Origin of the sequence: Aquabacterium sp. A7-Y, from assembly GCF_026153205.1 — a bacterium.
GTDB lineage: Bacteria > Pseudomonadota > Gammaproteobacteria > Burkholderiales > Burkholderiaceae_C > Caldimonas.
This window is the reverse complement of sequence record NZ_JAPFBW010000006.1, coordinates 1-57,671: the sequence shown is the minus strand read 5'-3', so window position 1 is coordinate 57,671 and position 57,671 is coordinate 1. Positions and strand designations below refer to the sequence as shown.

Genomic DNA, 57,671 nt, shown 5'->3' with positions numbered 1-57,671 from the left:
TCGAACGCGCGCTGGCCCTGGTCGGCGAGGCGGTCACCCGTGGCCGCATGCCCCTCGAGGAACCAGGGTATTGGGATGGTGGCCCTGCGGCCCGCATGGCTCAACACCTCAGCGAATGGCTCTGGCGCGAGGGCGCCAGCATTGGAGCGCGAGTCGGTCAGGGCGGAAGTGTCCTGCGCTGAAACCGTCAGGCCGCTTTCAACGACCGCTTTTCCAGCGCTTCTTGCATGCTCCGGAAGGCCGACGGGAAAATAGTCTCTAGCATTCGGCATGCCCGAGGCCCTTGTTCGAGCCCCTGTCTCGCATCGTGCCTGTCTCATTCGTGACGCAGTTCACACTTTCGGTTGCGTGGGACACGTTTCCAGAGAGCGCGCGGTTTTGTAACCCCCTCTTCGTCCCGCGCGGAGTGCGTGCCCGCCCGCTGCGCAGGCCCGATATTTCGGTATAGCTGGCGATGCGGCTCGCGCGCTGCCGTTACGTCAGCCTGCCCGCTTCGCAAATGGGGGAACATCCCGTTACGCGAACATTGCTTCGCTTACAGATCACCCCTACACCCCCCCTAGGATCTCGCCGCATTCAAAGGAGTAGCCGCCGCGTTTGATCGGCGGAACACAGGACCAGCGCCAAACAATAGGTGGCCGACCCGCTCCCACGCGGTGAGTCCCTGGCACTGGAAGAGGCCCGCGACACGAGCAGCGACCACGCGCCGATGTCCTGGCCGATATGTGGGGTCATTGGGGTTTCGCCGTGAATCAACCTACCTTCAGCCGTGCCCGGCTTGCCTGGGCAGCTCACCTTTTTGCCACCTGCGCCGCTCTGTCCGCCTGCGGCGGTGGGGGTGGCGACAGTTCCTCCGCTGCCGACGGCCTCGATTCGAGCACCGTCATCGACGGCGAGCTGCGCGAAGACGCGATGAGCCGTCGCTTCTACTGGGACGGCAAGACCTGGCGTCGCCGCGGTCCCGCGCCGACTCCCACGCCGGTGCCGGCACCGACTCCGACACCCGCTCCGACGCCTGCGCCAGTACCGGCTCCTACGCCTGCTCCGGTTCCGGCCCCGACGCCTGCTCCGGTGCCTGCACCTGCCCCGGCTCCGACGCCCGCACCCGTACCGGCCCCGACGCCGGCCCCGGCTCCGACCCCCGCGCCCGACCACCTGCAACTGAGCGCCTGCCAGCCTTCCGGCAAGGGCAAGGACTATCAGGTCGGCCCGAACTCGGGCCAACTGCGCGAACTGGACCAGGTGCCCTGGGACAAGCTGGCCGCCGGCGACACCGTGCGTGTCTTCCACCGCGCCACGCCCTACCGAGGCAAGGTGCTGCTGGCCGCCCAGGGCCGTGCCGACGCCCCCGTCCGCATCTGTGGCGTCCCGGGTGCCAACGGCGAGCGCCCCACCATCGACGGCAACAACGCGGTGGCGCGGCGCGGCTTGTCTTACGGCCACGAACTGCACGAGTCGCGTTCGGTGGTGGTCGTGAACCGCCTGGGCTCGCAGGAATGGACCGCGTATCCGCGTTTCATCCAGATCGACGGCCTGCACATCCGCGGTGCCCATCCGAACTACTCGTTCACGGACTCCCAGGGTGTGCGCCGGCCGTTCGTCGAGTTCGGCGCCTGCATCTGGATCGAGCGCGGCCACAACATCACGATCGCCGACAACGAGATCAACGACTGCTCGCAAGCCATCTTCAGCCGCTCGACGGAAGAGGGTGACTTCGCGGTGACGCGCAACCTGCGCATTGCCGGCAACCACATGCACGGCAACGGCGTGTCGGGCAGCTATCTGATCCACACCACCTATGTCCAGAGCATCGGCACGATCTACGAGTTCAACCACTACGGCCCGATGCGGGCCGGCGCGGCGGGCAACTCGCTGAAGGACCGCTCGGTGGGCCCGGTGATCCGCTACAACCGCATCGAAGACGGTGCCCGCGCGCTCGACCTGGTGGAGGCGGAGGACTATTCCTCGATCGCCGTGGCTGATCCCAACTACCGCAAGACCTATGTCTACGGCAACCAGATCGTGAAGGACGGCCGCAAGGGCTCGACGATCCACTACGGCGGCGACCACGCCGGCAGCGAAGCGTCCTACCGCAAGGGCACCCTGTATTTCTTCAACAACACGGTGCACATCACGGGTGACGACTACGCGGTGCTGTTCCAGGTCTCGACCAACGACGAGAAGGTGGAAGTCTGGAACAACGTCTTCCTGTTCGACCCCGCCATCCAGTACCCGCGGATGCGCGACAAGCAGGACAACGCGGACGGCATCCCCTCCGGCGGCATCGTCAACCTGGGCCGCAACTGGATCGATGCGAAGTGGAGCGACGCCGGTCCCTGGCACACCGTGGGGGGCCAGCTCAACGGCAAGGCCAACATGATCACTGGCACCACCCCGCCGGTGGACATGAAGACCCTGGTGCCGCTGGCCGGCAGCAAGCTGCTCGACGCCGCCCAGAGCGCGCCGAGCGGTGCGAGCGGCTTCCCGGTGAAGGCCGAGCTGGACCGCAGCTACCTGCCCAAGACGCGTGCGATCAAGGGCAATGCGATGGACCTCGGCGCCATCGAGCGTTGAGTCCCCTGCGTCGGCGGCAATGGCCGCCCGGCGCGACTGCTCAGGGAACCCAGAGCGACCCCGCGGGGTCGCTCTTTTTTTTAGCGCTCCGGGATGATGGGCAGTTCGATGAAGGAGGGCGCGTCGCCGCCGTGGTAGACGCGGTTACGGGCCACCACCGCCCGGGTCTCCCCGTGGTTGTCGCCGCCCGTGTTGAGGTTGCGCTCCAGCCGCGGGAAGCTGCTGCTGGCGATGTGCAGGCGCAGCCGGTGGCCGGCCGGCACCTGGTAGGCGATCGAGCGCATGTCCACCGTCAGCTCCTGAGGCTGATCCGGCGGCAGCGCCAGCGGCGTCGCGAAACCGGCCCGGTAGCGGGCCCGCAACGCGCCCTCCTGGATGGTGGTGGCGCGGCCGTCGGGCCACACATGCACCAGCCGGGCGATGAAGTCGGTGTCCGGGGCGCTGGACGAGATGGTCAGGTGTGCCTTCATGCGCCCGGCAATACGCAGCGGCGCTGTCAGCGGCTCCGAGGTGTAGACCAGCAGGTCGTCGCGCTGCTCGATGGGGCGCTGGTCGACCGGCCCGAAACGCTGCTCGGGGTTGCCGGTGCAGCAGATCGCGCCACCCAGCGAAGGTGTCGGATTCTCCGGGTCGTAGCGGTATTCATCGAAAGCCGGCGGCTGGGTCCCCAGTTCAGTCGCGAGCCGACCCGTGCCGTCGCGCCCGCCGGCCCGCCCGGGGCTGGCCAGGTACCAGCGTTGCAGGCCGGCTTCCGCCGGTGGCCAGCTGTCCGCGCTGCGCCAGCGGCCCTCGCCGATCACGTAGTACAGATAGGGCGGCAGCTCGATCAGGCCCTGGCCCTTGCCGTTGAGCCAATGGTCGAACCACTTCAGATACCACTCGCGGTAAGGCTGCTCGGCATTCGGAATCTCCAACTCGCCGAACTGCCCGCTTTCGGCATCCGCCTCGTGCCCGCAGTGGTTGCCCGGCCCGATCACGACGTGCTGGGGCACATCGGCCGGGGCCTGGCGGCGGAACAGCTCGGCCATCAGCAGGGTTTCGTCGATGGTCTGGTCGCCCCAGGTGTTGATGACCAGGGCGGGCGTGGCAAAGCGGTCCTTGTCGCCGACGTAGTCGAGGTCCTGCCAGCGTGGGTCGAGCAGCGGGGTGCTCAGGAACCAGGGATAGCCATTGGGCCCCGGGCGATGGCGCTCGACCAGGCTGCGCACCGGCAGCTCGCGCACGGCGGCGGCCCGATCAACTTCGCCCGGCCCCGGCACGTCGGGGCGCAGCGCTCCGCTGTCCAGAAACCAGCCGAAGCCGCTCGCCAGCAGGAACACGCCGCCCTCGTACCAGCCGTAGTGGGCGTGGGTGCTGCCGAGCGAGCCGAGCGCTCCGCCCGCGCCCTGGGGCACCATGGCCTTGTGCGCCGGATGGCGGGCCCGCGCCAGGGCGAACTGCAATTCGCCCAGCGCCGAGCAGCCGAAGGTGCCCACCTTGCCGTTGGACCAGGGCTGCTTGACGATCCAGTCCAGGGTGTCGACGCCGTCCTCGGTCGCGTGTTGCCAGGGCAGCAGTTCACCGCCCGAGTCGCCAGTGCCACGCACGTCCTGTACCAGCACGGCATAGCCGTGGCGGCTGAAGAACAGGCCCGATCTCAATCCCTCGCCATAACGCAGGCGGTGATAGGGCAGTCGCACGAGCACGGTGCCGCGGCGCTCGGCGCCTGCACGGGGCAGGTAGAGCGAGGCCGAGAGCTCGACCCCGTCGCGCATGCGAATGCGTACCTTGTGGTCGACCCTGATGCCCGACAGCAGCGCCCGCGCGTCGGTGCGCCAGTGCGGCGGCACCGGTGAGCGCTCGGTGTGCCTGAGTGCGAAGTAGGACAGTGGAAGTGCGGCCGCCGCAGCGGCGAGGAGCGTCAAGCCCCAGCGCCGGCGGCGTGTGGGTGCAGTGGCCATGCAAGTCGAATCAGCAGCAGATGAAGAGCGGTCGCGGACCGGAGGCAGGCAAGGGTAGCAGCTCCCTCACCGGGTCGCGAGGCGCAGGGGCACCGTGCCGGCCAGCGCGCGACGCAGGCGCGGTGCGAGCGGGCGCTCGACGCAGCGATACAGCACCCAGGCTGTGGCCGTGACCGCCCCGCACACCGCCGTGACCCGCAGCCCGAAGGGCAGCTGCCGCCAGCCGGGCGCCTCGATCAAGAGGTAGCCGATGTTCTGGTGCAACAGATAGACCGGGTAGGTGAGGGCACCGGCCCAGAAGACCCAGCGGGAGGCCGGCAGGCGCCAGAGGTCGAAGGCGATCAGCAGGAAGAGGGCGTAGAAGACGCTCACCACCGCCGCTGCAATCAGGACACCGGCGCCCGTGTGTCCTGCGAACCAGTGCACCAGGCTGCTGTAGTAAAGCGAGAGCAGGAAGGACCAGCCGAGCAGTGCCAGGCGGGCGCGGCTGAGGCCGTGCTCGCGAATCAGGTAGCAGCAGACGCCGGCTGCAAAAAACGGCGCCCACCGCAGCTCCAGCCAGAACTCGACCGTGTAGGTCGGCCATGCCGCGTTCAGGCTGGACAACAGCAGCCAGCCGGCCAACAGCCACTCGGTGCGTGGCAGCAGGCCCAGACGCAAGCTGGCCCAGACCAGGATGTAGAAATGCAGCTCCACGGCCAGTGACCAGTAGGCGCCGTCGACGAACTCCACGCCGAACCAGTGGGGTGTCATCGGGAGGTTGAGCAGCAGTTGGCGCCCGCTGACCGCGAAGTCGGTGCTGCCAAAGCCCCAAGCCGCCGCGGCGGTCAGCGGGGCAGCGACCCAGAAGGCCGGGTAGAGGCGCGACACGCGCGAGGCGACGAACTGGCGCGGTGTTGCGCCCTCGGCACTCATGAAGATCACGAAGCCGCTGACCATGAAAAACAGATGCACGCCGAGGTAGCCGAACTCCGCCATCCGGCTCAGCCACGCCGGCGGCGAGTCGCCCAGCCAGCCGGCCTGTTGGCCTCGCCAGAGGTAATGAAAGGCGACCACCATGGCGCAGGCAATGCCGCGCAGCATGTCGATCTCATGAAAGCGATGGCGTTGCATCTGAACCGACCCTCGGAAAGTAGGGCGCGGGAGGGGATGCGCGGACGTGCCGGTGCCGCCGGACGCTCCGGCGTCTGCCTCGCCCGGGCCTTGTGCCGCGCCGACCTCTGCGGGCACCTGGTACGGCACTGGGCGCCACTATTGCGTCGGGTTCACCGGGATGCAATCCCTCATCCAGGCGGCTGCCGGGCCGTCGGACCTGCTCATTTCGGAGGCACAATGCCGGCACTTTCCGGTGGGGACGAGGACCATGCAGTGCTCGGACATTGCGACGATGCGGGTGACTGCCCAGACAACAGATGAAGGCGGCCAGGCCGCCGCGTCTCATATTGCAGGCGCGGCCGCGCCGCGGCGGCTGCGCATTGCGCTGGTGACTCCCATGCTGCCGGTGCCGCATGATCAGACCCGCGGCCGCTATATCCACGAGACCGCACGTTCGCTCAGCCGGCTCGCCGACGTGCGGGTGTTTTTCCAGTCGCTGCGCTACCCCAGCCTGCCGCTGCTGCGCCCGCGCAGCTTCATCTACGGCGAGGTCGGGCGCGACTACCGGCTCGACGGTGTCGACGTCGAGGCCTTCAGCTACCCGGCGGTGCCGGTGGTCTCGCGGGTTCTCAACGGCCATGTCGGCGCGGCCGTGCTCGGGCCGCGTGTGCGTGCCTGGAAGCCGGACCTGCTGCTGGCCTACTGGGTCTATCCGGACGGTTATGCCGCGGTACGGGTGGCCCGCTCGCTCGGCGTGCCGTGCGTCGTGGGGGCGCTAGGCTCGGACATCCATGTGCGCTCCGGCCTCAACGTCTGGATGACACGCAAGACCATCGCCGCGGCCGATGCGCTGCTGACGGTCAGCGAAGCGATGCGCCACACCGCGATCGACAACTTCCAGGCCGATCCGGCGCGTGTACACACGGTGGTGAACGGTTTCAACACCTCGGTCTTCCGCCCCGGCAGCCAGCGCGAGGCGAGGCAGCAACTGGGGTTGGCCGAAGACGGCCGCTACATCGTTTTCGTCGGCCGCTTCGTCGAGGCCAAGGGGGTGCTGGAGTTGTTGAGCGCCTTCTCGCAGCTGGCCGCCGGCGACGCCAAGCTCCGCCTCGTGCTGCTGGGCGATGGCGTGATGCGCCAGGCGCTGCTGGAGCGGGTCGCCGCCTCGGGCCTGGGCGAGCGCGTCATCGTGCCCGGGGGCCTGCCGCCGCTGGAGGTGGCGCGCTGGATCCGGGCCTCGGACCTGCTGACCTTGCCAAGCTGGTCCGAGGGCTACCCGAACGTGGTCGTCGAGGCCGTGGCCTGCGGTCGCCCGGTGGTCGCCACCGATGTCGGCGGCACACGCGAGATCGTCAACCCGTCGAACGGCCTGCTGGTGGCGCCGCGCGATGTCGAGCAGCTGCGCAGCGCGCTGCGTGCCGCGCTGGACCGCCACTGGGATCACGACGCCATCGCCGCCGCCATGCGCCGCAGCTGGGACGACGTGGCTGCCGAGACATTGCGGGTGTGCGAGTCGGTGGTGGCAACACGCCGTCCCGGCGCGCGGCCCTGAACCGAGGAAGAACAACAATGAGCCCAACCACCCAGACCCGCCAGCACGGCGCGCCGCGCAAGGTGCTGCTGCTGGAGTTCAACGAGATCAACTGGCATGTCGTCGACCGCCTGATCGCCAGCCGGGGCGAGTCCTTCCTGCCCAACCTCTCGAGGTTGCGGCGCGAGGGCGCCTGGGGGGTGCAGTCGGCGGTGGAGCGGCCGCCGCTGCTCGACCCCTGGATCACCTGGGTGACCCTGCACACGGGCGTCTCGCAGGCGGTCCACGGCGCCACCGTGCTGGAGCAGAAGGGCGAGACGATACGCTCCAAACGCACCTGGCACTACGTGTCCGAGGCCGGCCGCAAGGTCGGTGTGTTCGGCAGCATCAGCGCCTACCCGCCCGAGCCGGTCAAGGGCTACATGGTGCCCGGCCCCTTCGCGCCCGGTGACGAGACCTATCCGCCGCGACTGCAGCCGGTCCAGGCGATCAACCGCCGCTACACCCAGGTCCACAACAAGACCACACGCCCGCCCGGCATGCTGGAGAACGTCGCGACCGGCGCGCGCCTGTTCGGCCTCGGCCTCAAGCCCTCGACCTGTGTGCGCATTGCCGGCCAGCTGGCCCGCGAGCGTGTCTCGCCGCACCTGCGCTGGCAGCGAGTGAGCCTGCAGCCGCGCCTGAACTTCGACTTTTTCGCCTCGCTGTACCGCAACGAGCGGCCCGACTTCGCCACCTGGCACAGCAACCACGCGGCGCACTACATGCATCACTACTGGCGCGCCTGGGACGACAGCGACTTCCCGGTCAAGTCGCCGCCCGACGAGAAGCGCAAGTACGGCGAGGCGGTGCCCTACGGCTATCGCGTCTGTGACGAGCTGCTGGGCCGCGCGATGCGTTTGATCGACCGGGACACCGTGCTCGTGCTGGCTTCCAGCATGGGGCAGCAGCCGTACATCAGCGAGAAGTACCGCGAGGGCAAGGTGGTGGTCCGTGTCAAGGACATCGAGGCCCTGCTGAAGGTGCTGGGCCGCGAGGGCGTGACCGAGGTGGTGCCCACGATGGTGCCGCAGTGGAACATCCACGTGCCCGACGCTGAGGCGCGTGCTGCACTCAAGGCCCGCATCGAGGCGGCACGCCGCAGCGTCGCCGGCGTCGAGGAGGCCGCCTTCGCGGTCGAGGAGACCGAGGACTGTCTCACCCTCACGCCGCTGGGCCTGGCGCGTCCCGAACAAGGTGTGCGCTACAGCTTCCCGCAGCGCGCTGCCGGTGCCCAGGCCTCGTATGCCCTGGAGGCCTTGTTCGCTGCCGACACGCCCACGGTCAAGCAGGGCATGCACCACATCGACGGCATGCTGGCTTTCTACGGGGCCGGCATCCGCCCGGCCCAGCTCCCGCCTTGCACCAATCTCGATGTGGCGCCCACGCTGCTGTCCTTGATGGGTCTGCCGGTGCCCGCGGTGATGGAAGGGCGGGTGATCGCGGGCCTGTCGCACTGAGCCCGCCGGAGGCCGCAGCGGCCTCCGCGTCAGCTCGACACGCTCCTAGCGCACTCGGGCCGGAATGCCGACCGCTGTCGCGCCGGCCGGCACGTCGTGCAGCACCACTGCGTTGGCGCCGATGCGGGCGCCTGCCCCGATGCGCAAGCCCCCGATCACCTTGGCCCCGGACCCGACGAAGATGTCGTCGCCCAGGGTGGGGCAGCCGCCGCGGTTGTCGCCGATCACGACGCTGCTTTCGAGCCAGACGTTGCGGCCGCCGCGCACGCTGGAGTTGATCACCACCCCGACCGGGTGGATCAGCACGAAACCCGGGCCGAAGCACGCTCGCACACCGATCACGCAGCCGTTGAACCACTTGTTCAGGATGTGCGGGATCAGCGCCAGCGGCGCCAGCCCCCAGCGCACCAAGGCTGACTGCAGTCGGTAGAGCGCATTGGCGGAGGTGCCGTCGGCCATCACCGCCTTGAGCAGCGAGCAGGACTCGCCGTACTGCGAATAGAGGCGCTGCTTGGCGCGCAGGTCAGCCAGCAGCAGCATGGGCGGGCAGGGCCGGCGCTGCCGAGACGCTGTGCTTGAACTCGATCAACTGCAGCACGTTGTGGCGCCATTGCCGCTGGGCCGCGATGTAGGCTCGCGCGGCCTGGCCGACACGCTGCAGCGTCTCGGCGTCGCGGCTGCGGGTCAGCACCGCCTCGACCGCGGCGTCCAGGTCGCCGGCCTTGAACATCCAGCCGGTGCGGCCTTCGGCCAGCACTTCCTGGATGGGCGAGAAGTCGGGGGCGATGGGCGGGATGCCGCAGGCCATGAACTCGAACAGCTTGACCGGCGAGGTGTAGTCGCCGGCGCTCGGCAGCACCGCCAGGTCCATCGCGGCCAGCAGGCCCGGCACCTCGTCGTGCGGCACGCGGCCGGTGAGGATGACCTGGCGATCCAGGCCGCGGTCGTGCACGAACTTCGCGACCGTCTCGAAGGTCGCGCCGTCGCCCACCAGCAGCAGGCGCAGATGGGGGGCGGCCGCCAGCCGGTCGGCGATGCGGTAGACGAACTGGTCGATGGCATGCCAGGGCACGAAGGCGCCCAGGTAGCCGCACACCACCGCGCCGTCGAGCCCGTGTTTGGCACGCGTCTGGCGGCGCTGCTCCTCGGTGAAGCTGAACTTGTCGATATCGGCTGCGTTGGGCGTCACGATGGCAGGCGCCATGCTGCCATGTGCCTGCAGCACGCGGTCGCGGAACAGGCCCGAGACGAACACCAGCCCGCTTGCGTTGCGCAGGGTCCAGCGTTCGATGCGACGCGCCAGGCCGCCCAGGTGCAGCGGGCGTACCCGGTGCACCGCGGCCGAGTCGTTGATCTCGAGGATGATGGGCAGGCCGCGCCGCTTGGCGATCAGCACCGTGACGAACAGGAACAGCGAGTAGCGCTCGTAGATCAGCTCGACGTCCGGGTGGCGCGCCAGGTAACGCAGGATGCGCCAGCCGGCCACCGCGTTGTAGGCCAGCTCGGCCAGTTCGAACAGCGGCTCGGGCAGGCGCGCGACGATCTTCATCCACCAGCGCGCCTGCTGCGTGGGGGACATCGCTTTCGGGCTCGCATAGGGGTCGGCGCCGGGCACCGAGACGACATCGACCGCGACGCCGAGCGCCCGCAGTGCATCGGTGATGCCGCGGATGTGTACGCCTTCGACGGCCTTGCCCTGGGTACGGTGGTGATACAGCACCCGCTGCAGCGGGGGCGTGGATGTCGTCTGAGTCATGACCCTGAGCTCGACCCCCGGCGGGGGTAATTCGTGTGGCTTGAGGGCAGGGCGACCGCTTCACGGCGTGCTGCTGCCTGTGTGAGGCGCCTATCATAGGTGCGCCTGCCCCCTCGCCGTGCCCCGCCCCCCGCATGCTAGGGGGGCAGATTCTCGCTGAAAGGCACGGCAGCCCTTTAGCATTGGCACCTCTTGATACAGGGGGGGTGCCGGTCCCCTTTTGTCTGTTTTCCTTCAGCACCCCAGCGAAGTACGAGGTGGCCCGGCGCCCTCGGCAGCCGACGCGCGTGAGTCAGACCGGGCCATGAGTTTCGCCATCTTCCTGCTGTATGTCGTTCTCGTGTTCCTGCGGCCGATCGAGCTGCTGGCACCCGAGCTGACCGACTATCGGCCCATGCTGTGGTTGTGGCTGCTCGCTTTCGGCAGCGCCCTGGTGCGCTCGGTGATGAAACGCCAGTTCTCGGCCCATCCGGTGTTCCTGTGGCTGCTCGGCGGCTTCACGCTCGCGCTGGCGGTTTCGATGGTCGCCAACGGCTGGGCCGGCGGTGCCATCGATGCCGTCAGTCAGTTCAGCGCCTCGGCGCTGCTGTTCGTGCTGGTGTGCATGAACGTCACCACGGTGCGGCGGCTGCAGGCCACCTGCGGGGCGGTGGTGGTGGTGCTGGTGCTGGCCGCCGGCACGACGATCTGGTCCTATCACACCGGTGAGCGGGCCGAGGACCTGGTGCTGCGCCAGAACAGCTACATCGACGACCGCGGCGACCGCATGCCGCCGGGGGACACCGTTGTCCCCGCCGAGGACACCTCGGGCTTCTACATCTGGCGCGTGCGCTGGCTGGGTTTCCTGAACGACCCGAACGATTTCGCGCAGGCCATGGTGATGGCGCTGCCGCTGCTGTGGGCGCTCTACCGGCCGCGCCGGCTGCTGCGTAACGCGGTGCTGATCGGGCTGCCCAGCGCGACCATGCTCTACAGCATGATGCTGACCCAGTCGCGCGGCGCCATCATGGGGGTCGGCGGGGTGTTTGCGGTGCTGCTGCACAAGCGTTTCGGCTCCTTGAAGAGCGGCATCGCGCTGGGCCTGATGGGCGCCGCGGCGATTGCCGCCAGCATGGGCAGCGAGCGCGCGCTGTCGACCAAGGAAAGCTCGGCCGGCGACCGCATCGAGGCCTGGAGCACCGGCCTGATGATGCTCAAGTCCTGGCCGCTTTTCGGCGTGGGCTACGGCAACTTCCAGGAGCACCACCACCTCACGGCACACAACTCTTTCGTGCTGTGTTTTTCCGAACTCGGGCTGTTTGGCTACTTCATGTGGATGGGACTGCTGGTGGTCGCCTACAAAGGTATGGCACTGGCGACGCGGCACGCGCCGCCGGGCAGCGCCGAGTACCGCATGAGCGAGCTGCTGCGCATGTCCTTCGTCGGCTTCCTGACCTGCGCCTGGTTCCTGTCGCGCACCTACCAGCCGACGCTTTATTTCCTGCTGGCGCTGTGCGCGTCCGCCTGGTATTGCGCCACCCGGCTCGCGCCCGAGCATGCGGCGCCTGGCAGCCTGCAGGGCGAGCACTGGGTCCGCGCCACCTTCAAGGTGATGGTGCTGAGCGTGACCGCCGTGCTGGGTTTCGTGCGCTTGGGCTAGGGCGGCGAATCGACGTCGCTGCCCGCAGCTCCTCAATGTTTCCAAACCTAGAACACCGTTCATGAAGATCCTGGTCCTGCTCGTCGTGCTGCTGCTGCTGGGCGTGCTCGCCGTCGTGTTTGCCTACCTGCGCCAGCGCAACATCTCGGTGTGGCTGCGCAGCTACCTGCGGCAGGACTGGAAGCCCGAGGCGCGTGCGTCCGGGCTCAAGCACGTGATGTTCTGTTTCGTCGACCACTACGAGCCGGGCTGGCAGCAGCCCAGCTACGAGGTCGAGTGCGCCCGCGTGGCACGCTGGCGGCGCGACTACCCGACCTTGTGCGCGCTGCATCGCGACGCCGACGGCCGAGCGCCGGTGCACAGCTTCTTCTACCCGGAGGAGGAGTACCGGCCCGAGCACCTCGATGCACTGGTCGAGATGTGCCGCATGGGCATCGGCGAGATCGAGATCCACCTGCACCACGACAAGGACACCGAGGCCGGACTGCGCGAGAAGCTGCGGCGCTTCACCCGCCTGCTGGTGGAGCGCCACGACGCGCTGCCGGTCGATGCGGCCACCGGGCAGCCGCGCTGGGCCTTCATCCATGGCAATTGGGCGCTGGACAACTCGCACCCGCACGGCCACGGCCATGGCTGCGGCGTCAACAACGAGCTGGTCATCCTGCGCGAGGAGGGCTGCTATGTGGACTACACCTTCCCCGCGGCGCCCGATCCCTGCCAGACCAGCACCATCAACAAGATCTACTACGCCACTGACGACGTGAACCGGCCGAAGTCGCACGACAGGGGCGAGCGCGTCAAGGTGGGCGGCCGTCCGGTGGGCGACCTGATGCTGATCCAGGGCCCGCTGGGTTTCATGTGGAAGCACCGCAAGTTCGGCCTGCTGCCGCGCATCGAGAACGCCGACGTGCGCACCAGCAACCCGCCCACCCCGGCGCGTGTCGATGCCTGGGTCGAGACCGGCATCCACGTGCAGGGCAAGCCGGACTGGATCTTCGTCAAGGTGCACACCCACGGCACGCAGGAACGCGACATGGACACCCTGCTGGGCCAGCCCATGCACGAGGCCTTCAGCCACCTGGAGCAACGCTACAACGACGGCCGCGAATGGAAGCTGCACTACGTCAGCGCGCGCGAGATGTACAACATTGTCAAGGCCGCCGAAGCCGGGCTCAGCGGAGACCCGAACGAGTACCGCGACTACCTGATCCCGCGGCCCGCCTATGCGCCGCGCGAGCAGGCGCGGGCCGCCTGAGGTGGGCGCGAGCCTGCCTGCGGCAACGCTGAGGGTGTCATGATGATCCTGCCCGCGCTGGTGCTGGCCTGCCTCGGGGCGGTGCTGTATTCCTACCTTGTTTATCCTCTGGTGCTGTTCGTGCTCGGCGCGGCGGTGCAGGGGCGCCGCGACGCCGCGCGGGTGTTCCGCAAGACCGAGCGGCGCGCGACCCTGAAGCAGGGCGAGCTGCCGCGGGTGGCGATCGTCATCTCCGCTTTCAACGAAGAGCGTCACATCGGCGAGCGCATCGCCAACCTGCTGGCGCTGGACTACCCGGCCGACCGCTGGTGCGGCTACATCGGCTCGGACGGCAGCCGCGATGCGACTGGCAGCATCCTCTCGGCCTGCGACGACTCGCGCATCCGCGCCTTCGTCTTCGAGCAGAACCGCGGCAAGGCCAATGTGCTGAACGACCTGGTGTCGCGCACCCAGGAAGAGCTGATCGTGTTCTCCGACGCCAACACCTTCTTCGAGCCGGGCGCCTTGCGCCGTCTGGTCGCACCCTTCCAGGACCCGGGCGTGGGCGGCGTCAGCGGCGAGCTGCGGCTGGCCGGCAGCGCCGGCGACAACCAGGACAGCCTCTACTGGCGCATCGAGCAGTTCCTGAAGTTTTTCGAGGCCCGCATCGGCGGCCTGCTGGGCGCCAACGGCGCCATCTATGCGATCCGCCGTGCGGCGTGGAAGCCGCTGCGGCCCGACACCATCTGCGACGACTTCTGCGTTGCGATGAACGTCGCGGCCGCCGGCCAGCGCCTCGTCTACGAACCCTCGGCCTGGGCCGAGGAGGCAACGCCGGACGCCATCGGCGAGGAGTACCGCCGCCGCGTGCGTATCGGCATCGGCAACTTCCAGGCGCTGTGCCGCCATCCGGAGTACCTGCTGCGCACCTCGCCGGGTACGGCCTTCGCGTACCTGTCGCACAAGGTGCTGCGCTGGATCGCGCCGCACCTGCTGCTGCTGGCGCTGCTCGGCTCGGCCTGGCTGGGCCTGGACTCGATGGCCTGGCGGGTGTTCGCGCTGCTGCAACTGCTCGGCTACCTGGGGGCGGCGGGCCTGTTCGCTGCCAGCGTCAAGGGCCTGCGCCTGCCCGGATTGCTGCGCCTGCCGGCTTTTCTGTTTGCCTTGAACTGGGCGTTCCTGGTGGCCTCGCTGCGTTATGCGAGCGGCCGCTACAGCGGCTCCTGGCGGCGCAGCAGCCGCTGAGCCGGCGCCGCAAAGAAACTTCGAACATCGGGAGGACTCACGTGTTGCGTGTGGGCATCGTAGGGTGCGGCAAGATTGCCGACGGTCATGTGGAGCAGCTGCGTGCGATCGGACGCGCCGAGGTGGTCGCCGTGTGCGACCGCGAGCCGCTGATGGCAGAGCAGCTGGCGGTGCGCCTGGGCATCCCGGCGCGCTATACCGACCTGCAGCTGATGCTGAAGGCGGAGCGCCTGGACGCGCTGCATATCGCGACGCCGCCCGATTCGCACCTGGCGCTGGCGAAGATCGCCTTCGACGCGGGCTGCCATGTTTTCATGGAAAAGCCCTTTGCCCTCACCGAGGCGCAGGCGCGCGCCATCGTCGACCTGGCCAACCAGGCCGGCCGCAAGGTGGGCGTGAACTACCTCTACAACTTCGAGTCGCCCGGCCTGCAGCTGCAGCGCCTGCTGGACACCGGCGCCCTGGGCGAGCTGGTGCACCTGGACACCGCCTACGGCTACAACCTGGCGGGCGACTACGGCATCGCGGTGATGTCGGACCCCGGCCACTGGGTGCACCGGCTGCCGGGCAAGCTCTTCCACAATGTGCTGGACCATGTGCTGGCCAAGGTCGTGCCCCACCTAAACGACGAGGTCCAGACCCAGGTCTGCGCCTTCCGCCGCCGCGAGCCCACCGGCAACCCCGGTGTCGACGCGATGCCCGACGAACTGCGTTTTTTGCTGCGCAGCGGCAGCCTGACCGTGTCGGGCATGGTCAGCGCACACGGCCGGCCGGTGGCCCACACCTTGCGTGTGGTGGGCAGCAAGGACACGGTCGAGCTCGACTACGCGGCCCGCACGCTGGTCAGGAGCGCGCGGCAGAACCAGCCCAGTGCACTCGGCCGCGTGTTCGTGCCCTGGAGCCAGGGCAAGCAGTTCCTGCGCAACGGCTGGCACAACGCCGGGCAGTTCCGGCGCCACCAGTTCCACTACTTCCAGTGCATGCGTGTCCTGCTTGACCGTTTTTATGACGCGGTCGAAGGCAAGGGGGCCGACCCCGTGCCGCAGGACCAGATCATCCGGGTGTGCCGGGTGATTGACCAGATCGTCGCCGGCATCGAGGCCCAAGCATGAAAATCCTGCTCACCGGCGCGGCCGGTTTCCTCGGCAAACAAATCGCCCGCAGCCTGCTTGCCGAAGGCGCCCGGGATGTGCGCCTGCATGTGCGCCACACCGCGCCGCGCGGGCTGGTGGAGGACCTGCAGCGCGACTTCCCGGAGGCCCGCATCGAGGTGGGCACCGGCAACCTGCTGGCACGCGGCAGTCTCACCGAGCTGGTGCGCGGCGTCGACTGCATCGTGCATGCCGCCGCCGGCATGCGGGGCGCCCCGGCCGACATGTTCGCCAACACCGTCATCGGCACGCGCAACCTGCTGGAGGCCGCCACCGAGGTGCCGGTGCGCCGCATCGTGCTGATCAGCTCCTTCGCGGTGTTCCGCACCGAGCAGCTGCAGCCCGGCGCGACCTTGGACGAGAACACGCCCACCGAGAGTGTCGGCGTCGAGAAAGGTCCCTACGGCTATGCCAAGACCCGCCAGGAGCAGCTGTTCAAGGAGTTCCAGCAGGCCCACGGCTTCGAGGCCGTGGTGTTGCGCCCGGGTGTCATCTACGGCCCGGGCGGTGGTGCGCTGTCGCCGCGTGTCGGCCTGAAGGCGATGGGCTTCTTTTTCAGCCTCGGCGGCAAGTCGCTGCTGCCGCTCACCTATGTCGACAACTGCGCCGACGCGGTGGCCCGGGCGACCCTGCACGGCGCGCCGGGCAGCGTCTTCAGCGTGGTCGACGACGAGCTGCCGAGCTGCGGCGACTATCTGCGCCAGTACCGGCGCTCGGTGCAGAAGCTGCGGGTGCTGCCGGTGCCGCACTGGGCCCTGGCCATGGGCGCGCGCTGGCTGGTGCGCTACCACAAGTTGTCCAAGGGCCAGCTGCCGGCCGTGTTCACACCCTATGTCGTGCGCTCGATGTTCACGCCGCTGCAGTACAGCAATGCGGCGCTCAAGCGCATCGGCTGGACGCCGCGGGTCGCGACGGCCGAGGGCCTGCGGCGTTCCTTCGAAGCCTGGAAAGCCCAGGCGCGCTGAGGCGCCGACCCCGGCTCAGGCGGCCAGCACCTGGGGAGCCGGCCGCCCGCGTGCACGGGCATAGAAGTCGTCGTAGGCGCGACACAGGGTGTCGATCGAGGCATGCGCACGCACCCAGGCGGCGGCCGCCTGGCCGAGGCGTTCGCGTTGCGCCGGCTGGCCCAGCAACTCGGCCAGCGCCTGCTGCAGTGCGCCGGCGTCGGCCGCGGGCACCAGCAGCCCGGTGTGCCCGTGGCTGACGATCTCCGGATTGCCGCCGACCCGGGTGGCGACCACCGCCAGCCCGGTGGCGCAGGCCTCCAGCAGCGCGATCGACAAGCCTTCGGTCAGCGAGGGCATCGCGAACACATCGAAGGCCGGCGTCAGCTCGGCGACGTCGGGGCGCAGGCCCGCAAAAACGACGCGGCCCGCCACGCCCAGGCGGGTCGCCTCGTCGCGCAGCTCCTGCTCCAGCGGTCCGCCGCCGATCAGCACCAGGCGCAGCTGCGGATGCAGCGCCGCCAGGGTCGGCAGGGCCTCGATCAGCAGGCGGTGGTTTTTCAGCGGCACCAGGCGGCCCACGGCACCGATCACCAGCGCGTCCGGCGCCAGGCCGAGGGCCGCGCGGGCGCGCGTGCGCCGCTCGGCGCTCGGCGCGAAGCGCTCCACCGGGATGCCGTTGAGCACCGTGGTGGCCTTCGCGCCGGGCACGATGCCGCCGCCGACAAAACGGTCGTGCACCTGCCGGCCCACCATGGCGACGGCCGCGGTGCGGCGCAGCGACCAGGCGTAGAAGAGGCTCAGCTTGCGGCTGCTCAGGCGGGTGCCCATGTCGTGGCAGGTGCCCACCAGGGTCGGGCGCCTCGGCATGCCGCACAGCGCGACCGCGGCGTAGTAGTTGGGCACGAAGTTGTGGGCATGCACCACCTCGACCTGCCGCTCGGCCGCGCTGCGCCGGATCGTGCGCAGCACACGCAGGTCGAAGGGCCGGGTCTTGCCGGCCACGACGACCTCGACGCCTTGCGCGAGCAGTTCGGACTTCAGGCCCTCGGTGTCGAGCAGGCTCAGGACGCAGACATCCTGGCCCTGGCGTTTCTGGGCGATCGCGAGATCGGTGACGACACGTTCGAGACCGCCACGCTCCAGCGAATCGACGATGTGCATCACACGCATACGCAATATCCAAGCCCGGAACAGAGAGCCGCCCACTGTAGTGCAAGGCCGCGGCTTTCCGGGGGCGGCGGGGGCGCTCATTTCAGGGGGTGTCGGACGCTGGCAGGCCGCTGGCTTGCACAATGCAAGGCTCGAGCGGGAGGGCACGGCATGACGACAAGCAGGCAGCAGGCAAGGCATCGCGGCGCGGGGCGCTGGGTACAGGGGGCGCTGCTGCTGGCCCAGCTGGTCACGGCCGGCACGGCGGCGGCGCAGACCGGCTTGCCCCCGCCGTCCACGCTGCTGAGCGACGAAAGCGTGGCCACCTGGCCGCCGCCCGTGCCGCCCCTGCGCAGCAACGCCTGCTCCGAAGCGCTGAAGGCGCGCGGCGGCGGCCGCACCTTCGACGTCGGGCCCGGCAAGCCCTACACCGAGCTGGAGGACGTGCCCTGGCTGCAGCTCGGCCCGGGCGATGTCGTCAACATCCACCACCGGGCCCAGCCCTACCGAACCAAGATCGGCCTGCGCGCCGAGGGCCGCGCCGACGCGCCGGTGGTGATCAACGGCGTGACCGACGCCAGGTGCCGGCGGCCCGAGATCAGCGGCGCCTCCGCGGTCACCGCCCGTGACGCGGTGCGTGCGCAGTTCTTCGACAAGAAACACAGCGAGCACCTCGGCACCATCGTGCTGTACCGCAGCCCACAGGACCGCTACGGGCACCGGCCGCGGCACATCGTGTTCCAGAACCTCAAGGTCAGCGGTGCCAACAAGGCCAACACCTACATCGCGCAGGACGGCAGCACCGGCCGCTACGCCAGCGGTGCCGCCGGCATCTACGCGGTGGTGGTGGAGCACCTGACGCTGGACAACTGCGAGATCACCGGCAATGCCAACGGCCTGTTCGTCAACAGCCGCTCCAACGACGAGGCCAGCGCCTACATCACGGTGCGGCGCAGCCGCCTGCACGACAACGGCAACCCTGGCAGCTGGCTGGAGCACAACCTCTACGTACAGGCGGCCCGCACGCTCTATGAAGGCAACTACATCGGCCAGCTGGTGCCGGGCGCCCTGGGCTCCTCGCTGAAGGACCGGGCCAGCGGCACCGTGGTGCGCTACAACCACATCGTCGCGGCGGCCCGCGCGCTCGACCTGGTCGAGATCGAGGACGGCGTCACCAGGATCAGCGACGACCCGCTCTACAACGATGCCTGGGTGTTCGGCAACCTGATCGTCGACGACGCCGGCACGCCGGCCCAGGCCTCGATGAAGCTGATCCACTGGGGCGGCGACAACAGCCCCGAGGTGTTCCGCCGCGGCACCTTGCACTTCTACAACAACACCGTGGTGGTCAAGGCCGAGCAGCGCAAGGAGTTCTGGTACGTCAGCCTGTTCGACATGCCGACGTCGCAGCAGACCGTCTCGGCGCGTGGCAACGTGGTTGTCAACCTGGGCAGTACCGATCTGAGGCTGGGCGCGGAGGGCGGGAACATCGAGCTGGCCGGCACCAACTGGATCAGCCCGGGCTGGCTGCCGCGCGGCGGCAATGCGCCGGTGGCCCTGCGCAGCACCGGCCGGCTGGCGCCCGGCCGCGACCCGGGCCTCGCGCCCGACTGGCGACCCCGTGCGGGCGCGCCGGTGCTCGACCTGGCCTCGGCCGTGCCGCCCGCCGCGCGGGCCGGCGTGGCCGTCGAGAACCTGGCGGTACGCCACGAATACAGCCCCGAAGGCGGCCTCGCCGAACGGCGCAGGCAGGGCCGGGGCTATGACCTCGGGGCCTTCGAACTGCGGTAATCGTTCACGGCGCGCCACAGTGACGCCGTTTTGGCAACAAAGCCTTACACACGATACGGCAATTCCCCGTACGCTGGCGCACCTGTAGAAGTAGACAGGGTCGGAAACCAAGCCGGGCGCGCCTTAGAGAGTGGCGTGCCCCAGGTGCTGCCGGCCGCGTCTGGTCACAAAAGAGGGCGGAGCCAGCAGTACCGCCTGTTCGGTCCGCCGTGCGTTCCCTGGATGCGCGGTGACAACAAGATCAAGAGGGAACGGGCATGGGCATTGCTGAACGCCGTCGTGGGGTGCTTGCAGGGTGGTTGTTGCTGACGGCATCGCTCGCCGCTTGCGGAGGAGGGGGAAGCGCGAGCGGGGACACCTCCGCGGGCGCCGACAACCCGAGCCAGGCACCGAGTCCCGGGCCGACGTCCCCGGCCCCGACACCGCCCGGCCAGTCACCATCGGCTCCGACACCTCCCGCTTCGGCCCCGGTGCCGAAGCCGCCTGCTTCGACACCCGTTCCCGTGCCGGCGCCGACGCCTGTTCCTGCGCCGACTCCGGCTCCCGTCCCTGCGCCCACACCGCCTGCACCCGCGCCCGCTCCGGTTCCGGCACCGCCGCCGCCCGCGCCGGCTCCCGCGCCTGCGCCCACCCCGGCGCCCGCGCCGGTCGAAGGCCTGTCGCTCGCGCCCTGCCAGCCTTCCGGCAAGGGCAAGGACTACCAGGTCGGCCCGAACGCCGGCCAGCTTGCCAGCCTCGCTGACGTGCCGTGGGAGACGCTGGCGGCCGGCGACACGGTGCGCATCTTCTGGCGCAGCACGCCCTATCGGGGCAAGATCGTGCTGAACGCCAAGGGCCGTGCCGATGCCTGGGTGCGCGTCTGCGGTGTGCCGAACGCCAGCGGCGAGCGCCCGGTGGTCGACGGTCAGGACGCGGTCGCGCGCAAGGGCCTGACCTATGCGCACGAGCTGTTCGAGAGCCGCTCCATCGTCACCATCCACCGGCTCAAGGCGGAGGACTGGACAGCCTATCCGCGTTTCATCCAGCTCGACGGCCTGCACCTCCGGGGTGCGCGGCGCGGCAACTACTTCACCGATTCCACCGGTGCCCGCCGCACCTACGAGGACTTCGGCGCCTGCGTCTGGCTGGAGCGTGGCCACAACATCGTGATCGCGAACAACGAGATCAACGACTGCAGCCAGGCGATCTTCAGCAGCTCCAAGGAAGAGGGCGACTTCACCGTCACCCGCAACGTCCGCATCGCCGGCAACTACATGCACGGCAACGGCGTGGTCGGCGGCTACCTGGAGCACACGACCTACATCCAGTCGATCGGCGTCGTCTACGAGTTCAACCGCTACGGCCCGATGCGTGCCGGGGCGCTGGGCAACTCGCTGAAGGACCGCTCGGTGGGCCCGGTGATCCGCTACAACCGCATCGAAGACGGTGCCCGCGCGCTCGACCTGGTCGAGGCCGAGGACTACGCCTCGATTGCCATGGCCGATCCCAACTACCGCAAGACCTATGTCTACGGCAACCAGATCGTGAAGGACGGCCGCAAGGGCTCGACGATCCACTACGGCGGCGACCACGCCGGCAGCGAAGCGTCCTATCGCAAGGGCACCCTGTATTTCTTCAACAACACGGTGCACATCACGGGTGACGACTACGCGGTGCTGTTCCAGGTCTCGACCAACGACGAGAAGGTGGAAGTCTGGAACAACGTCTTCCTGTTCGACCCCGCCATCCAGTACCCGCGGATGCGCGACAAGCAGGACAACGCGGACGGCATCCCCTCCGGCGGCATCGTCAACCTGGGCCGCAACTGGATCGATGCGAAGTGGAGCGACGCCGGTCCCTGGCACACCGTGGGGGGCGTGCTGACCCTGCTCGAACCGCAGCTCACCGGCACCACCGCGCCGGTCGATATCAAGACCATGGTGCCGCTGGCCGGCAGCAGCGTTGTCGATGCCGGGCGCGCGGCCCCGGCGGCGGTCAGCGCCTTCCCGGTCAACCGGCAACTCGACAGCCGCTTCCTGCCCACGGTGCGCACCACCAACGGTACGGCCGCTGACCTCGGGGCGGTCGAGCGCTGAAGCCGGGCGGCGGCTGGCGCCGCCCCGGCAGGTCGCCGGAGCTTCAGTCCGCCAGCGCCTGCTCGAAGTCCGCGATCAGGTCGTCCGTGTCCTCGATGCCGGCCGAGATCCGCACCATGCCGTCGCTGATGCCCATCGCTGCCCTGACTTGCGCGCCTGCTTCCCAGAAGATCGTCGGTGCCACGGGAATGACCAGGGTCCGCGTGTCGCCGAGCCCGGTGGCCTTGATCGGGATGCGCAGCTTGTTGATCACGCGGCACATGGAGCCCGGATCGCGCAACTCGAAGGACAGCAGCCACGACCCGGCGCCAAAACACCGGCGCGCGGTCTCGTGCTGCGGGTGCGAGGGCAAGCCGGGGTAGTGGACCTTGTCCACCGCGGGGTGGCTCTCCAGGTAGCGGGCCAGCGCCAGGGCGTTTGCGCTGCTCTGGCGCACCCGCAGCTCCATCGTCTCGGCGCCCAGTCCGATCTGGTGGGCGTGCTCCGACGACAGCGATGCACCCATGTCGCGCAAGCCCTTCTTGCGGATCTGGAGCAAGCCCCATGAGGCGGGGTCGGCGCTGCGATAGGCGTCGGCGATGTTCGGACAGTGCAGCCAATCGAACTCACCGGTGTCGATGACCGCGCCGCCGAGGGCGGCTCCGTGGCCGGCGATGGTCTTGCTCAGGGAATGGATCACCAGGCCCGCGCCGACATGGCGCGGCCGGAACAGCACCGGTGAGGTGATGGTGTTGTCCACCACATACAGCAGGCGCTGATCGCGGCAGAGGGTGCCGATGGCCTCGAGGTCGGGCACCTGCGTTCCGGGGTTGGCGATCGTTTCGACAAACACCATCCTCGTGTTCGGTCGCAGCGCCGCTGCCACTTCGGCCGCCGACCCGGCATCGACCCGGCTGACCTCGATCCCCAGCGTGCCCAGCGTGGTGAAGAGACTGTGGGTGTTGCCGAACACGAAGCGGCTGGACACCACGTGATCGCCGGCGCGCAACAGGGTCAGGAACACCGCCGTCAAGGCTGCCATGCCGGAGGAGAAGCAGACCGCCCCCCGGCCCAGCTCCAGCGCCGCGAGCTTGGACTCCAGGGCTGCGGTCGTCGGCGTGCCCTGGCGCGCGTAGTTGAAGCCGCCCTTGCGCTTCCCCTGGAACACGTCGATCAGGTCTTCGACACGCTCGTATCCATACTGGATCGACGTGTGGATGGGCGTGCGAATGCCGCCGTGTTCAACGCCCAGGCGGCGGTCGGCATGCAGGATTGACGTGGTCAGGGCTGGCTTGTCCATCTCGGGTTTCCATCTTCGGCGGCATTGCCGCGTTGCGCGGCCACATCGGCTGTCCCGGCCCGCTGTCCTCAGGCCGGCCGGCTCCAGCGGTCCAGCCAGGCCGGCACGCCGCGCAGGAAGGCGAAGCGCCGCGTCGCCGAGCCGATCACGGCCATGTCGCTGGTGTACCAGACGCGCAGCAGCAGCGAGCAGCCGACATAGCCGGCGCCGTACACCACGCCGGCCACCAGCTGCGCGGCCAGCCCGTGCCAGAGCAGCACCAGGGGCAGCGCCAGCGCCAGGCCGCCGAGGGCCGCCAGGCCCATGCGCAGCAGGTCGCCGAGCGGCAGGCGGATCTTCAAGGTGTGGACGACAAACAGCGCCACCACGGCCAGCACCACCAGGCTGGAGATGGCGTGCGCGGCGAGTGCGCCGTGCAGGCCCCAGCGCGGCACCAGCAGGCCGGCCATCACGGCGGTGAAGACCACCGAGAACACCGAGACCCCGGCCCGCACGCGCTGGTTGTCGGTGGTCGACAGCAAGGCGCCGAAGGTGCCCTGGGTCAAGGTCAGGCCGCCGACCACCACCATGACCTGCAGCAGGAAGGCCGCTTCGGCGAACTTCGGTCCGTACATCACGGCGATCACAGGCCCGGCCCAGAAGGCCCCGACGCCCGCCAGCAGCAGGCCCAGGTACTGGAAGTAGCGCGTCGCGTCGGAGGTGATGCGGCTCACGCGCTCCATGCCGCCGGCGCCGAAGGCGTGTGCCATCGTCGGCATCAGGATGGACGTGAGACCCGAGGACAGCAGGTCGACGCCGCCGCGGGTCAGCGCCGCCGCGATCGCGAAGAAACCCACTGCCTCGGGGCCGACCATGCGGTTGAGCAAAAAGGTCTCGATGGACTTGTTGCTCAGCGCGGCCGAGAAGGTCAGCACCACGGTCCACCACAGGTGCGGGCGCACGCGCTCCAGCAGCGCGGGATCGTTCGGGCCGGTGCCGCGCGCGATGCCGGCCTTGCGCGACCAGAGCGCGATCACCAGCGGGTGCGCGATGCTGTGCAGCAGGAACAGCAGCAGGAAGCCGGTGAGGTCGGCGCCGGCGGCCATCGCCAGCGCCGCGGCGAGCAGGTTGGCGAGCGCCAGTACGCTGACGCTGCCGGCTTCGAGTCCGAACAGGCCATGGCCCTTGGCGACCGAGACGCCGAACAGGTACCAGGCACGCGCCACCGCGGCGACCAGCGTGATCGCGCCGAAGACCAGCAGGTGGCCTTCCCAGCCGGCCGGCTTGACCAGCGGCAGCGCCGCGAGGAACAGCGCGCCGACGCCGAAGGCCGACAGCCAGTGGCGCACCCCGAACCAGCGGTGCAGTCTTTTCGCCGCCTCGCTCTCGCCGCGGCCCAGGCATTCGGAGATGAAGCGGATCGCCGAGGTGGTGAGCCCGTTGTTGATGAAAACCACCAGCAGGCCCGAGAGCCAGATCAGGTAGGAGTAGCGCCCGAAGTCGGCCGGCCCGAGGGTGCGGGCGATCATGGTGTTGGTCAGCAAGCCGGCGGCATAGGCCACATAGGTCGAGCCGGTGACGAGCAGGGCCGAGCGGAAGACAGCCTTGCTGCCGAAGCGATCACTCATTGCCGGGACTCCGGTACTGCATGGAGAGGAAGGAAAAGCAAGGCCGCTGCCCGCCGCGGCGACCGTGGCGGTGTGGGGGCAGCAGTTGGAAACCCGGGCGTGCCATGGTCAGCCGATTCGGAAATACAAGGTGTCGTCGTCGCGCTCGGCGCTGCCTCAGCCGCTGCGGGGTGCGCTGGGGGCGGGCCGGTCGGGGTCTGCCGTCACCAGCCGGGGCTGGTGGTGGGAGGACATGCGCATCAAACGCGCGACGAACACCGCCGGATGACGCTCCATCGGGCCGAACCGCGGCAACTGGAAGCGGTCGGTGTGGCGCTCGGCGACCCCCCAGGCGGTCGAGACGGCGCAGCGGTAGCCCGCCCGGCGCACCATGTCGATGTGTTCGGCGGTGTAGTCGGTGTAGGGCCGGCCGTTGGGATAGGCAAAACAGCGCGGCGGCTCGTCGAGCAGCGAGACCAGGGTGTCGCGGCTGCCGAAGATCTCGCGCTCGGCCTCGGCGGGGTCCAGCTTGGCCAGGATCGGGTGGCGGCTGGTGTGGCCGCCCACCGTCATGCCCTGGCGCGCCATCGAGCGCACCTGTTCTGGCGTCATCATCAGGTTGTCGGGCAGCGGTTCGTTCACCTGGGCGGTGAGATCGGACAGCACTTCCTCGCGGCGCTCCAGGGAGACGTACTTGATGGCCTGCACGATGTCCTCGGCCAGCGCGATGCGCGAGCGGTCGTCCGAGGCGCTGCGCTGTCCCAGCCCGATGCCGCTGAGGTCGAGCGAGCGGCCGTTCAGCCGCCGCACGCATTCGACCACCGTGTCGTTGAACATGCGGCCGCCGTCGATGAAGCCGGTGGCGACGAAAAAGGTCGCGGTCAGCCCGAACTGCTTGAGCAAGGGCAAGGCAATCTCGTAGTTGTCCCGGTAGCCGTCGTCGAAGGTGATGCAGGCGGCGCGCGCCGGCAGTGTGCCGGCTTGCAGCCGGTCGGCCGCTTCCTCCAGCGGCAGCACCGTGAAGACCTGCGAGAGCACGCGCAGCTGGTCGGCCAGCTCGGCCGCGTCGGGCACGTCGGTCAGCAGCGGGTCAGGGCGTGCCACCACGCGGTGGTACATCAGCACCGGCAGCCGGGTGCGTGGCCCGCCCGGATAGGGGCGGCCGGCGGCGAAGCGGTAGACCGAGCCGGCCAGCCGGCCGATACCGGCGGTCATCGCCGCCGGGTGCACCGGGTGGGCGCAGGGTTCAGGGGGAGGGGCATCGGCGAGCCGGGCCGTGTCCTGAGGCCGTCTTCCCGAAGTGAAAGACGGGTGCATGTCCGCCATCTGCTTGCTAAGGTCCACATTCCCATCGACTCGCGCCCGTCTTGTTGTTGGGTGGGGCCGGCGCGGCGCCCATGGTTCCCAGCCGCCCGGGCGATCGGCGCCCCGCTGGGCGGGCGGTCGTTCAGCCGGGGTCGGCGGCATCGAAGCGGCGGGACCGAGTCCCTGCAGCGCTTCGCACTCCTACTCCCTGGGAAGATGCAGCGCGAGTCCCGGCACGACTTCGAGGCGGTCTGTCGCGGCACTACCTTTCCCGCGGGGCACTATAGCCGTCGTCCCTCGCACGCGGCGCTTCACCCCCCTCAATGCAGGGGCCCGGATCAGGGGGGCCGAGGCGCCAGGCGACGGAGATCAGGCCGGCAGGCCCATGCCGCATCGACCTCAGCTCGAGCTCGACGACACCGTCGTCGGTCGGCATCTTGACGCGAGCCGGCACCGGCTCGACGCCGGCATGGAAGCGCGCCGGCGACAGGCTCAAGCCCGTGCCCAGGGCTTTCAGACAGGCCTCCTTGCGGGTCCAGCAGGTCAGGAAGGCGAGCTCGCGCTGCTCCGGTGGCAGCGCTTGCAAGGCCTGGAACTCGGGCGTGCTGAAGTTGCTGCGCGCCAGCCCGAGCACGTCGTTCATCGGGCGCAGCAGTTCGACGTCGACACCGAGCTCCCCCTCGGGTGCCAGCCCGATCAGCGCGACGTCGCCGCTGTGGCTGAGGTTGAAGGCGGGGCCGGCGTGGCTGGTCAGGAAGGGCTTGCCCTGAGGGCCCTGCCCATAGCTCAGGGCCGCTGGCTCGCAGCCGCAGTGCCGCGCCAGCACGGCGCGCAGCGCGCAGTGCGCGGCGAGGTAGCGGCGCCGGTCGCGCTCGAAGACGAAGCGGGCGCCGCGGGCGCGCTCCTCCGCCGAAAGGCAGGCCTCTTCGAGGGCGCTGGGCCAGGCGTGCAGTTCGGTCCACCAGAGGCGCACGGGGGGCCAGCCGAGCGTGTCGCTCAGGTCGACGATGGCTGCGGTCGGGGCGTTCATGCCGGCAAGGCTGGGCGGGCGTCGCGTGCCGCTCAGGCCGCGGCCCGTTCGGCCGGCATCAGCGCTGGGCTGTCCGGGGCGTCGGGCTCGGTGCGGGCCCCGGCCACCCGGGGCAGGGCCAGCGCCCAGGCGGCGATGCGCTCGCGCACCAGGGCCTGGGCCGCGAGCGGTGTCACCGTGTGGTCGATCTCGCTCAGGTAGTCGCAGCGCACCTGGTCGACAAAGGCGAAGCGGGCAAAGGCGTCGCGGAACTGGCTGGCGTGGTTGTAGCTCTCCAGCAGGCTGCCGGAATAGATGTGATAGACCGCGACCCCGCGCGAGACCAGTGTCTGCATCGCAGCCGCATATTGACGGCGGGTCGGGGTGCTCGCGCTGCTGCTGCGTTCCTCGCCGGCGGCCTGTCTGGCCGCGCGTGCCTCGCGGCGGTTTTGTACCAGGCGCGCCGCGCGCCGCAAGGGCCAGCCGAGCAGCTCCGCCCAGGACATCTGTGCGAGCCGCCGCCGCATGCGCACCAGGCGGGTCCGGTGGGTCGGGTAGGCATGGCCGTCCAGCAGCACCAGGCCTTCGATGCGTTCGTCGGCGAGAGCGGCGTTGAGGCCGTGGTGCGCGCCCGAACAGAGGCCGGCGATCGCGAAGTGGGTGGTGCCGCAACGCCGGCCCAGCTCGTCCATCGCGGCGCGGATGTCCCGCACCGCCTGCTCGGTGAATCCGGCGGCGTTGGGCGGTACCCGGCTGTCGCCCAGGCCCGAGAGGTCGAAGCGCAGGCTGGCGAAGCCCCGGGCCGCCAGCTCGCGGGCGAGCTTGACGTTGAGCCGGTGCGGACCGATGCGGTGGATCACGCCGGCATTGAGCAGGATCACGCCGACCGCGTGGGGAGGGGCGGCCGGTGGTCGCGTCAGCATGCCGAGCAGATGGGCGTGGCTGCCGAACTGGACCGGGACTTCGATGGCGGGGACTTCCTTCATTCAGGCACCGATATGACGGGCGAGCAGTTGCAGGGCCTCGGCCGGCACCAGCGCGGTGTTGAGCGCCTCCTCCGAGGTCCATTCGAAGCTGTGGGCAAAGTCCAGCCACTCGACCGGCTGGCCGGCCGAGCGGAAGCGCTCGGCCAGCTCGCCGGCGCCACGGTTGCCGGGCTCGGCGATCACGGTCCAGCGCAGGCCGGAGACGCCCGAGAAGGAGGCCGGCTCGAGCCGCATCAGCTGCTGGCGCAGCCGTGGCGAGAGACCGAAGCCGATCGCTTCGTCCAGCTCGTCGAGCCGGTGCGTCGCCAGCCAGGCGCGAGCCTCTGGCTGAGGCTGACCGAAATTGTCTTCCAAGGCCTCGACATGCTTGCGCGCGAGCAGCTCCAGGTAGTCCGCGCCGTGCGCCAGCGGCTCCCACAGCACCACCCGGTCCGGCGCGCGCCGCACGCTGCCGCAGGCCAGCGCCGCCAGCGTCGCGCCCAGCCGCACGCCGACCCAGACCACCTGCTCGGGCGAGCAGCGCCTGAGCAGTTCCTCGTGCGCGGTGCCGATGTCGGCGACCCAGCCGGCCAGATCGCCGGCCGTGTCGTCGCCCGGCGATTCACCCGTGCCGTGGTAGTCGAAGCGCAGCACGTCCATGCCGGCCCGCGCGAGGCGCTCCGCCAGCACCTTGAAGAGCCGGTGCGTGCGCACCGCCTCCTGCCCGAAAGGGTTGCACAGCAGCACCGCCGTCGCCGGCGCGAGGCGCACGGCGGCGGGGTGGTGAAGGCCGAACATCGGTCGGCCGGCGGGGCCGAAAACCAGAGGGGTCATGCAGCTTGGAAAACACGGGGCGCCGGAAGGACGCCAGGCGGGTGGGGCAGATCATGCCCGATCCGGCGGCGCAGCGGACAGGGCATGGTCTCAGGCATTGCGTGTTCGGCCCTGCAGCCCGATGGCGCCGAGCACACGGTTCAGCCAGGGCTTGCGCGCCCCGGCCGCCGCACTCGCCGCCGGCGTCGCTGTATCGGCCGGCGTCGCGGCCAGCTGGCCCAGGGTCTCGAAGATGAAGCGGCGCACGTTGATGCGGGTGTGCAGCACCTTCTCGGCCTCGGTCACGGCGCGCATCGCCAGCAGCGAATGGCCGCCCAGGTCGAAGAAGTTGTCGGTCACCCCGACCTGCCGGATGCCCAGCAGCCGTTCCCAGATCTCGGCCAGCGCGATCTCGCGCTCGGTGCGCGGCGCGGCGAAGGTGTGCAGCGGCGCCGCCTCGCTCTCGGGCGGCGGGGGCAGCGCCTTGCGGTCCACCTTGCCGTTGGGCAGCAGGGGCAGAGCGTCCAGCCGGACATAGTGCTGCGGCAGCATGTAGTCGGGCAGCGCCTGGCGCAGGTGCTCGCGCAGCTCGCCGGCCGGCGGCAGCTCGTCGCGGGCCACCAGGTAGGCGACCAGCCGCTGGTCGCGCGGACGGTCCTCGCGCACCATGACCACCGCGCGGCTCACACCGGGGTGCGACAGCAGGGTGGACTCGATCTCGCCCAGCTCGATGCGGTGGCCGCGCACCTTCACCTGGAAGTCCAGCCGGCCCAGGTGTTCCAGCAGGCCGTCATGGCGCCAGCGGCCGCGGTCGCCGGTGCGGTAGAGCAGGCCGGCCGGCGCCTGCAGTCCGTCGCCGCGGTGCGCGACGAAACGCTCGGCCGTCAGCTCGGGGCGCTGCAGGTAGCCCAGCGTGACGCCATCGCCACCGATCCAGATCTCGCCGGGCACGCCGATCGGGCAGGGCTGCTGGCGCTCGTCGAGCACCCAGACGCTGGTGTTGGCGATCGGCTTTCCGATCGAGATGCCGCGCTCGGGCGCCTCGACCTTGCAGCAGGTCGACCACACGGTGGTCTCGGTCGGGCCGTACATGTTCCACAGCTCGCCGGAGCGGGCCAGCAGCTGGGTCGCGAGCTCGGCCGACAGCGCCTCGCCGCCGACCAGGGCCTTGAAGCCGGGCGACCCCTCCCAGCCCGCCTCCATCAACATCTGCCAGGTGGAGGGGGTGGCCTGCATCACGGTGGCGCTGTGCGTCTCGATCAGCCCGCGCAGCGCGCGGCCGTCCATCGCCTCGTCGCGGCTGGCCAGCACCACCTGGGCGCCCACCGAGAGCGGCAGCAGCAGCTCCAGCACCGCGATGTCGAAGGACAGCGTGGTCACTGCGATCAGCCGGTCCGACGCGGCCAGACCCGGCTCGTGCGCCATGCTGGTGAGGAAATTGAGCACCGCGCGGTGCGGCACCACCACGCCCTTGGGCCGGCCGGTGGATCCCGAGGTGTAGATCACGTAGGCCGGGTCCTCGGCGCGCGCGGCCAGGTGGTCGTCGGGCAGCGGCGTGGCCGGCTGGCCGGCGATCTCGGCGGCCTCGGCGTCGACCCTCAGGGTGGTCTCGGGCGAGAACGACAGCTGGTCGGTGAGCGCGCTGTTGCTGACCAGCAGCGTCAGCTTCGCGTCCTCGACCATGTAGGCCAGGCGCTCGGCCGGGTAGGCCGGGTCGAGCGGCACATAGGCGGCACCGCACTTGAGGATGGCCAGCTGGGCCACCACCATCGCGATGCTGCGCTCCAGGCACAGGCCCACCAGGGTGCCGCGACGCGCGCCGCGGGCGCGCAGCTGGTGCGCCAGGCAATTGGCCGCGCCGTCCAATTCGGCGTAGCTGAGCCGCTGGCCGGCGAAGCTGAGCGCGACGGCATCGGGGCAGCGCGCGGCCTGCCGCTCCAGCAGCCGGGCGATGTGGCCGCGCTCGACCTCGGCCTCGGTCCGGTTCCACGCCGCCAGCGTGGCCTGCTCGGCGTCGCTCGCGACGCGGCAGACGCCCAGCGTGCGGGCCGCGTCGGCGACGACGTCCTTCAGCAGGGTCTCGAAACGCTCGGCGATGCGGGCCACGGCTTGCGGCGTGAACAGGTCGGCGGCATAGGTGAAGGCGCACTCGACGCCCTGCGGCGTCTCGACACACCACAGGCTCAGCTCTTCCGACGCACCGGTCAGCGCGGTCTCGACCCGCTGGTGCTTCAGCTCGCCCCAGCCCAGCGGGCGGTCGCGCGCGTCCTGGAAGGAGAACATCACCTGGTAGATCAGCGGACGGCTGGGGTCGCGTGGCACCTTGAGGGTGTGCACCAGGTGCTCGAAGGGCACGTCCGGGTAGGCGAAGGCATCGACCACCACCTCGTGAACCCGGCGCATCCACTCGCCGAAACCGAGCTCGGCAGCGGGACGCAGGCGCAGTGGCAGCGCATTGACGAAAAAGCCCATCAGCCCTTCGAGCTCGGGCTGTTCGCGGCCGCGCACCGGGGTGCCGACCACCAGGTCGGTCTGCCCGGTCATGCGGTGCAGCAGCGCCGAGTAGGCCGCCAGCAACGCGACATAGAGGGTGCGGCCGTGGCGCTGCGCCAGCGCGTGCAGCTGGTCGGTCAGGTCGCGCGAGAGGTAGTGGTGGTGAGAGCCGCCGCGGCCCGACATCGCAGGCGGGCGGGGACGGTCGATTGGCAGTTCGATGGGCTCGGGCAGCGGCGTCAGGCGTTCGCGCCAGTGGGCGGTCTGGCGCTCCAGCTCCTCGCCGAGCATCCAGTCGCGTTGCCAGGCGGAGAAGTCGCCGTAGCTCACCGGCAGGGCGGGCAGCTCGGCTTCGACGCCCTGGCTGGCGGCGCGGTAGAGGGCCGACAGTTCGCGGTACAAGAGGTCGAAGGACCAGCCATCGAAGACGACGTGGTGGGCCATGAAAAACAGCACGTGTTCCTGGTCGCCGAGGCGGTACAGGCGGGCGCGGAACAGCGGCCCCTGCTCGAGCGGGATGGGCGTGCGCACCAGCTCGGTCATCTGCGCCTGCAGCGCAGCCTCGCGCTCGGCCGCGGGCAGGCCGCGCAGGTCGCTCAGCGGCAGGCGCAGATCGAGCCGTTCGGCGACCCGCTGCACCGGGCCCTCGGGGGTGCGCTCGAGCCAGGTGCGCAGCGCCGCCTGGCGGTCCACCATCTGCTGCAGTGCCTGCTCCAGCGCCGGCAGGTTGAGCGGGCCGCTCAGCCGGTGGGCCGAGGGCACGTTGTGGGCGGCCGTGCCGGGGTGGGCCTCCTCCAGAAACCACAGGCGCTGCTGCATCAGCGACAGTGGCGCCATGCCCTGCTCGGTCCGGGCGGGAATGCGCAGCGCGGTGGCCGGGCCCGCCTGGGCCTTCTGGGCACCGAGCGCGGCCGCCAGCGAAGCGGGCGTCGGGGCTTCGAACAAGGCCTTCAGGCCGATGCGTCGCTGCAACTGCTGGCCCAGCCGGGCCGCGAGGCGCGCCGCCAGCAGCGAATGACCGCCCAGCTCGAAGAAGTTGTCGTGTTCGGCCACCGAGGGGCGGCCCAGCACCTCGGCCATCAGCTCGGCGATCGCGGCGGCGCTCGGGCCCGCCTCCTGCGGCGAGGCGGAGGGCACGGCTGCGGCCGTGGCGGCCAGGCTGGCCGCCGCGGCGGCTGCAGCCTGGGCAATGCGGCTCGGGACAGGCGCCGGCAGCGCCTTGCGGTCGATCTTGCCGTTGGGCAGCAGGGGCAGGGCCGACAGGGTCACGACCTGGGCCGGCAGCATGTAGTCGGGCAGCGACTGCTTGAGGCGCGTGCGCAGGGCGGCCTCGTCCACCGGCCCCCCGCCGGGGGTGACGAGGTAGGCCACCAGGCGCACGTCGCCCGGCTGGTCCTCGCGCGCCACCACCACGCTGCGCGCGATGCCGGGCTCGGCGTCGAGCCGGCTTTCGATCTCGCCCAGCTCGATGCGGTAGCCGCGGATCTTGACCTGGAAGTCGAGGCGCCCGAGGTGTTCGATGCTGCCGTCCTCGCGCCAGCGGCCCAGGTCGCCGGTGCGGTAGAGGCGGGCACCGGCTTGGCCGTTCAGGCGGTCGCTCACGAAACGTTCGGCCGTCAGCTCGGGGCGCTTGAAGTAGCCGGTCGCCACGCCGGCACCGCCGATGCAGATCTCGCCTTCGGCGCCCACCGGGCAGGGGCGCTGCTGCTCATCGAGGATCCAGACCTGGGTGTTGGCGATGGGACGGCCCACCGTGATGCGCTGTCCCGCATCGTGGATGCGCGCGAGCGTCGACCAGACAGTGGTCTCGGTCGGGCCGTACATGTTCCACAGCTCGACGCCCTGGGCCAGCAGCCGTGCCGCGAGTGCGGGCGGCAGCGGCTCGCCGCCGCACAGCGCGCGAAAGCCCGCCGGCGCACGCCAGCCGGCGTCCAGCAGCAGGTGCCAGGTAGTCGGGGTGGCCTGCATCACGTTGATGCGGTGGTCGGCGATCAGGCCGGCCAGGGCTTCGCCGTCCATCGTGTCCTCGCGCTGGGCCAGCACCACGCGGGCCCCGACGGTCAGCGGCAGCAGCAGCTCCAGCACCGCGATGTCGAAGGACAGCGTGGTCACCGCCAGCAGGCGGTCGCCCGCCTGCAGCCCGGGCTCGCGTCGCATGCTGGCGAGGAAGTTGCACACCGCGCGCTGCGGCAGCACGACGCCCTTGGGCCGGCCGGTCGAGCCGGAGGTGTAGATGACGTAGGCCGGCGCGTCGGGCGGCGCTTGCAACGGAGCCGGTGGCTGGTCGGGGGCGGCGGCGATCTCGGCGGCATCGTCGTCGATGCGCAGCTGGGCCTCGCGCGGCAGGCCGGCCAGGCTTGCATGGGCGGACTCGGTGATGACCAGCCGCAGCTCGGCATCCTCGGCCATGTACTGCAGACGATCGCGTGGAAAGCCCGGGTCCAGCGGCACGTAGGCGGCGCCTGCCTTCAGCACGCCCAGCAGCGCCGGCAGCAGCTCCGGGCCGCGCCCCAGGCAGAGGCCGACCAGCGCGCCGGGACCGATACCTCGCCGGCCCAGCAGGTGGGCGTAGCGGTTGGCGCGGGCGTCCAGCTCGCGGTAGCTCAGCGGGCCACCCGGAGCCACCAGGGCCACGGCGTCGGGCGTGCGTTGCGCCTGCTCGGCGATCCAGGCTTCGACACGCGGCGTTTCGGCCAGCGGCGTTTCCGTCGCGTTCCAGGCTCGCAGGCGTGCGTCGACGTCGTCGCTCGGGCGGGTGGTCGGGACTTCCGTGGCCGGTACCAGGACCGCGGGCTGCGTCTGCGCCAACTCAAGCGGCCCGTTCAGGTCCTCGGCGAGCTGGCGGCCGGCTGCGCTCAGCGCCTCCACCAGGGCCTGCGCACGCTGCGGGCTGAACAGCTCGGTGCTGTAGTGCAGGTCCAGCGTCAGCGCGTCGTCCTGTTCATAGAAGTTGAAGAACAGCTCGCTGAGCGAGCCGCGCTTGCGGCCCTCGTGCATCGTCGCTTGCAAGGGGGCGAAGGCCGACAGGTCGATGCGCGGGTTGAGGTTGAAGAACACACCGGTCAGCGCCGGGCGGTTGCCAGCGCTGCGAAGGCCCAGCGCGCGGGCCAGCGTGCCCTGTGTCATCAGGGGCTGTTCGAGCGCGTCCATCAGCTGGCCGCGCACGCGCTGCAGCAGCCCGGCGCCGCTGTCGCCGGCGCGGCAGGACAGGCGCAGCGGCAGGTCGAGCACGCCGTCGGCCATCAAGGGGCCGCGGCGCTGCAGGCTTTGGCTGGCGTAGGGAATGCTGACCAGGAAGTCGTCCTGGCCGGCTTCGCGCCTGAGCATCAGGGTCAGCGCGCTCAGCAGCAGCTGGAACAGCGTGGCGCCGGACTGGCGCGCCTGGCTGCGCAGCCGGGCCAGCAGCTCGCCGTCGAAGCGGGTGCGCAAGGTGTCGGCGGCATAACGGCGCTCGGCCGGCGGCGTGCGGTCGCCCAGCTCCAGCCGTGCCGGCAGCGGCTGCATCAGGCCCTGCCAGAACTGCAACGCTTCGCGGCCGGCCGGGCCTTCCAGGCGCTCCAGCTCCTGGCGTGCGAAGACGATCGGGGATTCGGCCGGCGGCAGGGTCGGCGCGATGCCGTGGCTGCGGGCGCGGTAGGCGGTGGCCAGCTCGGCATTGAAGACGCTGGAGGCCCAGCCGTCGAAGACGAGGTGGCTGGCGACCAGGTGCACCACGACCCGACCGTCGGCCAGCCGCAGCAGGCTGGCGGCGGCCAGCGGGGCGCTGTCGAGCGGGAAGTCGCGGGCGCTGGCCTCGCTGCAGAAGGCGTCCAGCGCGGCATCGCTGTCGGGCTGCTGGCGCAGGTCGATCTCCTGCACCGGCAACACCGCGGCCGGCTCCAGGCGCTGGCGTGGCTCTTCCAGGTCGAAGCGGATGGAAAAGGCCGAGTGCCGGCCCAGCACGTCCTGCAGCGCCATCTTCAGCGCCGCGATGTCGACGGCACCGCGCAGGCTGATGCACAGGGACTCGTTGAGCGCCCGGCGTGCATGGCTGTCGTAGCCGGCGGCCAGCCAGCGTTCGGTCTGCCCGGGCGAAAGCGGGCCTTCGTGGCTGCTGCCACCCTTGGGCGGCGCCGACTGGTCCTGTCCTCCGCCGCGCGGCGGGGGCGGCGGCGTGCCGTCCCGGGGCAGGATGAAACCCAGCGCCATCAACTCGTCGAGGGCGTCGGTGAAGACCTGGAAGATGCGGTCGGTGTCGGCCTCGCCCATCGCCTCGGTGACGAAGTGGCCGAACTGCTCATAGAGGTGCAGACCGCGGTGACGCGCCAGGTAGTAAAAGAGGCTGACGTACTTCTGGTTGTCGTCCCAGTGCAGCCGCCACAGCGAGGCGCAATGGACCGCCTTGACCGGTGCGCCGCGCACTGCGAAGGCGGTGTTGAGGCGCTCCACCAGGCGCTGGGTGCGGTCGTTGAGGCTGCGGTAGAACTCGCGGCCGCCGCGCTTCAGGTGCAGCAAGGTTGCGTGGCTGGCGGCCAGGGCCAGCGGGTGGCGCACGAAGGTGCCGGCGAAGTAGGTCACGCCGGCTTCGGGATAGGACTCGTCGCCGTATTGCCAGTGGCCGCCGTCGAGCGCGTCGAGCCAGCGGCTGCTGCCCGCGATGGCGGCGAAGGGCAGGCCGCCGCCGATCACCTTGCCGTAGGTGGCGATGTCGGCGCGCACGCCGTAGAACTCCTGGGCGCCGCCCGGGGCAACGCGGAAACCGGTCACCACCTCGTCGAAGATCAGCGCGCAGCCGCCCGCGTCGGCAATCTCGCGCAGCGACTGCACGAACTCGCGCGGCTGCAAGGTCGGGATCTTGTTCTGGATCGGCTCGATCATGATGGCCGCCAGCTCGTGGGCCCGCTCGCGCAGGACGCGCAGCGACTCGTCGCTCGCATAGTCGAGCACCAGGATGTTCTCGACCGCGCTGGCCAGGATGCCGGGCGCCGCCGACAGCGAGCGCAGCTGGCGCGTGCCGCGCACGATGACCTCGTCGAAGATGCCGTGGTAGGAGTTGGTGAAGATCGCAATGGTCTTGCGCCCGGTCACCGTGCGGGCCACCCGCATCGCGCCCATCACCGCCTCGGAGCCGGTGTTGCAGAAGGCCACCCGCTCCATGCCGGTGAACTCGGAGATCAGCTGCGCGACCTCGCCGGCCAGCGGATGCTGCGGCCCCACTTCGAGACCCAGCTGCAGTTGCTGGCTCATGGCCTGGACCACCGATTCGGGCTGGTAGCCCAGCAGGTTGCCGCCGAAACAGGACAACAGGTCGATGTACTCGTTGCCGTCCACGTCCCACAGGCGCGACCCCTTGGAGCGGTCCACCACGATGGGGTAGACCAGGTCCTTCCAGAGCGGGTTGAAGCCGGTCACGACACGCGGGTCGGCCATCACCTTGCGATGCTGCTGGCTGTAGCGCTTGGAGCCACCGGTGCTGCCGTTGTAGGCGCGGATGAAGTCGTCGAGCCAGCGGCGCTGCTCGGGCGTGAATTCCTGGCGCGCCTCCAGCGTGATGCGGGCCGAGGCGCCGAAGGGCTTCTCGACCAGCGCCTTGATCGACGGCTGTGCCGCTTCCGCGGCCGCCGTGGCGGCCGCGCGGGCGACCGGCGCCGCAGACGCGGCTGCCGCCGGCTGTGCCGCGGGCACCGGCATATCGGGCAGGGCGACCGGCGGCTGGCCCGCGAGCAAGGCGAGCTGCTGGGACATCAGCTGCATCTGCTGCTGGATCAGCAGCTGCAGGCCGGTGCTTGTGCCTGCGGCCGGCATCGCTGGGAGCTGCGCCATTGGCACCGCGGGGGCGGCCGCCGGTGCTGCAAGGGGGGGAGCCGGCATGGCCGCCGCGGGCGGGGTGGCGGCGGCGACGGCCGGCGGCGGCGCGAACTGCCCGGCCGGCAGTTCAGCGTCGAGGAAGCGAGCCAGCTTGCCCACCGTGTCCAGGTCTTCGAGCAGCCGGCGGAAGCGCAGCTTGACCCCGAACACGCGCTCCAGCTCCAGTGTGGCCTGGGTCAGCGACAGCGAGTCCAGGCCCTGGTCAACGAAACTCGCGGCCTCGCTCATCTCCTCGGCCGGCAGGCCCGAGACATCGCTGAGGATGCGCGTGAGTTCCTGGACTAGGACGGAGAGTCGGCTCATGGTGGTGGGAACCTCGACAGCGGGGGAAGGGCACAGGGCCGCGGCGCTCGCCACGGCGGCGGGGGCCGCCGGCGCGGCCTCCGGATTCGGGGGCCGGCGCGCGAACCAGTGGCGCTCGTCGGCGTAGGGATAGGTGGGCAGCGGTACGCGGCGCGCGCTCGCTGCCACCGGCCAGGCCGGTTCGGCCCCGGCGCACCAGAGCGCGCCGACACCGCCGAGCGCGGCCACCGCCGCGTCGCCCGGATCCTGCGCCGGGCCGAGCAGCGGCACGATACGCGGCACGCCGCCGGCAGCCGTGCGGTGCTGGCGCAGCAGCGCGGTCAGCGCCTGGCCGGGACCGACCTCGACGAAGACGGTCTCGCCCGGCTGGGCCAGCTCGTTGGCGACGGCGCGGTGGAACTGCACGCTGGCGCGTACCTGGCGGGCCCAGTACTGGGGGTCGGTGGCCTCCTGCGTCTGCAGCAGCGCGCCGCTGACGCAGGAATAGACCGGCAGCCGCGGCGCACGCAAAGCCAGCGGCTGCAGCGCCGCGGCGACACGGGGCAGCGCTGCGTCCATCGCGGCGCTGTGGAAGGCATGCGAGACGCGCAGCCGGGTGGTGCCGATCTCGCGGGCTTCGAGCTCCAGCGCAAAACGCTCGATGGCGTCGCAGCCGCCGGCGACGACACACAGGGCCGGCGCGTTGTGACCGGCGATCTCGATGCCCTCGGGCAGCAGCGGGCGCAGCGTGTCCGCGGGCGCCCGCACGGCCAGCATCGCGCCCGGCGGCTGTTCGTACATGGCCTGGCCGCGCGCGATCACCGCGCGCATCGCGTCCTCGACGCTGAAGACGCCGGCATGGCAGGCGGCGGCGTATTCGCCGATGCTGTGGCCGATCATCGCCTGCGGCTGCAGCCCCAGGCTGTCGAGCCAGGCGGCCAGTGCGTGCGAGACGGCGAACAGGGCCGGCTGCGCATGGCGGGTCTGGGCCAGTTGCTCGGCGACCTTGCGGTCGGCCGGGTCGGCCGTCACCAGCCAGGCCTTGAGGTCCACGTCGAGCGCGCTGCGGGCCACCGCGAGGCAGCGGTCCAGCGCCTCGCGGAAGGCCGGCGCCTCGTCGTAGAGGCCACGCGCCATGCCGGGGTGCTGCGAGCCCTGGCCGGGGAACAGGAACACCAGGCGCGGGCGGGCCGCGGCGGTCGTGCTGCTCTTGACGGCGCGCAGCGCGCTGCGCGCGCTGTTCAGGTCGCGCGCCACCACCGCGAGGCGCTGCGCCATGGGCTGGCGCCCGCGCATCAGCGTGGCCGCCACCTCGGACAGGCGCAGCCCGGGATGGCGCTGCAGGTGGTCGGCCAGGTCGGCCGCGCGCTGCAGCACCGCGGTGCTGGTGCGGGCCGACAGCGGCAGCAGGAACAGACGGCCGGCCTCGTCGTCGGGCGCGCTCGCGAGCGGGGGGCGCCTCCTCGACGATCACATGAGCGTTGGTGCCGCCGACGCCGAAGGAGCTGACCGCCGCCCGGCGCGGCGACTCGCCGCGCGGCCAGGGCGTGTGGGTCGCCACGACCCGGAAGGGCGTAGTGGCGAAATCGATCTCGGGGTTGGGGCGCCGGAAGTGCAGGGTCGCCGGGATCTGCTGGTGCTGGAGTGCCAGCGTCGCCTTGACCAGGCCCAGCACGCCGGCCGCGGCGACGGTGTGACCGAGGTTGCCCTTGAGCGAGCCGATGCCGCAGTACTGCACCTCGGTCGTGTCGCTGCGCCAGGCGCGCGTCAGCGCGGCGATCTCGATCGGGTCGCCCAGGGCGGTGCCGGTGCCGTGCGCTTCGACATAGCCGATGCTGCGCGCGCTCACCCCGGCATGGTCGAGCGCCATGCGGATCGCGGCGGCCTGGCCGCTGACGCTGGGCGCGGTGAAGCTGGCCTTGTCGCCGCCGTCGTTGTTGAGGCCGACGCCGCGGATCACGCCCCAGACGGTGTCGCCGTCGGCCAGCGCGTCGTCCAGGCGCTTGAGCACGACCACCGCGCCGCCGCTGGCGAAAACGGTGCCGCTGGCGTCCGCATCGAAGGGGCGGCAGTGCCCGTCGGCCGACTCCATGCCGCCTTCGACATGCAGGTAGCCGCCGGCCTGCGGCACGATCACGGTGGCGCCGCCGGCCAGGGCCACGTCGGCCTGGCCGCTGGCCAGTGCATGCCAGGCCTGCGCCACGGCGACCAGACCGGTGGAACAGGCGGTGTGGATGCTGACCGCGGGGCCGTTGAGATTCAGGCGGTTGGCGACGCGTGTCGCGACATAGTCCTTCTCGCTCGCGAGCATGGTCGCGAACTCGCCGAACTGGCGGGCCAGCTCGGGGTTCTCGGCACGCAGCGCGCCGATGTAGCTGTTGTTCGCGACACCGCCGTAGACGCCGACGCGCGTGTCGCCGCGGCGCGGGTCGATGGCCGCGTGCTCCAGCGCGCTCCAGCAGAGTTCGAGGAACAGGCGTTGCTGCGGGTCCAGCACGTCCGCTTCGCGCGCCGGGATGCCGAAGAAGGCCGCGTCGAAGCGGTCCGCGTCGTCGAGCACACCGCGCGCGGCGACGAAGTTGGGGCGGCTGCGCAGCGCCTCGGGCACGCTCGCGTCCAGCTCGTGCGGCGCGAAGTGGCGGATGCCCTCGCGCTGCTCCAGCAGGCTGCGCCAGAAAGCGTCGAGGTCGGGAGCGCCGGCGGCACGCACCGCCATGCCGACGATGGCGATGCCGCCTTCCGCGCCGCCCTTGCCGGGAACGGCACGGGTCTTGTCGCTGCCCGGCCGGCTGCCGCCCGCAGCGCCGACCAGCGTGGCCAGGCCGGCCAGGGTCGGGCGGTCGTAAACGTCTGCGACCGCGACGCCGGTGACGCCGAGCTCGCGCAGCCGGGTCACGAAACGCAGCACCAGCAGCGACTTCGCGCCCAGCTCGAACAGGTTGGCCGCAGGGTCGATCTGCGGCAGCCCCAGCAGCTCCTGCCAGAGGCTGGACATCAGGGCCGGCAGATCGCGGGTGTCGGCCGGCGCCGCCGCATCGGCCTGCGGCAGCGGCAGGCCGCGGCGGTCGATCTTGCCGCTGGGCGTGACCGGCAGGCGTTCCAGGCAGAGGTAACGCACCGGCACCATGTACTCGGGCAGGCGCTCGCGCAGGTGCTGGCGCAGCCGGCCGGCCAGCGTGCTGGGATCGCTGTCGGCTCCGGCGCGCGGCACCAGGTGGGCCAGCAGCTGGCGGCCGATGCCCGGCAGCTCGGGCGCGCTGACGACAGCCTCGCGCACCTCCGGGTGGGACATCAGGACCAGTTCGATCTCGCCCGGCTCGATGCGGAAGCCGTCGACCTTGAGCTGCTGGTCGGCACGGCCGAGGTAACTCAGGCAAGCTGCGGCGTCGCAGCGCACCAGGTCGCCTGCCAGGTACCAGCGGCCCGGCAGTGCGAGGTCGTCCCGGAAGCGCTCGGATGTCAGCTCGGGGCGGCCCAGATAGCCGTGCGCGAGCGTTTCGCCGCCGAGCAGCAGCTCGCCGGTGTCGCCGGGGGCGTTGCCGTCGCCGCCGTCCTCCGGGCGGCGCAGCGCCAGCCGCACGTGCGGCAGGGCGCGGCCGATGGGCGGGATCTCGGGCCAGGCGTGTGCCGGGCCGCTCAGCTCGTGAGCCGTGACGACGTGACTTTCGGTGGGGCCGTAGTGGTTGTGCAGCTGGGCCTCGGGCAACTGCTCGAACAGGGCGCGGATCGCGGGCGTGACCTGCAGCTGCTCGCCGGCGCTCACCACGTCGAGCAGCGCCGCGGGCAGCCGTTCGCGCGCGGCCTCGGCCAGCATCTGCAGCGCGACATAGGGCAGGAACAGACGCTGCACGCCTCGATCGCAGAGCGCGTCGCGCAGCTGCGCCGGGTCGCGGCGCTGCGCCTCAGGCAGCAGCACCAGGGTGCCGGTGCAGGCCAGGGTCGAGAAGATCTCCTGGAAATGCACGTCGAAGGACAGCGGCGCGAACTGCAAGGTGCGCGCCGGTCGTCCGAGCCGCTCGTGGCTGGCGTGCCAGGCGATCAGGTGCTGCAGCGGCCGGGCACCCATCGCGACGCCCTTGGGCCGGCCGGTGGAGCCGGAGGTGAACAGCACGTAGGTGAGGTCGGCCTCGGCGGCGTGCGGCAGCGGCGCGGACGCAGCAGGGGCCTGCAGGGTCGGGATCTCGCCGGCCAGCGTGCGCAACTGCGCGAGCGCGTCGTCGGCGCCGAGCACCGCGCGCGGCCGGGCGTCCTCCAGCATGGCCTGCAGGCGCTCGGCAGGGTAGCCCAGGTCGAGCGGGACATAAGCGATGCCCGCCTCGACCGCGGCCAGGATGGCGACGATCGTGTCCACCGAGCGCGTCGCCGCGATCGCGACACGTTCGCCCGGCACCATGCCCGCCGCACGCAGCTGCGCGGCGAGCGCCATCACGGCGTCGCGCAGCGCGGCATAGTCGAGCGTGCCCTCGGCGGACTCCAGCGCCGGCTGCGCACTCGCGCGCAGCGCAGCCTGGCGCAGCCAGTGGCTCAGGGGCGGCGGCTCGGGGGCCGGGGCGGGGGCCGCCTGAAGCTCCCGATATCCGTCATCGCGCATTCTGCTGTTCCTCCGTCACAGGGCAGGGGCCGGCGCCGGTCCGGCCCGCCACACGCACTTCTCGCCCCGCCAGGTGGCCCAGGCGGGGCATGCGGAGGTGGCGTCCTTCTGCGTTGCTGTACTTGTTGTTGCCCGGCTTGACCAGGACGGGTCGCCGGATGTCGCGCGATTATCGGTGCGGGGTATTCCCGAAGGGGCCCCCTGAATGGGTGAGTCGACACTCTGGCCGGGCCCTGTTGCCGGGCTTGCGCGGGCCGCGAGCCCGCATGGATGCTGGTCCCAGGGAGGCTGGCGCACGATGCAAGGTGGTCCCCCTCAAATAGGTGAGTGCCGGGTCGCGGCACATTGCTGATACTGCCCGCGATTGCCGCTCCCCCGGGGCCGGCCCCTGCCGAGGCGGCAGGGGCTTCGCCAGGGCGGAGGCCGTGCAGGCATGTGCGCGCGCCGCCCGGGCGGCTGACGCTTCGGCTTCTGACACTCCCGACATCTTGTACGACTTCGCCCCTTCCCCCCTGCAGCGCGGTGCGCCGTACCTCACGCCGCCGCTGCCACGTCGCGGCAGCGGCTCCATGCGCCGTGGTCGGTGCGCGGCCGGGAGCGCCTGATGCCCACCGTCCGCAGCCTGCTGGCGCAAAGGCGCCGCCACTGGCTGGTGACCGGCAGTGCCGGCTTCATTGGCTCCCACGTCCTCGAAGCCCTGCTGCGCGCCGGGCAGCAGGTCACCAGCGTCGACAACTTCTCGACCGGACAGCGCAGCAACCTGCAGAGCGTGCGCGAAGCGGTCGGCGAGCCGGCCTGGGCGCTGCATCGTTTCGTGCAGGGCGACCTGGCCGACCCGGAGCTGTGCCAGGAACTGTGCGTCGGCGTCGACGTGGTGGTGCACCAGGCGGCGCTGGAAGCCGGTCCGCTCTCGATCAGTGATCCGCTCGCGGTGCACCGCGCCAATGCCACCGGCTTCGTCAACCTGCTGACGGCGGCGTGTGCCTGCGACGTGCGGCGTTTTGTCTATGCCGCCTCCAGCACCGCCTATGGCGACGCGGCCTCGGTGCCGGCCACCGAAGACCGCGCCGGGCGCCTGCAGACGCCGGCCGCGGTGAGCAAATACGTCAACGAGCTCTACGCGGACGTGTTCGCTCGCTGCTACGGCATCGAGACTGTCGGCCTGCGCTACTTCGAAGTGTTCGGGCCGCGCCAGGGCGACCAGGCCGACGGCAGCTGCGCCCGGCTGATTCCCCGCTGGACCCGCGACATGTGGCAGGGCCGACGCTGCGTGATCGAGGGCGACGGCGAGTCCTCGCGCGACTTCTGCTACGTCGGCAACGTCGTGCAGGGCACCCTGCTGGCGGCACTGGCCGATAATCCCGGCGCGCTGAACCAGGTCTACAACATGGCGGCCGGCGAACGGGCGACGCTCAACCAGCTGCACGCGCTGATTGCCCAGGCCCTGGGCCGCGAGCATGCCGGCCTGCGCATCCCGACGCCGCTCTACCAGGAGGCCGAGCCGGTGCAGCTGCGCCACGCGCTGGCCGACGTCGGCAAGGCGCGCCGCCTGCTGGGCTACCAACCTGCCTACACACTCAGTCAGGGGCTGGCGGAGTCGGTCAGCTGGTACGTCGGGCGGGTGCCGCAGGTTGCCTGAAACGCACCGCGCCGCGCCACGCCGCCTGCACTGCAGTACCTCCAGGCCGAGGGCCTGCCGGCTGTCGCAGGGACATTCGTGCTAGCCACATGCGACATCGGGCGAGCGATGCACCACAATCGGCGCATGCGATACCTTTCAAGTTCGCCCGGCACCACAGCGCTGGTGCTCGATTCGCCGCACAGCGGCACCTGGTACCCCGAGGACTTCCGCCACGCCTGTCAGCTGAGCGTGCTGCGCCGCGCCGAGGACACGCATGTGGAGAAGCTCTACGACTTCGCTCCCGGGCTGGGGGTGGCGTGGATCGAGGCGCACTTTCCGCGCAGCTACCTGGACGTCAACCGCAACCTGACCGAGCTCGACGTCGGCCTGCTCGACGGCCCCTGGCCGGACCCGGTCGAAGCCGGCCCCAAGGTGCGGCTGGGCAAGGGCCTGATCTGGAAGCTGACCGACGAGGGCGAGCCGCTCTACGACCGCCTGCTGGGTGTCGCCGAGGTCAGGCAGCGCATCGAGCGCTGCTGGCAGCCCTACCACCAGGCAGTGGCCGAGGCGCTTGCCGCGGCGCAGGCCCGGCACGGCCACGCCATCCACATCAACTGCCACTCCATGCCCTCGGTCAGCGCCTCGCATGCCACCGAGTTTCCGGGCCTGGTGCACGCCGATTTTGTCGTCGGCGACCGTGACGGCAGCACCGCCGCGCCCGGCCTGACGCGCTGGATCGCCGACTTCCTGCTCGCGCGCGGCTACAGCGTGAGCGTCAACCACCCCTACAAGGGCGTCGAGCTGGTGCGCCGCCACGGCGACCCGGCCCGCGGTCGGCACTCGGTGCAGCTGGAGATCAACCGCAAGCTCTACATGGACGAGCACAGCCTGGAGCTGCACGAAGGCCAGCAGGCTCTCAAGCAGACCCTGCGCGCACTCGTCGAGCAACTGCTGACGCTCGATCCCGGCCGATTCTGAAGGACCCGCGATGGAGCAGGTGGATGCGGTGGTGGTCGGCGCCGGCGTGGTCGGGCTCGCAGTCGGCCGGGCCTTGGCCCGGCGCGGACTGGAAACCGTGGTGCTGGAAGGCGCGACGGCCGTCGGCACGGGGACCAGTTCGCGCAACAGCGAGGTGATCCATGCGGGGCTCTATTACCCGGCCGGTTCCTGGAAGGCGCGGCTGTGCGTGGCGGGCAAGGAGATGCTCTATCGCTACTGCGCCGAGCGCGGCGTGGAGCACCGCCGCTGCGGCAAGCTGGTGGTGGCGAGCTCGGAGGGCCAGCTGCCCGAGTTGCAGCAGCTGATCCGACGCGCGGCCGCCAACGGCGTGACCGACCTGCGGCTGCTGGACGCGGCCGAGGCGATCCGCCTGGAGCCGGCCCTGGCCTGCGTCGGCGCCGTGCTGTCGCCCTCGACCGGTATTGTCGACAGCCATGGGCTGATGCTGGCCTTGCAGGGAGACCTGGAGGCCGCCGGCGGCGCGCTGGCGCTGGCCTCACCCGTGGAGCGGGTGTGCGCGACCGCCGCCGGGTTGGTGCTCGAAGTCGGCGGCGACACGGGCATGACCCTGCAGACGCGCCTGCTCGTCAACGCGGCCGGGCTGTGGGCGCCCGCGCTGGCCGGGCGCATCGAGGGGCTGGATCCCGCGCTGGTGCCTCGGGCCTATTTCGCCAAGGGCAACTACTACGCCTTGAGCGGCCGTGCGCCATTCTCGCGGCTGGTCTACCCGGTGCCCGAGGCGGCTGGCCTGGGCGTGCACCTGACGCTGGATCTCGGCGGCCAAGCCCGCTTCGGACCCGATGTGGAATGGCTGACGCCCGATGAGGACGGCGCCCTCGACTACCGCGTCGACCCGGCTCGCGCCGAGGGGTTTTATGCCGAGATCCGGCGCTACTGGCCCGAGCTGCCGGAGGGCGCCCTGCAGCCGGCCTACAGCGGCATCCGGCCCAAGATCCAGGCGCCTGGCGAGCCCGCGCGCGACTTCGTCATCCAGGGCCCGGCCGAACACGGCATCGCCGGCCTGGTGAACCTGTTCGGCATCGAGTCGCCGGGGCTGACGGCGTCGCTGGCGCTCGGCGAGGCGGCGGCCGGCCTGGCCAGCGCGACCTGAGCGCCCCGGGGGCTCAGCCTCGCTTGAGCGCCCGTGCCGCCTCGCGCACCAGCGCCGGGCCGCGGTAGATCAGGCCGGTGTAGATCTGCACCAGGTCGGCCCCGGCGGCGACCTTCGCGCGTGCGTCGGCCGCGCTCATCACGCCGCCCACGCCGATGATGGGATAGCCCGCGCCGAGCGCCGAGCGCAGCCGTGCAATCACGCGGTTGCTGGCTTCGAACACAGGGCGGCCGCTCAAGCCGCCGGCCTCCGCGCCGTGTGGCAGGTGCTGGACCGCGTCGCGCGCGATCGTGGTGTTGGTGGCGATCACGCCGTCGATGCGGTTTTTCTGCAAGGTGCGGGCGATGACCTCGACCTGCCCGTCGTCCAGGTCGGGCGCGATCTTCACGAACAGTGGCACGCGCCGGCCCTGCGCCTGGGCCAGCTGTTCGCGGCGCTCGGCCAGCCGGCCGAGCAGCGCGTCGAGCGCCTCGTCCGACTGCAAGGCACGCAGGTTTTTGGTGTTGGGCGAGGAGATGTTGACGGTCACGTAGTCGGCATGCGGGTAGACGCCGTCCAGTCCGAGCAGGTAGTCGTCGACCGCCTGCTCGATCGGGGTGGCGGCATTCTTGCCGATATTCAGGCCCAGGATACCGCCCTGGCCGCGGAAGCGCGCCTGCCGCACGTTGGCGACAAAGGCCGCCAGCCCGTCGTTGTTGAAGCCCAGCCGGTTGATCAGCGCATCGGCCTCCGGAAGGCGGAACATGCGCGGCTTGGGATTGCCGGGCTGCGCCTTGGGGGTGACCGTGCCCACCTCGATGAAGCCGAAACCCATGGCCGCCAGCCCGTCGATGCAGCGGCCGTTCTTGTCCAGCCCCGCGGCCAGCCCGATGCGGTTGGGAAAACGCAGGCCGGCGACCGTGACCGGGTCGTCGACGCGTGTTTCGCCCCACAGGCAGGCCAGCGGCGTGCGCTGCACGCGCGCCAGCGCGCCGAGCGTGACTTCGTGAGCCTGTTCGGGGTCGAGGCCGAAGAGGAAGGGGCGGGCGAGGGCGTAGGGGAGCAGGGCCATGTCAGCAAAAGGCAGGGGGTTCGCGCGCGGGGGACGGACGCGGCGCCGGTCTTGGGATAATCCCGGGATTGTCTCAAACCGGGGCCCGACGGGCTTCATGTCATGACTCAGGACGAACTCAAGGCCCTGGTGGGCCGCGCGGCGATTGACCATGTGGTGCCCGGCACCGTGGTCGGCGTGGGGACCGGCTCGACGGTGAACTGCTTCATCGACGAGCTGGCGAAAATCAAGGACCGCATTGCCGGCGCCGTCTCCAGCTCGCAGAAAAGCACCGAGCGCATGCGCGCGCTGGGCATCCGGGTGCTGGATGCCAACGAGGTCGAGTCGCTGCCGGTCTACATCGACGGCGCCGACGAGATCGACCATCACGGATGCATGATCAAGGGGGGCGGCGCGGCGCTCACGCGCGAGAAGATCGTCTCCGACATCGCCGAGCGTTTCGTCTGCATTGCCGATGCCTCCAAGCTGGTCGACACCTTGGGCCGCTTTCCACTGCCCGTCGAAGTGATCCCGATGGCCAGCGGTCAGGTGGCGCGCCGGCTCCGGGCGCTGGGCGGCCAGCCACGGCTGCGCGACGGCGTGATCACCGACAACGGCAATCTGATCCTCGACGTGAGCGGCCTGTCCATCACCGACCCGGCGGCACTCGAAGCGGAAATCAACCAGTGGCCCGGCGTTGTCACCAACGGCATCTTCGCCCGCAATCGCGCCCGCCTGTGCCTGCTGGGCACCGCGGAAGGCGTCAAGACGCTCGAGTTCTGACGCCGCTGCCCGGGCTTTGCCGGCTGCCATGCAAAAGCCGCCCGCAGGCGGCTTTTTTCGCATCCCTCAGAACTTGAACCCGGGCGGCGCGTTGCCCGCGGGCGGAGGGGGCACCGCAGTGGCCGGGGCTGGAGTCGGAGCCGGAGCCCCGGCTTGCGCCGGCGCCGGGGCCACCGCGACCATCGGTGTGGCCGGCGCGAACTGCCAGTTCGCCGGCAGCGTCGACTGCTTGGGGTAGCCCGCGGTGTCGAGCCAGCTGTTCCATTCGCCGGCCCCAAAACCCTTGATCCGCTGGCCGCCCACCTGCAGCAGCGGCAGGTCGGTGCCGCCGCTCAGCCGGCTGAAGGCCTGCACGTCCTGCGGCGTGTTGACGGTCTTCTCGGTATAGGGCACACCGCGCTGGCGCAGCAAGGCCCGGCCGGCGTCGCAGCCCGGGCACTCGCGCATCGTGTACAGCGTGACCGGGAAACGGCCCACCACCTGCTGCAACTCGTAGGGCAGGACGCCGCCGGACGTGGGCCCGCCCGATGCGCTCAGCGGCTGGACCTTGGCCGTTTCCGGAGGGGGGCGGTCGGTATACGTGATCTTGCCGTCCGGGCCCACCACCTTGTACAGGGCATGCGCCGGCAGCCCGGCCAGCAGGCACAGCGGCAGCAGCCAACGTGTCGCGCTTGTTTTCATCACCACTCTCTCCAACTCCGACAGGCCGGCTGGATGCTATCAGGCCATGCCCTGGTGCCGTAACAGAGCGTCTATGCGCGGCTCGCGCCCCCGGAACGCCTTGAAGCTCTCCTCGGCCGGCCGGCTGCCGCCCACCTCGAGGATGGCTTCACGGTAGCGCCGGCCGGTCGCCGCATCCAGCACGCCGGCTTCCTCGAAGGCGCTGTAAGCGTCGGCGGACAGCACCTCGGCCCACTTGTAGCTGTAGTAGCCGGCCGCATAACCGCCCGCGAAGATGTGCGAGAAGCTGTGCTGCATGCGGTTGAACGCGGGCGGGATCAGCACCGCGACCTCGCGGCGCACCTCGTCGATGACCTGCTGGATGCGATCCTCGCTGCCCGGCTCGGCATGCAGCCGCATGTCGAACAGCGCGAACTCGATCTGGCGCAAGGTCTGCATGCCGCTCTGGAAGTTCTTGGCCGCGATCATCTTGTCGAACAGCTCGCGCGGCAGCGGTGCCCCGGTGTCGACGTGCGAGGTCATGTGCTTGAGCACCTCCCACTCCCAGCAGAAGTTCTCCATGAACTGGCTGGGCAGCTCGACCGCATCCCATTCGACGCCCGAGATGCCAGCCACGCCAATGTCCTCGACCTGGGTCAGCAGGTGGTGCAGGCCATGGCCGAACTCATGGAACAGGGTGATGACGTTGTCGTGCGTCAGCAGCGCCGGCTTGCCGCCGACGCCTTCGGCGAAGTTGCAGACCAGCTGAGCCACCGGGGTCTGCACCCGGGCCTCGCCCTCGCGGTCGGGGCGGGCCCAGCGGCCGCGCACATCGTCCATCCAGGCGCCGGAGCGCTTGCCGGGCCGGGCATAGGGGTCGAGGTAGAACTGCCCGACCAGCCGGCCGCGCCGCTCGATGCGGAAAAAGCGCACGCTCGGATGCCAGACGGGCGCCTCGTCGGGGCGAATCTCGACCTCGAACAAGGTCTCGACGATACGGAACAGGCCCTGCAGCACCTGGGGCTCGGTGAAGTACTGCTTGACCTCCTGGTCGCTGAAGGCATACCGCTGCTCCTTCAGCTTCTCCGACACATAGGCAAGGTCCCAGGCCGCCAGATCGTCCATGCCCAGCTCGCTGCGGGCGAACTCGCGCAGCTCGGCCAGGTCCTGCTCGGCGTAAGGCCGGGCCCGCTGCGCCAGGTCGCGCAGGAAGCCGACCACCTGCTCGGGCGACTCGGCCATCTTGGCGACCAGCGACACCTCGGCGAAGTTGGCGTAGTCGAGCAGCCGCGCCTCTTCCTGGCGCAGCGCAAGCAGCTCGCGCATCAGGACCGAGTTGTCGTGCTCCGGGCGGCCGAGTTCCGAGGCGCGCGTCGCGTAGGCGCGGTAGAGCTTCTCGCGCAGCGGCCGGTGGCTGCCGTACTGCATCACCGGGAAATAGCTCGGGAACTGCAGCGTGATCTTGTAGCCCGCCTGGCCGTCGCGCTCGGCGGCAGCTCGCGCGGCCTGCTTCGCATCGTCGGGCACCCCGGCGAGTTCCTCCTCGCTGGCGTAGTGCGCGAAGCTGTCGGTCGCGTCCAGCACATGCTCGGAGAACTTCTGCGCCACCTCGGCCTGGCGCTCCTGGATTTGCGCAAAACGCTGCTTGGCTTCGCCCTGCAGTTCCGCGCCCGAGAGCACGAAGTCGCGCATCGCATTGGACAGCGCCTTGCGGCGCGCCGGCGCCAGCTGAGCCGCCTGCCCACTGGCGGCCAGAGCCTTGTACTTGGCATAGAGCCGCTCGTCGGCACCCAGGCGGGTGTAGAACTCGGTCACCTTGGGCAGGTTCTCGTTGTAGGCCGCGCGCAGCTCCGGACTGTCGGCCACCGCGTTGAGGTGGCCCACCGCGCCCCAGGCGCGGCCCAGCCGCTCGGTTGCGACATCGAGCACCGCCGAGATGGCCTCGTACTCGGCCGGCACGGACTCACCCACGACCCGCTCCAGCGCCGCCTCGGCGTCCTTCAGCAGTTCGTCGATGGCCGGGCTGACGTGCTCCGGGCGGATGTCGGAAAAACGGGGAAGGTCGGTGGCGTCGAGCAATGGGTTCATGGTGTCCGATGGTAGTGGCAGGTCTGCTAATCGGTCTCGCGAAGGAGATTGACCACGTTTATCGCCGTGTCATTGCCCGGGGGCCACGCCGCCCGGCGCGGCGGCCAATTCGGCGGCTTCCAGGGTGTTGGACAGCAGCATGGTGATGGTCATGGGGCCGACACCACCCGGCACCGGCGTGATCGCTCCGGCCACCTCCGAAACCCCGGCGAAGTCGACGTCACCGCAGAGTTTGCCTTCGTCGTTGCGGTTCATGCCGACGTCGATGATCACGGCGCCGGGCTTCACCATGTCGCGGGTCACGGTGTTGCGCCGGCCCACCGCGGCGACGATGACGTCGGCGTTGCGGGTGTGCACGGCCAGGTCGGGTGTTGCGCTGTGGCAGATGGTCACGGTGGCGTGGGCCTGCAACAGCAGCAGGGCCATCGGTTTGCCCACCGTGTTGCTGCGGCCGATCACCACCGCGTGCTTGCCGCGCAGGTCGTAGCCGATGCTCTCGATCAGCTTCATGCAGCCATAGGGCGTGCAGGGGCGCAGGCCCGGCAGGCCTGTGAGCAGCTCGCCGGCGCTCTGCACCGAGTAGCCGTCGACGTCCTTCTGGGTCGAGATCGTCGCGATGACCTTCTGCGGGTCGATATGGCGGGGCAGGGGCATCTGCACCAGGATGCCGTGGATGGCCGGGTCTTCGTTGAGGGCTTCGATGCGCGCCAGCAGCTCGCTTTCCGAGAGCGTCGCGTCGTACTTCTCGAGCACCGAGTGGAAGCCGGCCTCGCTGCAGGCCTTGACCTTGTTGCGCACGTAGACCTGACTGGCCGGGTCGTCGCCGACCAGGATCACCGCGAGGCCGGGACGCAGGCCGATCGCGGTCAGGGCCTGGGTGCGTTCGGCGATCTCGGCGCGCATCTGCTTGGAAAGGGCGGTGCCATCGATGAGTCGGGCGGTCATGGGCGGATTCCTATAGTCCAGAAACGAAAAAAGGCCGCTGGCAGAGCGGCCTTGGCACGCGGAGCGGCCTCAGGCCTTGGCCTGGGCCCCCAGGGCGATCTTGAGCAGGTCGGCCACGGTGTTGGCGTTGAGCTTTTCCATGATGTTGGCGCGGTGCGCCTCGACGGTCTTGATGCTGATGCCCAGGTCGTCGGCGATCTGCTTGTTGAGGCGGCCCGCGACGATGCGGTCCAGCACCTGGGCCTCACGGGTGGTCAGGCGCGAGAGCAGGGCATCGCGGCTGGCGGCTTCCTGCTGCTGCGAGAACAGCGAGCGCGCCTGGTCCAGCATGCGCTCGACCAGCGACACCAACTCGTCTTCCTTGAAGGGTTTTTCGATGAAGTCCATCGCGCCCTTTTTCATCGTCGTCACCGCCATCGGCACGTCGCCGTGGCCGGTGATGAACACCACGGGCAGCGGCGACTTGCGCTCCAGCAAGCGGTCCTGCAGCTCCAGGCCGCTCATGCCGTCCATGCGGATGTCGGCGATCAGGCAGGCGACCTCGCGGGGGTCGAAGCGCGACAGGAAGGATTCGGCCGAGTCGAAGCACTTGACCCGGTAGTCCTTGCCTTCCAGCAACCATTGCAGCGAATCGCGGACGGCCTCGTCGTCGTCGACGACGTAGACGGTGCCTTTCTTGGGGATCAAGCTCATGGGCGGTTTTTTCAATGGTTAGCGGAAGGGGAGGTCTCCACCGGCAACGTGAACGAAAACCGGCAACCGACCACGCTGTGGCCATTGTATAAGTTCTCGGCCCGGATCCGGCCGCGGTGCGACTCGACGATGGAGCGGCACAGGCTCAGGCCGATGCCCAGCCCGTCGGACTTGGTCGAGAAAAAGGCCTCGTACATGCGCCCCAGCACCTCTTCCTTCAGGCCCGGGCCGCTGTCGGTGACGCTGAACTCGATCACGCCGCCCTCCTCGGGTGTGTGGCGCGGGATCACGCGCAGCTCGATGTTGCGGCGCGAGGGCGGCAGCTTGGCGTTGTCGATCGCGTCGGCGGCGTTTTTCAACAGGTTCAGCAGCACCTGCTCGATCAGGATGGGATCGACCATCAGCGCCGGCAGGCGCTGCGCCACGTAGGTGTGGATGGCAACGTTGCGGCGGCGCAGCTCGATCATGGCCAGCTCCACCGCGTCCTCGACGATGTCCCTGGCCTGCGAGGGCTGGCGCTGCGGCTCGCTGCGTTTCACGAAGGCGCGGATGCGGTGGATGATCTGGCCGGCGCGCTGGGCCTGCTTCGAGGTCTTCTCCAGCACGGCCAGCAGGTCGGGCGTCTCGATCGAGCCGGCCTTCACGCGCGAGATGGTGCCGTTGCAGTAGTTGCTGATCGCCGCCAACGGCTGGTTCAGCTCGTGCGCGACCGAGGACGCCATCTCGCCCATCGTGACCAGGCGGCTGGTGACCTGGGCCTTCTCGGCCTGCTGGGCCGCCTGCTCCTCGGCGCGGCGGCGCGCGGTGATGTCGGTGGCGATCAGCATCTGGGCCAGCCGGCCGTCGGTCCACTGCAGGTAACGGGCCCGCACGTCGAACCACTTGTCGAGCGACTCGGCGTAGACCTCGCGCGGGTCGGAGCCGGCCTCGGTCAGCTCCTGGGTCGGCAGGCCGCCCAGGTTGTCGACGCTGTCGTCGCCGTCGGGCGGCGACGGCGGCAGCCCGGTGTCGCGCTCGCCGGCCAGCAGGGCGTGGCCGCGCGCATCGGCGCCGAACCAGAGCCGGTAGGAGCGGTTGGCGAACAGCAGCTCGCTCTGCTCCACCGACAGCACCGAGACGGCCGCCTCCAGGCCCTCCAGCACCGTCGTGAAGCGCTCGTGCGAGGCCGAGAGCTGGTCGCGGATGCGCTTGGCCTCGGTGATGTTGGTCATCGAGGTCATCCAGCCGGTCTGGTTGCCCTTGGCGTCGATCAGCGGCGAGACGTACATGCGGGCGTCGAAGGTGGTGCGGTCCTTGCGCATCACCTTCACTTCGATGCCGCCGGCCGGGCTGCGGCCCTGCAGCTCCTGCTCGAACAGCCGCCGGTTTTCCTCCATGCGGTCGGGCGGCCAGTGAGGGAAGGGCGGCAGCTTGCCGATCAGCTCGGCCTCGGAAAAGCCGGTCATCGAGCAGTAGGCCGCGTTGACGTAGGTGATGCGGCCCTCCAGGTCCATCGCGCGCATGCCGGTGAGCATGGAGTTTTCCATCGCGCGGCGGAAATTGGTCTCGGCCACCAGTGCGCTCTGCACCTGCAGGCGCCGGCGCATGTGGCGCCAGGTGCCAAACAGCATCCAGATGGTCAGCGCGCTGAGCGCGGCCACCATCCAGAACAGGGTGTTGCTGATCAGGCCGATCGAGGTGCGGTAGCCCAAACCGCGCAGGATCAGGCCGTTGCCGACCGGTGCGACCGGGATGTTGTGGAAGATCGACGGCCGGTCGGCGTTTTTCAGCATGCCGCGCGAGGTGGTACTGGCCAGCACGCGGTCGTTGGCGTCCAGCAGGGTCATGCCGTGGCGGTTGGCGACCTCGGTGGGCACGAAGTAGCGCAGCAGCGCCTCGACCGAATACTCGGCGACCACCGTGCCGGCGAAGGCGCTGCGGTCGATCAGCGGCACCTGCACCTGGAACACGTGCTGGCCGTTGCCGCCGGTGTAGGTGCGCGAATAGACCGGCTGGCGCAGGTCACGCGCGGCCTCGAAGGCCCACTCCGGTTCGCTCTTGGTCACGCCGCCGGCTGGTGCCGGGGTGACGGAGGCCGCCGGGGCATCGCTGTAGCGGCTGCCGTTGAAGGTGTGGCTGGGTGAGAGGTAGCTGGCCGCCGGCGTGCGGTTCACCGCCAGCCAGGTCAGGCTCACGACCTCGGGACGCTCGCGTGCGAAGGTGGTCGCCTGGCCGAGGAATTCGTCCTGATCGACCGCCCGGGTGGTGATCTCGCGGGCGATGCGCACCAGCTGTTCCTGGTTTTCGATCAGCCGCAGCCGGATCTGCTGCTGGGTCACCTCGGTGTCGCGCTTGACCGATTCCTGCTCGCGTTCGAGTTCTTCCGAGCGCAAATACCAAAAGGCCGAGATGATGGCTGCAAGGAAAAGCAGCACCGAGACCAGCGGCCCCAAGGTGGCGAAACGGTCCTGGCGGGCGGGCGACTGGCGGCGCCACCACTTGCCGAACAGGCGGCGGGAGCGGGGCGGCAGCTCATGGGTGCTGGTGCGGAACTCACGGGGAACGGCTGGCATGGCGCGGATTATCGAGCCTGGGGCCCTGCATGCCGGCGCGCGCAGCGAACGATCGTGCTGATGAATTTCATATTGCGGAACGTTCTCGCACTATTTGAAAAACCCCTGGTCCTATGACACACTCACGCCCTGCTCACACTGAGAGCCCGCCTGCGCGACCGCGCCAAGGCGCGGGCCTGGTGCTCACGCCGAGCAGCTCTACAGATCCAAGAGGAGACATTCATGTCTGCAGTCCCCCATTCGTTTGGCGGCGCGGCCAATGACGCCGACATCCAAGAGACCCGGGAGTGGCTCGACGCCCTGTCGGCCGTCATCGAGACCGAGGGCCGGGAGCGCGGCCACTACCTGCTGGAACAACTGCTCGAGCAGGCCCGGCAGTCCGGCATCGACATGCCGTTCTCGGCCACCACCGGCTACGTCAACACCATCGAGCCCTCGGACGAGGAGCGCTGCCCCGGCAACCTCGACATCGAGGAGCGCCTGCGCGCCTACATGCGCTGGAACGCGATGGCAATGGTGGTGCGCGCCAACCGCCTGAACCCGCCCGACGGCGGCGACCTGGGCGGGCACATCTCCTCCTTCGCCTCGGTGGCGACCATGTTCGGCGCCGGCTTCAACCACTTCTGGCATGCCGAGCACGAAGGCCACGGCGGCGACCTGCTCTACATCCAGGGCCACTCCTCGCCCGGCATCTACGCCCGCGCCTACCTCGAAGGCCGCATCACCGAGGAGCAGCTGCTGAACTTCCGCCAGGAAGTCGACGGCAAAGGCCTGTCGAGCTACCCGCACCCCAAGCTGATGCCCGAGTTCTGGCAGTTCCCGACCGTCTCGATGGGGCTGGGCCCGCTGATGGGTATCTACCAGGCCCGTTTCCTGAAGTACCTGCACGCCCGCGGCATCGCCGACACGTCCAAGCGCAAGGTCTGGGTCTTCTGCGGCGACGGCGAGATGGACGAGCCGGAATCGCTGGGCGCGATCGGCGTGGCCGCGCGCGAGAAGCTGGACAACCTGATCTTCGTGATCAACTGCAATCTGCAGCGCCTGGACGGCCCGGTGCGCGGCAACGGCAAGATCGTCCAGGAGCTCGAGGGCGAGTTCCGCGGTGCCGGCTGGAACGTCATCAAGCTGCTGTGGGGCAGCTACTGGGACCCGCTGCTGGCGCGCGACAAGGACGGCATCCTGCGCCAGATCATGATGGACATGGTCGACGGCGACTACCAGGCCTGCAAGGCCAACGACGGCGCCTTCGTGCGCAAGAACTTCTTCGGCCGCCATCCCAAGGCGCTGGAGATGGTCGCCAAGATGAGCGACGACGACATCTGGCGCCTGCAGCGCGGCGGCCACGACCCGCAGAAGGTCTACGCGGCCTACCACCGCGCGGTCAACCACAAGGGCCAGCCGACGGTGCTGCTGGTGAAGACCGTCAAGGGCTTCGGCATGGGCAAGAGCGGTGAGGGCAAAAACACCGCCCACCAGACCAAAAAGCTGACGGACGACGACATCCGCGCCTTCCGCGACCGCTTCAACATCCCCATCCCGGACGACCAGCTCGCCCAGCTGCCCTTCTACAAGCCGGCCGACGACACGCCCGAGATGCGCTACCTGCACGAGCGCCGCAAGGCCCTGGGCGGCTACCTGCCCAAGCGCCGCGTCAAGGCCGACGAGACCCTGCCGGTGCCCGCGCTCGACGCCTTCAGGGCGGTGCTGGAGCCGACCGCCGAGGGCCGCGAGATCTCGACCACCCAGGCGTACGTGCGTTTCCTGACCGCGCTGCTGCGCGACAAGGCGATCGGCCCGCGTGTCGTGCCCATCCTGGTCGACGAAGCGCGCACCTTCGGCATGGAGGGCCTGTTCCGCCAGATCGGCATCTACAGCCAGGACGGGCAGAAGTACACCCCGGTCGACAAGGACCAGGTGATGTACTACAGGGAGGCGCAGGACGGCCAGATCCTGCAGGAAGGCATCAACGAGGCCGGCGGCATGGCCTCGTGGATCGCCGCGGCGACGTCGTACTCGACGAACAACCGCGTGATGATTCCCTTCTACGTCTACTACTCGATGTTCGGCTTCCAGCGCGTCGGCGATCTGGCCTGGGCGGCGGGCGACATGCAGGCGCGCGGCTTCCTGCTGGGCGGGACCTCCGGGCGCACCACGCTGAACGGCGAGGGCCTGCAGCACGAGGACGGCCACAGCCACATCCTGGCCGGCACCATCCCGAACTGCATCAGCTACGACCCGACCTTCGCGCACGAGGTGGCGGTGATCATGCAGCACGGCCTGAAGCGCATGGTCGAGCAGCAGGACAACGTCTTCTACTACCTCACGCTGCTCAACGAGAACTACGCGCACCCCGGCCTCAAGCCCGGCACCGAGGAGCAGATCATCAAGGGCATGTACCTGCTCGAGGAAGGGGCCAAGAAGACGCCGCGCGTGAACCTGCTGGGCTCGGGCACCATCCTGCGCGAGGCGATCTTCGCCAAGCAGCTGCTCGAGGAAGAGTGGGGCGTGGCCGCCAATGTCTGGAGCTGCCCGAGCTTCAACGAGCTGGGCCGCGACGGCCAGGACGCCGAGCGCTGGAACCTGCTGCACCCGACCGAGACGCCGCGCGTGGCCTTCGTGACGCAGCAGCTGCAGCCGCACGACGGCCCGGTGATCGCCTCGACCGACTACATGAAGAGCTACGCCGAGCAGATCCGCCCCTACATCCCCAAGGGCCGGACCTACAAGGTGCTGGGCACCGACGGCTTCGGCCGCAGCGACTTCCGCTCCAAGCTGCGCGAGCACTTCGAGGTCAACCGCCACTACATCGTGGTCGCGGCCCTGAAGGCGCTGGCCGAGGACGGCACGCTGCCTGCTGCCAAGGTGGCCGAGGCGATCGCGAAGTACGGCATCCAGGCCGACAAGGTGAACCCCCTTTACGCATGAGCGGACAACGGAGTCCGCGGCGCTGAACGGCGCCCTCCCGGCACCGCGGGGAGGGCGCTCTGGCGCGGGCTCCGATCAGGAGTGACAAGAACATGGCATTGGTCGAAGTGAAAGTCCCCGATATCGGGGACTTCAAGGATGTCGAGGTCATCGAGGTGCTCGTCAAGGCGGGTGACACCATCAAGCCCGAGCAGAGCCTGGTGACCGTCGAGAGCGACAAGGCGTCGATGGAGATCCCCTCCACCCACGGCGGAGTGGTCAAGGCGCTGAAGGTCCAGCTCGGCGACAAGATCAACCAGGGCAGCGTGCTTCTGCTACTCGAAGCCGAGGCCGGCGCTGCGGCAGCCTCGCCCGCGCCGGCCGCGGCGCCTGCACCTGCACCGGCGCCGGCGCCGACCCGCTCTGATGCGCCGGCAGCGCCCCCCCGCGGCGTCGGGCGGCACGGTGGACATCAGCGTGCCCGACATC

Annotated in this window: 35 protein-coding genes and 1 pseudogene (1 of these 36 running past the window's edge); 17 read left to right on the top strand and 19 right to left on the bottom strand. The window is 70.1% G+C overall.

The annotated features are described in order from the left end of the window. A protein-coding gene (locus OOT46_RS06620) for an XrtA/PEP-CTERM system-associated ATPase (RefSeq protein WP_265402806.1) crosses the window boundary here: on the top strand, positions 1-182 show its 3' end. It extends 1,951 nt beyond the left edge of the window; 182 of the gene's 2,133 nt are visible here — the last part of the coding sequence; its start codon lies beyond the left edge, outside the window; the stop codon is at positions 180-182. An 889-nt stretch (positions 183-1,071) separates the two neighbouring features. Beyond that, positions 1,072-2,574 (top strand): hypothetical protein, encoded by a 1,503-nt coding sequence (locus OOT46_RS06615; RefSeq protein ID WP_265402805.1) that lies wholly within the window; start codon positions 1,072-1,074, stop codon positions 2,572-2,574. Positions 2,575-2,654: 80 nt separating this feature from the next. On the opposite strand, the gene OOT46_RS06610 is transcribed toward OOT46_RS06615, so the two are convergent. Next, positions 2,655-4,514 (bottom strand): CocE/NonD family hydrolase, encoded by a 1,860-nt coding sequence (locus OOT46_RS06610; protein WP_265402804.1) that lies wholly within the window; start codon positions 4,512-4,514, stop codon positions 2,655-2,657. Positions 4,515-4,580: 66 nt separating this feature from the next. After that, complete coding sequence (locus OOT46_RS06605) at positions 4,581-5,627, bottom strand: acyltransferase family protein (protein ID WP_265402803.1); 1,047 nt, start codon at positions 5,625-5,627, stop codon at positions 4,581-4,583. A 250-nt stretch (positions 5,628-5,877) separates the two neighbouring features. Between OOT46_RS06605 and OOT46_RS06600 the strand changes: the two genes are divergently transcribed. Both OOT46_RS06600 and OOT46_RS06595 read left to right on the top strand, forming a co-directional pair. Further along, the gene (locus OOT46_RS06600) at positions 5,878-7,161 is read left to right on the top strand and encodes a glycosyltransferase (RefSeq protein ID WP_265402802.1); all 1,284 of its coding nucleotides are present in this window, start codon (positions 5,878-5,880) and stop codon (positions 7,159-7,161) included. 17 nt (positions 7,162-7,178) lie between these two features. After that, positions 7,179-8,639 (top strand): hypothetical protein, encoded by a 1,461-nt coding sequence (locus OOT46_RS06595; protein ID WP_265402801.1) that lies wholly within the window; start codon positions 7,179-7,181, stop codon positions 8,637-8,639. Between the two features lie 45 nt (positions 8,640-8,684). On the opposite strand, the gene OOT46_RS06590 is transcribed toward OOT46_RS06595, so the two are convergent. Together OOT46_RS06590 and OOT46_RS06585 are read right to left on the bottom strand one after the other, a co-directional pair. After that, positions 8,685-9,179, bottom strand: a complete 495-nt coding sequence (locus OOT46_RS06590; protein ID WP_265402800.1) for a serine O-acetyltransferase — start codon at positions 9,177-9,179, stop codon at positions 8,685-8,687. After that, on the bottom strand, positions 9,163-10,395 hold the full coding sequence (locus tag OOT46_RS06585; RefSeq protein WP_265402799.1) for a glycosyltransferase family 4 protein: 1,233 nt from the start codon (positions 10,393-10,395) through the stop codon (positions 9,163-9,165). Before OOT46_RS06585 ends, OOT46_RS06590 begins: the two co-directional genes overlap by 17 nt. Before the next feature lie 304 nt (positions 10,396-10,699). Between OOT46_RS06585 and OOT46_RS06580 the strand changes: the two genes are divergently transcribed. The 5 genes from OOT46_RS06580 (at position 10,700) to OOT46_RS06560 (ending at position 16,629) form a co-directional block, all read left to right on the top strand. Then, entirely contained in the window at positions 10,700-12,034 is a 1,335-nt protein-coding gene (locus OOT46_RS06580) for an O-antigen ligase family protein (RefSeq protein WP_265402798.1), read from the top strand. Positions 12,035-12,095: 61 nt separating this feature from the next. Next, positions 12,096-13,289, top strand: a complete 1,194-nt coding sequence (locus OOT46_RS06575; RefSeq protein WP_265402797.1) for a hypothetical protein — start codon at positions 12,096-12,098, stop codon at positions 13,287-13,289. A gap of 39 nt (positions 13,290-13,328) precedes the next feature. Continuing rightward, on the top strand, positions 13,329-14,513 hold the full coding sequence (locus tag OOT46_RS06570) for a glycosyltransferase family 2 protein (RefSeq protein ID WP_265402796.1): 1,185 nt from the start codon (positions 13,329-13,331) through the stop codon (positions 14,511-14,513). 50 nt (positions 14,514-14,563) lie between these two features. Then, entirely contained in the window at positions 14,564-15,625 is a 1,062-nt protein-coding gene (locus OOT46_RS06565) for a Gfo/Idh/MocA family protein (protein WP_265402963.1), read from the top strand. Continuing rightward, on the top strand, positions 15,622-16,629 hold the full coding sequence (locus OOT46_RS06560; protein ID WP_265402795.1) for an NAD-dependent epimerase/dehydratase family protein: 1,008 nt from the start codon (positions 15,622-15,624) through the stop codon (positions 16,627-16,629). The genes OOT46_RS06565 and OOT46_RS06560 overlap by 4 nt, the downstream gene beginning before the upstream one ends. 15 nt (positions 16,630-16,644) lie before the next feature. Here the strand turns inward: OOT46_RS06560 and OOT46_RS06555 are convergent, their stop codons facing one another. After that, entirely contained in the window at positions 16,645-17,772 is a 1,128-nt protein-coding gene (locus OOT46_RS06555) for a glycosyltransferase (protein ID WP_265402794.1), read from the bottom strand. Positions 17,773-17,931: 159 nt separating this feature from the next. Between OOT46_RS06555 and OOT46_RS06550 the strand changes: the two genes are divergently transcribed. Then, positions 17,932-19,551, top strand: coding sequence for a right-handed parallel beta-helix repeat-containing protein (locus tag OOT46_RS06550; protein WP_265402793.1), 1,620 nt, complete (start codon positions 17,932-17,934; stop codon positions 19,549-19,551). Between the two features lie 743 nt (positions 19,552-20,294). Further along, positions 20,295-21,626 carry a hypothetical protein gene (locus OOT46_RS06545; RefSeq protein ID WP_265402792.1) on the top strand — a complete coding sequence of 444 codons (1,332 nt, stop codon included), beginning with the start codon at positions 20,295-20,297 and terminating at the stop codon, positions 21,624-21,626. Between the two features lie 43 nt (positions 21,627-21,669). On the opposite strand, the gene OOT46_RS06540 is transcribed toward OOT46_RS06545, so the two are convergent. From OOT46_RS06540 to OOT46_RS06505, 8 genes and pseudogenes are all read right to left on the bottom strand, one after another. After that, complete coding sequence (locus tag OOT46_RS06540; RefSeq protein WP_265402791.1) at positions 21,670-22,905, bottom strand: cystathionine gamma-synthase family protein; 1,236 nt, start codon at positions 22,903-22,905, stop codon at positions 21,670-21,672. A gap of 68 nt (positions 22,906-22,973) precedes the next feature. Beyond that, positions 22,974-24,512, bottom strand: coding sequence for a lipopolysaccharide biosynthesis protein (locus tag OOT46_RS06535; RefSeq protein WP_265402790.1), 1,539 nt, complete (start codon positions 24,510-24,512; stop codon positions 22,974-22,976). A gap of 156 nt (positions 24,513-24,668) precedes the next feature. Continuing rightward, positions 24,669-25,706: a polysaccharide deacetylase family protein gene (locus OOT46_RS06530; RefSeq protein ID WP_265402789.1), complete on the bottom strand. Its 1,038-nt coding sequence runs from the start codon at positions 25,704-25,706 to the stop codon at positions 24,669-24,671. Between the two features lie 352 nt (positions 25,707-26,058). Then, on the bottom strand, positions 26,059-26,826 hold the full coding sequence (locus OOT46_RS06525) for a 4'-phosphopantetheinyl transferase family protein (protein ID WP_265402788.1): 768 nt from the start codon (positions 26,824-26,826) through the stop codon (positions 26,059-26,061). Between the two features lie 32 nt (positions 26,827-26,858). Further along, a complete protein-coding gene (locus OOT46_RS06520) occupies positions 26,859-27,791 on the bottom strand; it encodes an alpha/beta fold hydrolase (protein WP_265402787.1) in 933 nt (310 codons plus the stop codon). Then, the gene (locus OOT46_RS06515; protein WP_265402786.1) at positions 27,792-28,604 is read right to left on the bottom strand and encodes a serine aminopeptidase domain-containing protein; all 813 of its coding nucleotides are present in this window, start codon (positions 28,602-28,604) and stop codon (positions 27,792-27,794) included. It abuts the gene before it with no gap. 90 nt (positions 28,605-28,694) lie between these two features. Then, a complete protein-coding gene (locus OOT46_RS06510) occupies positions 28,695-38,582 on the bottom strand; it encodes an amino acid adenylation domain-containing protein (protein WP_416136157.1) in 9,888 nt (3,295 codons plus the stop codon). A gap of 61 nt (positions 38,583-38,643) precedes the next feature. Further along, positions 38,644-41,796, bottom strand: a pseudogene (locus tag OOT46_RS06505) (amino acid adenylation domain-containing protein); the annotation flags it as partial. Positions 41,797-42,400: 604 nt separating this feature from the next. On the opposite strand from OOT46_RS06505, the gene OOT46_RS06500 reads away from it, so the two are divergent. From OOT46_RS06500 to OOT46_RS06490, 3 genes are all read left to right on the top strand, one after another. After that, entirely contained in the window at positions 42,401-43,435 is a 1,035-nt protein-coding gene (locus OOT46_RS06500; RefSeq protein ID WP_265402784.1) for an NAD-dependent epimerase/dehydratase family protein, read from the top strand. A gap of 126 nt (positions 43,436-43,561) precedes the next feature. Next, complete coding sequence (locus OOT46_RS06495; RefSeq protein WP_265402783.1) at positions 43,562-44,395, top strand: N-formylglutamate amidohydrolase; 834 nt, start codon at positions 43,562-43,564, stop codon at positions 44,393-44,395. Positions 44,396-44,405: 10 nt separating this feature from the next. Next, entirely contained in the window at positions 44,406-45,527 is a 1,122-nt protein-coding gene (locus OOT46_RS06490; protein WP_265402782.1) for an NAD(P)/FAD-dependent oxidoreductase, read from the top strand. 13 nt (positions 45,528-45,540) lie between these two features. Here the strand turns inward: OOT46_RS06490 and OOT46_RS06485 are convergent, their stop codons facing one another. Beyond that, a complete protein-coding gene (locus OOT46_RS06485) occupies positions 45,541-46,578 on the bottom strand; it encodes a quinone-dependent dihydroorotate dehydrogenase (RefSeq protein WP_265402781.1) in 1,038 nt (345 codons plus the stop codon). 102 nt (positions 46,579-46,680) lie between these two features. On the opposite strand from OOT46_RS06485, the gene rpiA reads away from it, so the two are divergent. Next, the gene (rpiA, locus tag OOT46_RS06480; protein WP_265402780.1) at positions 46,681-47,340 is read left to right on the top strand and encodes a ribose-5-phosphate isomerase RpiA; all 660 of its coding nucleotides are present in this window, start codon (positions 46,681-46,683) and stop codon (positions 47,338-47,340) included. A 66-nt stretch (positions 47,341-47,406) separates the two neighbouring features. On the opposite strand, the gene OOT46_RS06475 is transcribed toward rpiA, so the two are convergent. The 5 genes from OOT46_RS06475 to OOT46_RS06455 all read right to left on the bottom strand — a co-directional run bounded on the left by OOT46_RS06475 (position 47,407) and on the right by OOT46_RS06455 (position 54,278). Continuing rightward, positions 47,407-48,021 carry a glutaredoxin domain-containing protein gene (locus OOT46_RS06475; RefSeq protein ID WP_265402779.1) on the bottom strand — a complete coding sequence of 205 codons (615 nt, stop codon included), beginning with the start codon at positions 48,019-48,021 and terminating at the stop codon, positions 47,407-47,409. A 39-nt stretch (positions 48,022-48,060) separates the two neighbouring features. Beyond that, positions 48,061-50,088, bottom strand: a complete 2,028-nt coding sequence (locus OOT46_RS06470) for a M3 family metallopeptidase (RefSeq protein WP_265402778.1) — start codon at positions 50,086-50,088, stop codon at positions 48,061-48,063. A gap of 69 nt (positions 50,089-50,157) precedes the next feature. Further along, positions 50,158-51,033, bottom strand: a complete 876-nt coding sequence (folD, locus tag OOT46_RS06465) for a bifunctional methylenetetrahydrofolate dehydrogenase/methenyltetrahydrofolate cyclohydrolase FolD (RefSeq protein ID WP_265402777.1) — start codon at positions 51,031-51,033, stop codon at positions 50,158-50,160. A 69-nt stretch (positions 51,034-51,102) separates the two neighbouring features. After that, on the bottom strand, positions 51,103-51,726 hold the full coding sequence (locus OOT46_RS06460; protein ID WP_265402776.1) for a response regulator transcription factor: 624 nt from the start codon (positions 51,724-51,726) through the stop codon (positions 51,103-51,105). An 11-nt stretch (positions 51,727-51,737) separates the two neighbouring features. After that, the gene (locus OOT46_RS06455; protein ID WP_265402775.1) at positions 51,738-54,278 is read right to left on the bottom strand and encodes a PAS domain S-box protein; all 2,541 of its coding nucleotides are present in this window, start codon (positions 54,276-54,278) and stop codon (positions 51,738-51,740) included. A gap of 222 nt (positions 54,279-54,500) precedes the next feature. Between OOT46_RS06455 and aceE the strand changes: the two genes are divergently transcribed. Both aceE and OOT46_RS06445 read left to right on the top strand, forming a co-directional pair. Next, on the top strand, positions 54,501-57,203 hold the full coding sequence (gene aceE / locus OOT46_RS06450; RefSeq protein WP_265402774.1) for a pyruvate dehydrogenase (acetyl-transferring), homodimeric type: 2,703 nt from the start codon (positions 54,501-54,503) through the stop codon (positions 57,201-57,203). Positions 57,204-57,295: 92 nt separating this feature from the next. Further along, positions 57,296-57,671: biotin/lipoyl-containing protein (locus OOT46_RS06445; RefSeq protein ID WP_322114238.1), on the top strand; the 376-nt coding region annotated here is incomplete at its 3' end.

What these genes read in the sequence shown, in the direction of transcription:
- OOT46_RS06470 (WP_265402778.1), bottom strand. Translation starts at nt 50,088, where the DNA reads ATGAACCCATTGCTCGACGCCACCGACCTTCCCCGTTTTTCCGACATC.
- OOT46_RS06600 (WP_265402802.1), top strand. Translation starts at nt 5,878, where the DNA reads ATGCAGTGCTCGGACATTGCGACGATGCGGGTGACTGCCCAGACAACA.
- OOT46_RS06515 (WP_265402786.1), bottom strand. Translation starts at nt 28,604, where the DNA reads ATGACCCCTCTGGTTTTCGGCCCCGCCGGCCGACCGATGTTCGGCCTT.
- OOT46_RS06485 (WP_265402781.1), bottom strand. Translation starts at nt 46,578, where the DNA reads ATGGCCCTGCTCCCCTACGCCCTCGCCCGCCCCTTCCTCTTCGGCCTC.
- rpiA (WP_265402780.1), top strand. Translation starts at nt 46,681, where the DNA reads ATGACTCAGGACGAACTCAAGGCCCTGGTGGGCCGCGCGGCGATTGAC.
- OOT46_RS06575 (WP_265402797.1), top strand. Translation starts at nt 12,096, where the DNA reads ATGAAGATCCTGGTCCTGCTCGTCGTGCTGCTGCTGCTGGGCGTGCTC.
- OOT46_RS06585 (WP_265402799.1), bottom strand. Translation starts at nt 10,395, where the DNA reads ATGACTCAGACGACATCCACGCCCCCGCTGCAGCGGGTGCTGTATCAC.
- OOT46_RS06580 (WP_265402798.1), top strand. Translation starts at nt 10,700, where the DNA reads ATGAGTTTCGCCATCTTCCTGCTGTATGTCGTTCTCGTGTTCCTGCGG.
- OOT46_RS06560 (WP_265402795.1), top strand. Translation starts at nt 15,622, where the DNA reads ATGAAAATCCTGCTCACCGGCGCGGCCGGTTTCCTCGGCAAACAAATC.
- OOT46_RS06500 (WP_265402784.1), top strand. Translation starts at nt 42,401, where the DNA reads ATGCCCACCGTCCGCAGCCTGCTGGCGCAAAGGCGCCGCCACTGGCTG.
- OOT46_RS06490 (WP_265402782.1), top strand. Translation starts at nt 44,406, where the DNA reads ATGGAGCAGGTGGATGCGGTGGTGGTCGGCGCCGGCGTGGTCGGGCTC.
- OOT46_RS06455 (WP_265402775.1), bottom strand. Translation starts at nt 54,278, where the DNA reads ATGCCAGCCGTTCCCCGTGAGTTCCGCACCAGCACCCATGAGCTGCCG.
- OOT46_RS06520 (WP_265402787.1), bottom strand. Translation starts at nt 27,791, where the DNA reads ATGAAGGAAGTCCCCGCCATCGAAGTCCCGGTCCAGTTCGGCAGCCAC.
- OOT46_RS06595 (WP_265402801.1), top strand. Translation starts at nt 7,179, where the DNA reads ATGAGCCCAACCACCCAGACCCGCCAGCACGGCGCGCCGCGCAAGGTG.
- OOT46_RS06535 (WP_265402790.1), bottom strand. Translation starts at nt 24,512, where the DNA reads ATGAGTGATCGCTTCGGCAGCAAGGCTGTCTTCCGCTCGGCCCTGCTC.
- OOT46_RS06530 (WP_265402789.1), bottom strand. Translation starts at nt 25,706, where the DNA reads ATGACCGCCGGTATCGGCCGGCTGGCCGGCTCGGTCTACCGCTTCGCC.
- aceE (WP_265402774.1), top strand. Translation starts at nt 54,501, where the DNA reads ATGTCTGCAGTCCCCCATTCGTTTGGCGGCGCGGCCAATGACGCCGAC.
- OOT46_RS06555 (WP_265402794.1), bottom strand. Translation starts at nt 17,772, where the DNA reads ATGCACATCGTCGATTCGCTGGAGCGTGGCGGTCTCGAACGTGTCGTC.
- folD (WP_265402777.1), bottom strand. Translation starts at nt 51,033, where the DNA reads ATGACCGCCCGACTCATCGATGGCACCGCCCTTTCCAAGCAGATGCGC.
- OOT46_RS06590 (WP_265402800.1), bottom strand. Translation starts at nt 9,179, where the DNA reads ATGCTGCTGCTGGCTGACCTGCGCGCCAAGCAGCGCCTCTATTCGCAG.
- OOT46_RS06570 (WP_265402796.1), top strand. Translation starts at nt 13,329, where the DNA reads ATGATGATCCTGCCCGCGCTGGTGCTGGCCTGCCTCGGGGCGGTGCTG.
- OOT46_RS06495 (WP_265402783.1), top strand. Translation starts at nt 43,562, where the DNA reads ATGCGATACCTTTCAAGTTCGCCCGGCACCACAGCGCTGGTGCTCGAT.
- OOT46_RS06460 (WP_265402776.1), bottom strand. Translation starts at nt 51,726, where the DNA reads ATGAGCTTGATCCCCAAGAAAGGCACCGTCTACGTCGTCGACGACGAC.
- OOT46_RS06610 (WP_265402804.1), bottom strand. Translation starts at nt 4,514, where the DNA reads ATGGCCACTGCACCCACACGCCGCCGGCGCTGGGGCTTGACGCTCCTC.
- OOT46_RS06605 (WP_265402803.1), bottom strand. Translation starts at nt 5,627, where the DNA reads ATGCAACGCCATCGCTTTCATGAGATCGACATGCTGCGCGGCATTGCC.
- OOT46_RS06550 (WP_265402793.1), top strand. Translation starts at nt 17,932, where the DNA reads ATGACGACAAGCAGGCAGCAGGCAAGGCATCGCGGCGCGGGGCGCTGG.
- OOT46_RS06525 (WP_265402788.1), bottom strand. Translation starts at nt 26,826, where the DNA reads ATGAACGCCCCGACCGCAGCCATCGTCGACCTGAGCGACACGCTCGGC.
- OOT46_RS06475 (WP_265402779.1), bottom strand. Translation starts at nt 48,021, where the DNA reads ATGAAAACAAGCGCGACACGTTGGCTGCTGCCGCTGTGCCTGCTGGCC.
- OOT46_RS06540 (WP_265402791.1), bottom strand. Translation starts at nt 22,905, where the DNA reads ATGGACAAGCCAGCCCTGACCACGTCAATCCTGCATGCCGACCGCCGC.